This window comes from Puia dinghuensis (genome assembly GCF_014642875.1).
GTDB classification, from domain to species: domain Bacteria; phylum Bacteroidota; class Bacteroidia; order Chitinophagales; family Chitinophagaceae; genus Puia; species Puia dinghuensis.
In genome coordinates this window covers 229,741-287,411 of record NZ_BMJC01000004.1, presented here as the reverse complement: position 1 = coordinate 287,411, position 57,671 = coordinate 229,741, and the positions used below count along the sequence as shown (strand labels likewise).

Sequence of the window (57,671 nt, the reverse complement as noted above, 5' to 3'; positions counted from 1 at the left end):
GGCAGCTATTTCCAGCTCTATAAGTACGATCGGATCAGCGACGAGCCGGATAAGGATTTTGCTATCCGCATCACAAAGGAATATGGAGTAGCTTCGATTCCCGTATCAGCTTTTTATCAGTCCGGAAAGGATCACCGGGTCGTTCGCTTTTGTTTTGCCAAAAAGCAGGAGACCCTGGAAAAGGCGGCTGAGCGACTACAAAAAATAAAATGATTGTTTTATGAAGATAGACACCCTTGTCTTCGACCTGGGCGGCGTGCTCATCGACTGGAATCCGCAATATCTATATAACAAGATCATCCCCGACGAACAGGAGCGGCGCTGGTTTCTTTCTACCATCTGCACCCCCGACTGGAATGAGGAACAGGATGCCGGCAGGAGCCTGCAGGAAGCGACAGAGCTTCTGGTGGCCAAATACCCCGATCATGAAGCAGCGATACGCGCTTATTACGGCCGCTGGAAGGAAATGCTTGGCGGACCTATCCATGAAACCGTCGAGATCTTCCGCGAACTGAAAAACCAGGGCCAGATAAAGCTGTATGCGCTGACCAATTGGAGCGCGGAGACCTTCCCGGTGGCGTTGGAGCTCTATGACTTCCTGCATTGGTTTGACGGGCGGTTGGTGTCGGGTGAGGAAAAGGTGCGGAAGCCCTTCCCCGAGATCTATAAACTGCTGATCGAACGGTTTGACATCGATCCCCACCATGCTATCTATGTCGACGACAACATCCGCAATGTTCTACCCGCCAGGGAGCTTGGGTTCATCGGTATCCATTTCCGGACGCCGGCGCTGTTCAGGGAAGAATTGAAGAAATTGGGAGTGCTATCTTAATAACTGGTAAGCGATCAGGCTCACTACATAAGCCAATCCCGTCATATAGACGACCTGGATGGCCGGCCACTTCCAGCTGCGGGTCTCGCGGCGCACCACAGCCAGGGTGCTCATACATTGCATGGCCAATACATAGAAGATCATTAAGCTTACGCCGGCGGCAAGGGTATACACCGGCGTGCCGTCTTCCCGGCGGGCTGACAGCATTCGCTGGCGAAGGGTCTGCCGATCGGCATCCTTCCCGCCTTCCACGCTGTAAAGCGTGGCCATCGTTCCGACGAAGACTTCCCGGGCGGCAAAAGAAGTGATGAGGGCGATGCCGATCTTCCAGTCATAACCCAGGGGACGGATGACGGGCTCCACCACTTTTCCCAGGATACCAGCGTAGGAGTTCTCCAGCATGGCGGCCTGTTTCTCTTTTTTCAGGGCGGCGGCCTGGTCGGGGTGCTGTTGCATCTGTTGTTCGTAGCGGGCGCTTACATCCGAGCGGTGACCGGGTCCGAAAGAGCTCAGGGCCCAAAGGATCAGGCTGATGACCATGATCACCTTCCCGGCGTCCATCACAAAGATCCTGGCCTTGTTGATCATCGTGACGACGACGTTATTCCAGCGGGGCGCCCGGTAGATGGGCAACTCGAGGATAAAGAAGCTCTTTTCCTTCAGATTGATGAACCATTTGGCTACATAGCTGACGATCATCGCCATAACTAGCCCCAGCATATACAGCCCCATCATCACCAGCCCTTGCAGGCCGAAGATACCCAGCACATCCTTCCGCGGGATGACAAGGGCGATGAGTATGGTATAGACCGGCAGGCGGGCGCTGCAGCTCATCAGCGGGGTGATGAGGATGGTCAGCAGCCGCTCTTTGCGGTTCTCGATGTTGCGGGTGCTCATGATGGCCGGCACGGCGCAGGCAAAACCACTGATCATGGGCATGACGCTCTTGCCGTTGAGGCCCACCTTTCGCATGAGTTTGTCCGTAAGAAAGCTGATACGGGCCATATAGCCGGTATCTTCCAGGATGGTGATCAGCCCAAACAGGATCATGATCTGCGGAACGAACACCAGTATCCCGCTGAGACCGGCCAGCAGACCATTGATCAGCAGGTCGCTCCACCAGGCCTCGGGGAGCTGGTGGCCAAGCCAGCCGCCTAATTGGGAGAAGGTCCAGTCGATGGCGTCCATGGGAAACTGGGCGATCCAGAAAACGCTTTGAAAAAGCAGGAACAGCACACCCAGCAAAATGATATAGCCCCAGGTTCGATCGAGAAAAAGCTTGTCCAGCCGCTCGGTAAAGAGCGTCTTTTCCAGCGGATCGGGTTCGGACACCGTATGTTGCATGATCTGCTTGATCCGGCCATATCGTTGCAAGATCTCGTCTGCCTGGATACGGGTATGATTAAAGGTATGGTCTGCCTCGATGGCTTCTATGCGGTTCTGGACGTTCTGGGGAAGGTCGAAATGTTCGTGGTTGATAAGGTAGTGGATAGCGGTGTAATCGCTGATCTCGGGAAAGAGCCGTTTGACATCCTGGATGGCGCCGTTCGCCTGCATCTGGTTGGCGATGAATGCCCGGGGTGGGGCAAGGTTTATCTGCCGGGCCCGCATTTCGACCATTTTCTTCAGCTGCGGGATGCCCTTATTTTTACGCGGATTGACGGCGACCACCGGGATGCCGAGTTCGCGCTCGAGTCCGTCCACGTCGATCTCGATGCCCTTTTTCGCCGCCAGGTCCATCATCGTCAGGGCGACGACCACCGGTATTTTCAAATCGATGATCTGGCTGCAGAACAGCAGGTTGCGCTTCAGATTACTGGCATCCACGAGCAGGATCACCATATCCGCCTTTATGGAGGGGTCCTGGTTGAGCAAGACCTTATAGGTTACCCATTCGTCGCCCCGTTTGGGGTATAGGCTATAGGTTCCGGGGAGGTCGATGATGTTGACCGCATGACCCGGAGCCAGTTCGCTCATGCCGGTCTTTTTGTCGACCGTGACGCCAGGAAAATTGCCGACCTTCTGATTCAGCCCTGTAAGGGCATTGAACAAGGAGCTTTTCCCGCTGTTGGGGTTGCCTACTAGTGCGATATGGAGGGTGTCCTTTTTCAAGCCAACGGCCATTCATGGAGCGAATGGCGGGGCAAAGGTAAGTGGATATGCGGGCCGGTGTTTACGAAATTGGGAACGCTACAGCACAATTAACTTCCCATTCTCATACAACGGCAGAACGTTAGCCACATCCGGCGTCAGGCAATAGCGGATATCCTTTTCGAGTCCGAATCCCATCAGGCGATGGTAGTGGGAAGCATCCTTTGCCTTCATAAACGCATACAGGTCTTTTTCCGCCTCCAGGTAGACCGATTCGGCTATCTGGGCGGAGTCGCAATTGATGGAGAAGTGATTTTTGACCCGGTGGATAACGGCCCCGGCAAAAAGCATGTCTTCGAGGTTGATCCGGTCTTTCCACGCCGCGCAACCCAGTACAACGGGCTGATTTTGAGCGATGAGAAAATCACAGACGGCGCTGAGGTTGGGAAACGAGCCCGTTACGATCTGGCCAGCCCCGCGCTCGAGGGCCATATGTAGCAGCTTGGTGCCATTGGTGGTGGTAAGCACCAGGGTTCGGTTATTGATAAAATCCCGGGAATATTCGAAGGGGGAATTGCCGTGTTCAAGACCTTCGGCGATCATCCCGTCACGTTCGCCAGCGGTGATCCCGTCAATCTGACGGCCAAGCTCGATGCATTTCGCGACACTGTCCACGGGGATCACGCATTTGGCTCCGTTATAAAGGGCGGTAGCAATGGTGGAAGTAGCGCGGAGGACGTCGATGATCACCACGACAGCGTGGTTCAGATCGTATAAATGCAACAAGGCTGGGGATAAAGCTGTATATAAAGTCGGTTTGGAATTTGTCATACAGATGTGAACGTAAAAATAGGGGTTCGAACGCGTTTATTTGTCTAAAATAAATTTCCATTTCTCCGATTCCGCGTATTCCTTGATCATCTGATTGCGTATTTCCAACAGCTTCTTCATATAGTTAGTGAGGAAGAGTCGGTTCACCAGCCTTCCCAGGCTGCCATACGGCGTTTCGAAGTGGAAAAGATCGATCAGCAGGGTGCCGTTGTCGATGCGTTTAAAATGATGTTCATGCCGGAGGCTTTTGAAATCCCCATCCACCATTTCATCAGTGAAGGAAAGAGGCCGGTCCATGGCGGTGATCCTTGACTTGAAGACCCGGGTCTTCATCAGGTGTTTGGCCTTCCACGTGACGGTTTCATTCAATCCGATGAGCCCGGTGGTGGTGCCGGCGATAGCCTCTTCATTCGTGTCGGCCATCGACTTTCGATGGAGATCGATGCTTCGGGCAAGGTCAAAAACCCGGTCTGCCGGGGCTGCGACAAAGGTCGTCAGATGAATGGTGGGCATATCTTGATTATAAGACGTTGGATAAAGATATTGGACAATGTCCTTTAAACAAGAAAAAATCATTCCAAAACCGATGTGGCCGCCCGGGTGTGGACATTAACTAAAGGGAAACTTTACAACCCTGGCTTGCAACAGCTTGTCCCGTACTTTGATATAAATTTTTGTATCCAGGCGGGCAAGGTCCGTCCGGACATACCCCATCCCAATAGCCTTCCCGAGGGAGGGACTTTGGGTGCCGGAGGTGACCCTGCCGATGGTCGTCCCGGTAGCGTCCTTGATCTCATAGTCGTGGCGGGGGATACCCTTTTCCAGCATTTCGAAACCGACCAGCCGTTGTTCCGGTCCGGCCGTTTTTTGCTTTTCCAGGATAGGTCTGGCGGTGAAATCTTTTGTGAACTTCGTTATCCAGCCCAAACCGGCCTCCAGGGGACTGGTCGTATCGTCGATGTCGTTGCCGTAGAGGCAGTAGCCCATTTCCAGACGTAAGGTGTCCCTGGCGCCGAGGCCGATCGGCTTCAGGCCCTGGGGAGCACCCACTTCAAAGATCTTGTTCCAGATGGTCTCCGCGGCTCCGTCCTTGTCCTCGAAATAGATCTCGATGCCGCCGGCCCCGGTATAGCCGGTTGCGCTGATAAGAACATTGTCCACCCCCGCGAATTTTCCCTTGGCAAAGGTGTAATACGGGAGGTTGAGAATATCGATATCGGTGAGGGGCTGCATGATCCGGGTGGCATTGGGCCCCTGGATAGCCAGTAGCCCGGTTTTGTCGGAAATATTGTGCAGCTCGGCATGCATTGTATTATGGGCGGCGATCCAGTTCCAGTCCTTTTCGATGTTGGCGGCATTCACCACCAGCATATAAGCCTTGTTCTCTTCCAGGCAATAGACGATGAGGTCGTCCACGATGCCGCCTTTTTCGTTGGTGAGGGAGCTATACTGGGCCTTGCCCTTTGTGAGCTTTGCCGCGTCGTTGGTGGTCACCCGCTGGATCAGATCGAGGGCATGTTCTCCTTTTACGATGAATTCGCCCATATGGCTCACATCGAAAATGCCGGCATTGGTGCGGACGGCCGCATGTTCGTCATTGATGCCGCTATAACTGATAGGCATATTATAGCCTGCAAATTCCGCCATCTTGGCTCCGAGTGCGATGTGCTTCTGCGTAAAAGGGGTATGCTTCATGTGTGACTTTTTTTATATGGCGCGGCAAAGGTATGGTTTTCGCACCAATGCCCCAGCCCGAAGCCAAAAACAGAAGCCCCACGGCAGACGCCGCGAGGCTATGTTCCAACTTCAACCAACGAAGATTTTTATGCTAAACGATACTTAGCGGGGACAGCAGACCTATATTGTCCTCGTCCGTCCGGGTCGTCATCGTCGTGTGTTTCATTGCCGGGCTATCGGCCTTTTTTGCAGGGGCTTCGGGACCCTTGTAGCGATAGCCGCCATTGTTATCCTTTCCGGGCTGTTCCGGCTTTTCGGGTTGTTCCTTCTTTTCAGGCCGCTCGGGTTTTTCGGGCCGCTCCTTATATTCAGGCTGATCGTCGTCAACCGAATTACTCTTGTGATCGGTGCGGACTAGACCGTTGGCGGTCATCATGTATTCGACATTGGTGCTGTAGGAATAGGTGTCGTTGTCATTGATGTCTTCGTCCCAGTCGACATTCCAGTCACTGCCGTCATCCCAGTGGATGTGCCGGCGGCCGGGATGGATATTGAACCAGCGATAGTCGTCCACGCTGCTGCTCACCAGGATACGTTTGCCCAGGGGCACCGCAATCTCTACTCTCACCTGCTGATTGCGGAATTTATCGTCGCGGGTGATGGTGAAGCCCTGCGGCAGGTTGAGGACGCTATCGGCCTGCTGTATAGGGAACCGGATATCATCAGCCAGCCGGCGGGCCTTGCTCGCACTGCTGCCGCGGCTGATCTTGATCAGGTTGACATGATAGGCCGAATCATCGCTTTTCAGCAGTTTTATCCTCACCGTCGTCAGCAGCACGCTGTCCTCGCCGAGGATATAGAAGGGACTGTTGCGACCCCAATCGGTATCGAACCACCAGTCCGTATCTTCATACCGGTTTACAGGTTTTATCGTGCGGATCACCAGCTTCCCATGCCTTGGTTGATCGAGGGATATCGGCTGCTCCATATGTTGCCGGCTCCGGAAATTGTTCATGATCATACCGCCGAGGATGATGATCGAGATGAGCCCGAGGACCCAAAGGGTACCGAACGTATAGCCCAGATAATGGCTGCGACTGCGGGTACCGGAGATGCGGCGGATCAGCCAGGTGAGCAGGGCGATCACCGGGATCACCAGGAAGCCGAAGAACCCGGTCCAGGCCAGGAAGTTCTGCCAGAACCCTTCCAGCACATAGCCTTTCAGGTGCAGGATACCATCACCGCGGAAGGCCACGCCTATCAGCGCCATGATGAGGGCGAAGGCGATGATGCCGGCGATGAACAGGAAGAAGGCTTTGAAGAGGACGCCGATGGCGTGCCCGAAGCCGGTGCCGGTTTTGCGAATGGTCGGACCTGCTTCAGTGGCCCAGGCTTGTGTGCTTTGCCTGACCTGGCTGCCCACCTGTTGAAAGCGCTCCTGCATCTCGGCGCCCATTTCCTTGGCGCGGCCCTTGAAGCCCTCCAGGTCGCTTTTAATGGTGTTCTTTATAGACTCCAGGTCGACCTTCTCCCCCCGCATTTCCAGTTTTTCCGATGCGGACGTAGCCTCGGGGAGGACGATCCATAATACGATATAGGTGATAAAGAGGGTTCCGCCGAATCCACCGGTGAAGAATTCCGGGCTGTCCCAATTCCACCACCAGATATGACGCACGATCGAGGCGAGAATGCTGAGGATGAGGGGCAGGGCGAAGATGAGCCGTGGGATCCAGACGTCGATGTGGAAGTAGGCGGCCAGACCACTGGCTACACCGCCGATGACGCGGTCGTCGGGATTGCGGTAAAGCCGTTTGCGGGCATTCACCGGCAGTTCGCGGGTTGGCAGGATGATCCAGAGGATGATATAAAGCAGTACACCACTCCCCCAGCCCAGCGTCATCAGGACAAAGATGATCCGGACGATGGCCGGGTCGAGACGGAGGTAGTTGGCCAGCCCCGCACAGACACCCCCTAAGATTTTGTCGTTTCCGGCGCGGTAAAGCCGTCGAGGCTCACCCCCCGCAAACTGGAAATTGGGTTGGGGTCCCGACTGTTGCTGGCTTCCGGCGCCACCGGCTGCGGCGGCCGCGCCAGTGCCTTCGCCTTCGAACTCTTCAGGACGGCCCATGCTGGCGATGATGGCGTTGACATCGGCATCGGTGATGCAGGCGGCGCCTTTTTTCAAGGTTTCAGAGAAAAGCTCGGCAAACCGGTTCTCGATATCGCTGACGATCTCCTCCCTGCCTTCCTCATGTGCGAAGTACCTGCGCAGACTGTCGATATACTGCTGCAGGATCTCATAGGCGGTCTCTTCGATAGGGATCACCCGGCTATGAAAGTTTATGTTTATGATCTTTTTCATGTTAGTGTATTTGGAGGTTGAATGGAATGGTCAATCCAAGGGATTTGTGATCTAATACTTATGATTGGTAAGGGTGTGGACCGCATTGGCCAATTCTGTCCAGGTGGCTTCCAGCTCACCGTAGAAGGCCTCCCCTTTTGGCGTAAGGGAGAAGTATTTGCGTGGAGGACCGGAGTTGCTTTCTACCCACCGATAGGTTAACATGTCCGCATTTTTTAGCCGGGTCAACAGAGGGTAAAGGGTGCCTTCCAGGATATTCAGGTTCGCGGCTTTCATTTCTTCCACGATATCCGAGGGGTATGCTTCACCGCGTCTGATTACGGAGAGAATGCAAAACTCCAGGATTCCTTTGCGCATCTGGCTCTGGGTGTTCTCAATATTCATAACGCTGAATTTTTACAACTCAAAGATATGTCCTTTTTTAGTACTATGCAACACACAGTACCTTTTTAAACTCAGAAACCGTTCAAGAAAGGTACGGGAAATGTCTTGATAGACAGGATATTATAAGCGAAATACGTGCTCAAAAAAATTTTTTGAGGATGGGACAAATGGCTCAAAAGGCGTGATGGGTGGTAATCTCCGCCAGCGGGCGAAACAACAGGTTTGGGCAAGGCTTCCGGCTGGAGCAGCGGAAGCTGGCCGGGCATCAGTCCGGGGCGGGCTTACTTCTTCAATCCGATCTCGCGCAGGCGCTCATCGAGGTATTCGCCGGCGGTGGCGTCGGGATAGGCCTTTGGATGGCTGGCATCGATGCAGCTGGGGAGACAGGCCAGACTCATACTGCTTTTGGGATGGAGGAAGAAAGGAATAGAAAATCGCGGACTGCCCCAATGCTCCCGGGCCGGGTTCACTACGCGGTGGGTGGTAGATTTGAGCTTGTTATTGGTCAGCCGTTGCAGCATATCCCCCACGTTCACAACAATTTGGTCGGGCAGGGAGGTCACCGGCACCCATTCGTTGCGTTTGGAAAGGATCTCCAGACCGTCAGCCGATGCACCAACGAGCAGGGTGATGAGGTTGATGTCCTCATGCTGTTCTGCCCGGATGGCCGACTTTGGCTCCTCTTTTATCGGCGGATAGTGGATAGCCCGCAGGATAGAGTTGCCATTATGAATATAGGCGTCGAAGTATTTCTCATCGAGACCCAGGTAGAGCGCTATTGCCCGCAGCAGGTGGGTGCCCGAAGTCTCGAAGCCCCGGTAGGCGCTTACGAAGAGGCGGTTGAAATCGGGCAGTTCGGCAACCTGCACATTATCGGGGTACTCAGCCTTGATGGGGTCATTATCTTCCACCGTCTGGCCAAATTGGAAGAATTCTTTCAGGTCGGGCGCCGTGCTGCCCTTGGCATGTTCTTTCCCGAAGGAGGTATAACCGCGCTGACCGGCAAGCCCGGCGATCTCGTATTCCTTTTTTACATCCAGCGGCAGGGAGAAAAAGGCCTTGGTATTGCTGTAGAGACCCGCCACCGTCGCATCGGGGATGCCGTGGTTCTTCACTGCGACAAAGCCTACTTCTTCGTATGCTTTTCCGAGAGCATCCACGAAGGCAGCTTTTTGTTGGGGTGTACCTGAAGTGAATTCGGCGAGGTCTACTACGGGGATGGCCATGGTGTTCTTTTTTAGCGGACGTTAAAGATACCAAAAAAATAATTAGAGGTTTGCAGGAGCCGCGCTATTTTCCCCATCAGCGCGGCTCCTGCATATACTAAAACTCCGCGGTTTTCGGTGCCCTGGGAAAGGCGATCACATCCCGGATATTGGTCATGCCGGTAACGAAAAGCATCATACGCTCGAACCCGAGTCCAAACCCGGCATGAGGGACGCTTCCAAAACGCCGGGTGTCGAGATACCACCACATCTCCTCAACGGGGATATGCATCTCGCGCATCCTTTGCTCCAATTTCCCGAGGCGCTCTTCACGCTGCGAGCCACCGACCAGCTCCCCGATGCCCGGTACAAGGATGTCCATGGCGGCCACTGTTTTTCCATCCTCGTTCTGGCGCATATAGAAGGCTTTTATAGCGGCGGGATAACCGGTGACGATGACGGGCTTCGAAAAATGTTTTTCCACCAGGTATCGCTCGTGTTCGCTTTGCATGTCGATACCCCATTTCACGTCGTATTGGAATTTCTTTTTTTTGTAAGCCGGCGACTGCAGGAGAATATCGATGGCCTCGGTATAGGTGATGCGTTCGAATTTGTTGTTCACTACAAACTCCAGCTTTTCGATGAGCCCCATTTCGCTCCGCTCTGCCTGCGGTTTTTGCTTTTCTTCATCCGCGAGGCGTTGTGCGAGGAAATCGAGGTCTTCGCGGTTGTTCGCCATGACATACCGGATGAGGTATTGAATGAATTCCTCTGCAAGGTTCATGTTGTCTTCGAGATCGTAAAAGGCCATTTCCGGCTCGATCATCCAGAACTCCGCCAGGTGGCGGGCCGTATTGGAGTTCTCTGCCCGGAAGGTGGGTCCGAAAGTATAGATCTCGCTGAGGGCCATCGCGCCGAGCTCTCCTTCCAGTTGTCCGCTGACGGTGAGGTTGGTGGCGCGGCCAAAGAAGTCTTCGCTGAAGTCGATGGAGCCGTCTTCCTTGCGGGGCGGATTATCGAATGGCAGGGTGCTCACCTTGAACATTTCTCCGGCGCCTTCCGCGTCCGAAGCCGTGATGATGGGCGTATGGAGATAGAAGAATCCTTTTTCGTTGAAGAATTTGTGGATGGCGAAGGAAAGGGCATGTCGCACCCGAAAGACTGCGCTAAAAGTTTGCGTTCTGAAACGCAGGTGGGCGATCTCCCGCAGGTATTCCAGGCTGGGCCTGTTCTTCAGCTGAAGCGGATAAGTATCGGGATTACATTCTCCCAAAATGATGATCTCTGCCGCCTTTACTTCCACGGATTGGCCTTTGCCAAGCGAAGCGACTAGTTGTCCCGTGACTTTCAACGAAGCCCCCGGAGTTATTTTTTTTAACAATTCTTCATCAAAAACACCCAACTCTGCCACTACCTGGATGTTATTATTCGTAGAACCGTCATTGAGGGCGATGAATTGGTTGTTGCGAAAACTCCTCACCCATCCCATGACGGTTACATTCTGGTTTTCCGGCGTTGTGGAAAGCAGCTCTTTTACTTTCACTCTTGTGTTAAACATGGCGCAAATATAGTATGTGCGCGACTCCGAGCTGCAAAATTTTCAGTCCAAAAATGCCCTGAAATTCAGTTGTTTTTAAAATTTTTTTTTGATTTTCGCATTTTTATGCTAAAATTGCAGTGGAATTAAGCTGATTAGTTTCCTTTCCAATGCTCACAGCTTATCAGTTTTAACTCTTCCTGTTCACAATTAATCAATTCATTTCAAACATTTTCAGCAAGACAGTCTCTGTTTGAGAATGCTGTTCAACTCTCAAGTTTTTTTATGTACGATATCCTCCAATTGAACGACATGCTCGTTCCAGAACTCCTCGACATTGCGGAGCAGCTAAAGATCACTGGCGCCAAGAAGCTGGACAAGCAGGAGCTCGTTTACAAAATCCTCGATAAACAAGCGGTTGCGGCCAGTGAAGGAAAGGTCGACGCCGCCGATGACAAACCCAAACGCAAACGCATTATAAAGACTACCACCGCCAACAGCACTGAAGAAGCCATCGTTGAAAGCGGAGAAGATAAACCGAAAAAAGTAGAAGCAAAGAAAGACGGCGCGCGCAAGAAAGAAGAAAAGCCGATGATGAAGAAAACGGCGCGTAAGAAAGAGGAAGAACCTCAGGAAATGGCTGCACCCGCCGCGCCCGCAAAGGCGCCCGTGGTCAAGGCCCAGCCTGCCGCTCATCCTCATGGCCGTCGTGAAGAGCCTGCCCACCATCCCCGGCGTGAAGAGCGTAGGGAAGAAGCCATGCATCATCCCCGGCGTGAAGAACACCGCGAAGAGCCGGCCCAGGAAAACGCTGAATCGCAACCCGACCAGGACGACACTTTATTGCCGGACGAGCAGGATACCGAGACGATGCTCGGTGAGAATCGCGGCGGTGATTCACTGGCCGGAAGAGCCTACCCGCAGCGCCGTAACGAAGCCTTCAACATCGAATTCGATGGCGTCATCTCCGCCGAAGGCGTGCTCGAAATGATGCCTGATGGCTACGGCTTCCTGCGCAGCAGCGACTACAACTATCTTTCTTCTCCCGATGACATCTATGTAAGCCCTTCCCAGATAAAGCTTTTCGGCCTGAAGACCGGTGACACTGTCCTTGGCAGCGTCCGGCCGCCGAAAGAAGGAGAAAAATACTTTGCCTTGTTGAAGGTGGAAACGATCAACAACAAGGGGCCCGAAGAAGTGCGCGACCGCGTCCCCTTCGATTATCTGACACCGCTGTTTCCTTTTGAAAAGCTGAATCTCTTTACGACGCCAAGCGACTATTCCACCCGCATCATCGATCTTTTCACCCCCATCGGAAAGGGCCAGCGCGGACTCATCGTCGCCCAGCCCAAGACGGGTAAGACCATGCTGCTGAAAGCCGTGGCAAACGCCGTCGCCGCCAACCACCCCGAATGCTATCTCATGATCGTTCTCGTTGACGAACGTCCCGAGGAAGTCACCGATATGGAACGGAGCGTAAAGGCCGAGGTCATCGCCTCCACGTTTGACGAACCGGCTGAAAAACACGTGAAAGTCTCTACCATCGCCCTCCAAAAGGCAAAACGCCTGGTAGAATGCGGTCATGATGTGATCATCCTGCTGGACTCCATCACCCGTCTCGCCCGTGCGCATAATACCGTTGCCCCGGCATCCGGCAAAGTATTGTCAGGTGGCGTGGAAGCAAACGCCATGCAAAAGCCCAAACAATTCTTCGGCGCCGCCCGCAAGATCGAGAACGGCGGCTCGCTTACCATCCTGGCCACCGCCCTCATCGACACCGGCTCGAAAATGGACGAAGTCATCTTCGAAGAGTTTAAGGGTACGGGTAATATGGAATTGCAGCTCGAACGGCGCCTCTCCAACCGCCGCATCTATCCCGCCATCGACCTGGTCGCCTCTTCTACCCGGCGCGACGACCTGTTGCTGGAAAGGGACGTGCTGCAACGGATGAACCTGTTGCGCGTCTATCTCAACGATATGAACGCGGAAGAAGCCATGAATGAATTGCTGAAACGGATGCGCGGCACCAAGAGCAATGAGGAGTTCCTGGCGAGCATGAATGGGTAAAGGTTGCTGTCACATCAACAACCGATCGATCTTTTCCGCTAGTTTCCGGTCCTTTTCCGTGACGATATCCCCCGCACTATGCGTGGACAAACTGATCTCTACCGTATTGTAGACGTTTGTCCAGTTGGGATGATGGTCCATCTTTTCCGCTTCGAGCGCGACGCGCGTCATGAAAGCAAAGGCATGCGAAAAATCCTTGAACTGGAATTTCCGGTAGAGCGTGTTGTTTTTTTCTTCCCACATGGCTAAAAGATTAAGTGTCCTTTATTCTTTATCTTATCGTGCGCAAGCTCCATCACCAGCTGCACTCCCGGCACGGTGCGGATACAACCCATTAATTGCGCGAGCTTCTCGTCGGTCACCACATCACCCTTCAGCAACCACAGAAAATCTAAATGCTTGAACTCCGGCAGCAGGTATTCGCCGTCGAATTGGTTATTGTACAGGAAATGTTCCTGGGAGATGCCCTTCTCCCGGTATTCATAGACACCAAAAAAATACCTTCGGTTCTTCTTGCTGAGCTGGATCTCGATGTCATTGTTTTTGCGGAAGTCGAAACGCAGCCGGTTATTCAGCTGCCAGCAGAACTGATAGTCCTTTATCGGCGCTACGATGCCCAGCAGCCGGGTGTCCTCGAAGAACTCCCCTGTCATATCCTCAACGTTCAACTTTAGCTTCATATCGCTTGCTTTTTGCCGGACCACCGAACTTCGTCGGGCCGAAGCCTAAAACATCAGAACTGCACAGGCGACTCATGCGTCTCAGCGCCACGTTTGAACCGCACTGTTGTCGTATCTCCTTTTTTAAACTTTCCCAGCGCCTCCATATAATTCTCCAGCGTAGTAACGGGATAGCTGCCCAACTGCACGATGACATCACCCGGCTTCATACCCGCTTTCTCCGCCGGCCGGCCCTCGCTGACCCCATCGGCTCTCACCCCGCTACCGCTGAAAGAATAATCCGGCAAAATACCCAGGGTCACGCTGAAATGCGGAATATTGCCCGGCAAGGTCTCCCTCGTTTTGGTGAAGGCAAACCGCCCCCGCGTATTGGCGGCCGCTATGAAGTCGTATATGAATTTTACCACCTCCAATTCACCGGTATAATTGATCTTGTCAGAAACGTCGCTGGGCTTATGATAATCGCTATGGACACCCGTAAAGAAGAACAGTACGGGGATATCCTTTAGATAAAAAGAAGTGTGATCGCTGGGACCAGTGCCGCTGCTGTCCAGGTGAAGGGCGAACTCCTTTTTATCTTTCAACGTGTTGCAAATTTCTCCCCATGCCGGCGAAGTACCAAAACCACCCAGGGTCAGCGCATGAGAGCTGTCATTCAACCGCCCGATCATATCCAGGTTGATCATATAATTCACCTTTTTCACATCGACAGGCGAGTGCTCCACCAGGTATTTGGACCCGAATAACCCCTGCTCTTCTCCCGAAAAGGCTACAAAGAGATAGTTGTTGGCTTTTAGCTTCGAGCCAGCCAGCATCCGCGCCAGTTCGATCATCCCGGCTACTCCACTGGCATTGTCGTCGGCGCCATTATACGTGACGCTGTCCTTCCCCTGATAAATCGTGTTGCCGTCCTCTCCATGACCCAGGTGGTCGTAATGCGCTCCGATCACTACGGTGGCAGGGGCGCCATTGTTCAAAAAACCAACCACATTATGACCCGTCCGTTTTTTTTCAGAAAAAGCGACCTTAACCCTGATATCCACGGAGGCGGATTCGTCCTTCAGGTATTTTCGTTTGGCCTCCCGGGTGATATAGACCACCGGGATGGCGATAGGTTCCGGCTTTTCATGCGGGTTAAAAGCAAGGTTGTCTGCAATATGGGAAGAGTTGTACAGCAGGAGGGCCGTAGCGCCTTTTTTCGCGCAAGCCTCTGCCTTGGTGCGGATGGCCTCGGCGAGATCGAAATGCGGATTGCCGGCTGCTCCTTCCAACATTTCCCGGAGATCGAGAAACCAGGGTACGCCACTCTCCTGCAGGGCGATGGCCGGGGATCCGGTAACAGTGGCTACGGCGCTGAAACTCAATGGGAAATACTCCTTTTCCAACAAGAGCGGCCGATCGTTGACCACCAGATAGGCATCCCGGCTAACGTCCCGGCCCTGGTCGATGGGAAAGGTCTGTAACCAGCCATTATTTTCCCCTTTGGGCTGCACCCCAGCCTGGGACAATGCACTGGCGATATAATCACTTGCCGCCTTTTCCCCCGGAGTCCCTGTCCGCCTGCCTTCCAACCGGGGGTCGGCAAGATAATGGATATGAGCTTCCAGATTGGTCAGCGTGGTCTTATCGGTCTTTTTGAGCTTTTGTGCGGAAGAGGAGAGGGTCAGCCAGGAAAGGATAAGGATAGGTGTTAAAAATTTAATACGGGAGATCATATAAGCCGGTTTAACATAACGATCTGTGGTACAACGTAAATCTGGGTTGTGGGCCTTCCAAAGGTAAGATGGATTTATTTTCTACACTCACCTTTTTTCCTTTAGTTTTGCAGATTGGCCTTTCCGCAACGGCCCGGAAACTGCACCGGCCGCGGAAAAGGGATTTGTTAAAAAAGCATATGGCGTTACCGCACCTTATTAAGTATGTCTACACCAATGGCACCGATGAAGTAATTCGACGGGGAAAAAAGATCCACGCTATTGGTTATGTTGAACTGATCGAATACGACGAATTATTCGAGTCTGTCACATTCCGGGTAAAGGACGACAGCTATACAACGTATTACAAAGTGTACGTACAGAAGTTCAAGGATGCAAAAACCCTTTCCATCCGCTGTAGCTGTCCGTACAACCTTGGTGATATCTGCCGTCACGAGGCCGGCGCTCTTATTCAACTGCAAGAGCTGCTGGACAGGAATATGTTGAAGGCCGAAGAAGTACAGTACGATCAGCGTCACACGGTTGTGAAAATGAAATTCATCGACCTGAAGAGCATTCGCCTGCTTTGCAGCCCGCAGACCCTGCAGGAGGCTGAAAAATACCTGCGGACCCAGCGGGCTCAGATAGAATATGCAAAAGATGAAGTAGTAAAGGCTTCCGTCGAGATCGACGGCCAGGTTTACCAGGTCGTCCTCCGGAAGAATGAAGAACGTAATTTCGACACCAGCAGCGACTACCCCGATATTGTCCATCCCCTTTCCCTTCCAAAGGTGATCGTCTTCCTGCAGTTGCTGCATGTCCATGGCGCCTATTATTTCGATAGCATCCGCAACTGGGATAAGGAAAAGAATAAATTGCTCGAAGCCTATGGCTATTCCCTGTCCGACGATCTCAAAGGGAAATTCGAGTTTACCTATAAGGATGGAAAGCCTTTTCTGCGGGTGCTGGACACTACGATAAAACGCGTTGCACCAGTTGCCAGTAGCCGGCCCCGGCCCGTAGAAGCCGAAGCGCCCGTTGCGCTGCTATCCGAAGAAGAAAAGGCGACCATCAATGCCCAACGGATTGGCGTGGTGTTCAATTTCAACCAGGAGAACTTTCCCGGATTTATCCTGGATGCGGTGGCAGGGGAAAGCAATGAAGAACAGACCGCCTATACCGGAAAGGTCGAAAGGGTCGATCTCTCCAAGTTTATCAATAGCGACCCCTTCATCGAATTCGACCGTCAGCTCATCCCCTCCCTGCGTAAGATGCAGGGTCCGGAGATCAATAAATACCTCAACCGCAATTCACCATTCAGCGGCATCTGGGAAAATATCATCCATCATGAAGAGGACGATCTCCCGGAAGAGACCAAAAAACTGATGGTGGAATACCTCCATCCCAAACTCAAGAAATTATTCGTGGAGCTAACCGCCAGTCCCTTTGTCTTTTATCTCAACGGGCATAAGGCTTTCAAGACGATCAACCTCCAGCCGGTGGGGCTCTCGGCAGATGCGGTGACCCCCTTCTTCCATGTCGCCGCCCGGGAAGACGGCTACGAGCTCAGCTGTTTTGTAAAGATCAACGGGCAAGCGGTAGACCTTTCGCGCAACGAATGCCATAGCCCCCTGGTCTTTTTCTACAATAATAACATCTACCTGTGGAACAGACCGGAAGACATCCCCCTGGTGGAGAAATTCAGCGGTCGCGACAGCCGTATCTTCAACAAGGAAGAATGGCCCCAACAGCTGCGGGATTTTGTTCTGCCGCTGACAAAGGATTATCAGGTGGATTTCGACAACGGGCTCATCCGGGAAGTAAAGGATGGCGACCCCGAACGGAAATTACTACTGCAGGAAAAAGGGGATTACCTGGTGTTCCAGCCCCTCTATTCTTATAAAGGATATGAGACCCGGCCCGGCGGCAAGGACGAGATCGTCGTTCCCGATGGCGACCAGGTGCTTATCGTCCATCGTAACCGGGAGGCCGAGTGGCAGTTCTTCCGTAAGCTGGAATCCCTTCATTCCCAATTCATCCATCCCGAAGGCTCGCATAGCCTGGCCCTGAAAGGCGCGGATGTGCTCAAGAACAACTGGTTCTTCCTCTTCGTAGACGCCATGGAAGAGATGAAGATTCCGGTGTATGGATTTGAAGCCCTGAAGAATTTCCGATTCAACACGGCCAAACCCCAGACCAAGATCCATATCAGCAGTAATACCGATTGGTTCGATGCACGCGTGGACATTGTGTTCGGCGACCAGAAGGTGACCATCGCCGACGTGAAGAAAGCGCTTGGCAACCGTCAACAGTTCGTTCCCCTGCATGATGGCACTCTCGGGGTGCTGCCGGAAGAATGGATCAAGAAATACTCTCTTCTTTTCCGGGTCGGCGAAGGAAAGAGCAACCAGCTGCGGTTGTCGAAATACCACATGAGTGTCATCGACGAGCTGTATGAGAACCGCAACGAAGAAGAGCTGATCATCCGGCTGGAAGAGAAATACGAGCAGCTGCGGGAATTCAACCGCATCCGGGAGATACCGGTGCCCGCTCACCTGGAACCTATCCTGCGTCCCTACCAGATGCATGGATTCCATTGGCTCAACTATCTCCACGAAGTCAACTGGGGCGGTATCCTTGCCGATGACATGGGTCTCGGTAAGACTGTCCAGGCCCTGTCCTTCCTGCATCATTACCGGGATGAACACGGCAAGCTGCTCGCGCTGGTCGTCTGTCCCACAACCCTGATGTTCAACTGGGAGAATGAGATCAGGAAATTCTCTCCGGCGCTTACCTATCATATTCATCATGGCGGCGACCGGACACGCAGCAAGGACGTTCTTTCCCAGTACAATATCATCATCACCACCTATGGCACGCTGCGCAGCGATATCAAGCTGCTGCTGGAATTGAACTTCGATTATACCGTACTGGATGAATCGCAGGCTATCAAGAATCCCGGCAGCAAGGTCACCAAGGCCGCTTGTCTGCTGCAGGCCCGCCACCGGCTTTGCATGAGCGGTACCCCCTTGCAAAACAACACCTTTGATATTTTCGCCCAGATGAACTTCCTCAACCCGGGAATGCTGGGAAGCCTGGAGTTCTTCCGCCAGGAATTTGCCGTGCCCATCGACAAATTCGGCGAACAAGACCGCAAGGAACATCTCCGGAAACTGCTATATCCCTTCATTCTCCGGCGGACAAAGGAACAGGTGGCGAAAGACCTGCCCGAAAAGACGGAAACCATCCTTTTCTGTGAGATGGAAGACGAACAGCGGAAGGTGTATGAGGCCTATCGCAACGACTACAGGGATAAGATCCTCGGTACGATAGAAACGCAGGGTATCCAGCGGAGCCAGCTTACTATTCTCCAAGGTTTGATGAAGCTGCGCCAGATATGCGACTCACCTGCTATTCTCAACGAAACCGACAAATATCCCAATCACTCCATAAAGCTCGACGAACTCGCCAGGGAAATAACGGAGAACATCGGGGATCACAAGGCCCTGATCTTTTCCCAGTTCCTGGGGATGCTTGCCCTCATCCGGGAAAGACTGAAAGAGCTGGATGTCAAATTCGAATATTTTGACGGAAGTACTACTGCCCAGGAGAGGGAACGGGCCATCCAAAGCTTCCAGAACGATGATTCCTGCCGGGTCTTCCTCATATCCCTGAAAGCGGGGGGCGTGGGTCTCAACCTGACGGCGGCCGATTATGTCTATATCGTTGACCCCTGGTGGAACCCCGCCGTGGAACAACAGGCTATCGACCGGACTCACCGTATCGGGCAGACCAAGAACATCTTCGCCTACCGGATGATCTGTAAGGATACCATCGAGGATAAGATCCTGCAATTACAGGAGAAGAAGCGCATCCTGGCAAAGGATCTCATCGCCGATGACGACGGGTTCGTAAAGAGCCTTACGCGCGCCGACGTGGAGTATTTATTCTCCTAAAGCCGGCCGCCGCCAGGCGGTCCGGAGCAACGCCGGCCGAAGGCCAATCATTAGCCGGTCGGCGCAAACCCATTCGCCGATTTTGGGCGCGCCTCTGGCGCTCAGTTGACCCTACCGGCATCTCTTTTTGCCACTGGTACCGGGAGCCGTATGCCCTCCCCCGGAGGATAGTTATTTTAGGGGACTATTTGTTGATGGAAATCAATTGACCGGCTATGAAAAAATTTGCCCTTTTCTTATTGACAGGCGCCTTTTTCCTTGCAACTCCCTCATTCTCACAATCCAATATCCGTGGCACGGTAAAGGGAGTCCTGATGGACACGACGGATGGCAAACAGCCGCTGGTCAACGCCACCATTTCGGTGACTCCGCTGGCCGGCGACTCTACGGACGCGGAATATACGGTCTCCGGGAAGGGCGGCGCCTTCCAGATGAAAGGCCTCCGGGCAGGTCAGTATCGCCTGCTTATCACCTATGAAGGCTATCAGCACATCGCAAAGCGATTCTCCATCTCCGATACCTCGTCCGTCGTCGATTTTTCCACCCTGTATATGCGACACGCCGATAAGATGCTGGCCGAAGTGATCATCCAACGGCCCCCGATGGGGATCAAAAAAGACACGGTGGAATATAACGCGGGCTCGTTTGCCGTAAAACCAAATGCGGTGGCAGAAGACCTCCTGAAGAAACTGCCGGGCGTGACGGTCGACAACAGCGGAAATATCACGGCCCATGGCGAGACCGTACAGCGTGTCCTTGTCGACGGCAAACGGTTCTTTAGCGACGACCCCAAATTAGCGACCCGCAACCTGCCCCCCGATATCATCGACAAGATACAGGTGTTCGACGACCTCAGCGATCAGAGCAAGTTCACCGGGTTTGACGATGGCAATCGCGTCAAGACCATCAACATCGTCACCAAGAAGAACAGCCGCCATGGCTATTTTGGAAGAGTGGCCGGCGGCGGCGGAACCAATCAGGATTATGACGAAAACATAAATATGCACCGGTTTGACGGCAACCAGCAGGTTTCTGTTCTTGGCCAGGGCAATGATATCAACAAACAGAACTTTTCTCCCCAGGATATTTTTGGTGGGGGTGGCGGCGGTGGTCGCAGGGGCGGTGGCGGCGGTTTTGGCGCTGCTACGAGCCCGCAGTCCACGGGGGTGACTACCGTATGGGCAGGGGGCGCTAACTACCGGAACACCTTCGGAACCAATCCCAACCATTCGACGGACCTTTACGGCAGCTATTTTTACAATTTCCAGCACACCTCCGTGCAACAGACCGACAGCTCCATCTCGCCGGTGCACACGAACTATCCCAGCGACTCCGCCTTTGTTTCCAACGGCAATTCCAACAATATCTCCCGGATCCAGAGCCACCGGGTCTATCTCAACCTCGAAAGCCGGTTTGACAGTAACAACTCCCTTATTTTCCGGCCCAATGTCACTTTCCAGAAAAGCACTCCGAGCGGCTCGTCGTTCAACGAAGAGACAGACAACCACCTCACCCCGATAAACAGTTCGAATGGCCATACTTCCAGCACTAATTCGGGGTTCCAGATCAACGGCACGAACCTGCAATTGCGCCACCGGTTCGCCAAACCGTACCGGACGATCTCCCTGGATGTCAATGCAACGGCCAATATCAATAACGGCTATGGGTACAATTATTCGATCAACAATATTTACCGGCGGAATATCACCGACACTCTCAACCAGTTCTATCTCGATTCCCTGCATTCCTGGACGGTGACCCCTTCCCTGTCGTATACCGAGCCACTAAGCAAGAGCCAGATCCTCCAGTTCAACTATACCCATGTCTATACTCGAAGCACGACCATCAACGACACCTATGACTTCGTGGATTCCGTGAAAGCCTATAACCGCTTCGACAACCTGTTCAGCAACTCCTATAGGTTCACGCAGAATTCCGACCAGGTGGGCCTGTACTGGCGGATACAACATGCGAAGTACAACTTTTCGGCAGGATCGGGCGTCCAATGGACCAAATTCGACAGCTACAATACCACGAAAGGCATACCCGTAGATCACGGCTATACCAACTATACCCCAACGGTAAATTTCAACTACCAGTTTTCCAATACGTCGCATTTACGCATGAATTACGCGGGAAGGACGGGCACACCCAGCGCGTCCCAACTGCAGCCCCTGACGACCACTTCGGACAGCATCAGCTTCCAGATCGGCAACCCCGCGTTGAAACCGCAGTTTACGCATTCTTTGCGCATCCTTTACGCCAATTTCAACCCCGGCACCCAGCGGGTCATTTTTGCCACGGTGAATGCGAGCACCATCGTCAACGATATCCAGTCGGCGGTGTACCGCAATGCTCTTGGCGGCCAGAACACCAAATATGTGAACCTGGACGGGACATATAATGTCAGCGGCTTCTTCAACTATGGCTTTCCGCTGAAGCATCCCAAGTCGAACCTGAATTTCATGACCAATATCACGTATGCGCAGAGCCAGAGCCTGCTGGCGCAGGATTCCCTTTCGGCTGCAGCGGGTAGATATGCGCATGAATATACCCGGAATACCGGGCTGAACGAGACCATCAGGTGGACGACGAATATTAAGAAGAACTTTGACATGAACTTCAGCTCCACCACGGGCTATACCATCAATAAGAACCCGGGGGCGCAACAGTCCACCAGTGATACCGCCAAGGCGGGGAATGTCAGCAGCAGCACCAATCTCAATACCTTTACGGAAACCCTTTCGACAGAATTTACGGCCTATACCAACAGCGGCTGGCTCATCGCGGCAACTTTCGACTACACATATGCCTATACGGCTTCCAACACCTATACGGCACATATTCCCCTGCTGACACCCAGCATTGCCAAACAATTGTTCAAGAAGAAGAATGGGGAGATCAGGCTGACGGTATTCGATGTGCTGAATAAGAATACGTCGGTATCTAAGTCAGTGGGCACCTTTGGCGCAGTCACCTACAACCGTACCAATGTGCTGAGCCGCTATGCCATGCTTACTTTCACCTGGAATCTCAACAATTTTGCAGGACAGAATCAGCGGCGGATGCCGGGATTCTTCCCCGGACGGTTCCGGGGCGATGGCGGCGGCGGTGGCGGCTTCCGCGATGGTGGCGGCAATTTCCCGATAAACTAGTGGCGGAGCGATATTGGCGGCTTGTTTCCAGCACCTCATAAGCCGTGGCGGCCTGGTATCGGCGGATTAATGGCGCCGGCGATACAAAAGACCACCTCCTACCGGGGACTGACCCTGGAGGATGATCGAAAGAAGCGTTCCGAAAAAGCGGGAAGGTTTGGAAGACGAGCGATAGACGTCCTTATAGATGCGGGCTTTACGAACATCGTAGTGCAAATAATCTTTCTTCATCTTGATATTGGATTACGTGAATTACGGGATTTTAACGCCGGACAAAAGGGTTTATTGTACAAAATTGTGTTAAAAGGGCGAAGGGGTTTTACTATTGCACACCGCCCGGAAGCGCCGTATATTGCGGAAAATCCTTACTTATGAGAAGCGCAATACTTGCCTTAGTGCCGGTGATGCTCTCAGCCACTACCCTATCCGCCCAAGGAGTCTTCTCCAACAAGACCCAAACCGTCCTGGAAGAGGTTATCCGGGATTATCCCAATCACTTTAGCGATATTAAAGGGGAATTGATAGGGCAGGCGTCACAAACCTCCTGCTATAAGTCTACCCTGGAATTGCCGGGGGCTTCCTCGACCACGATCACGCTTGTCGCGGCATCAGGAACCCAGGGCTCCGGCTGGACATGCAATGTGCTCCGCACGGCAGATTTTGACCAGGCCAAGGCCCGGTTTTCCGAGATCTATAACCAGCTGAGCAACAGCATCATCTCCGCCGCGGGACAGAGAACCTTCATCCTCAGTGGTCAATACGAAACACCCACTCCGGATAAAAAGGAAAATGAGGTCGTTCTCACCCTGCTGCCCGGTGTCGGGGATATGAAAAGGCTCCGCGTAGAGCTGACGCTACGAGAAGATGCACAGGACTACATCGTCACCATCAGTGTAAACGACGGCGATCTGCGCGACCAGCAGGCTCAATTGGCGGTAAACGGCAGATAGTGCCGCAAAACCTCATCTATCTCTTCCAGCCGGAAGGGCTTGGAGATGTATTTGTTCATCCCGGCTTCGAGACATTTTTCCCGGTCACCCTTCATAGCATCTGCCGTGAGGGCGATGATGGGCAGCCGGCACCAGGGCTCGGGCATCCCCCTGATCTTCCGGGTGGTGGTGTAACCGTCCATCTCGGGCATATTGACATCCATAAAGATCATCGCCGGATCGCAGTGCGGCAGTCTTTCCAGCGCTTCCTTCCCGTTGCTCACCTGGATCACCTCAAAGCCCATCCGCCGTAAAACCTCGGAGATCAGCAACATATTGATCGGGTCGTCATCGGCGACCATGATGCTCGTTTGCTCTGCGATCTTCTCCACGCCGTTGCCCGGCAGCTGGAAGTGCTGGCCGTCTTGTTGGAGGTTCTTCTCGAACAGCGACAGCAGGGCGCCATATAGCTCGTGCACCTTCACCGGCTTGGAGAGGAATTTGTTGATGCCGGCCTTGGCCGCTTCGTGCTGGTAGATATTCTTCTCCAGCGAGGACAGCATTAAAATATAAGGATGGCTGTTACCGGGGTATAGTCTTTTCAGTTCCTTCACCAGGGCGATGCCATCCATGCCGGGCATCAAATGGTCGGTGATCACCAGGCTGAACGGGTCTTTCTTTTGTTTTGCGGTCTTCATCCGGGCAAGGGCCTCTTCGGCGCCGGTGGCAATCTCGGCGGCGATGTGGAAGTAGTTGAATATCTCCTTTATCAGCTGCAGATTGGTTTTGTTGTCGTCGATGATCAGCACCTTTTTTAACAGCGCTTCTTGCGGCCGCAGGACTTCAGGCTGTTCGTTAGCCACCTCCAGTACAAGGTGGAGGGTGAAGGTGCTACCCTTCACCGGTTCGCTTTCCACCGTGAGATAGCCACCCATCAGCTCTGCAAGACTCCTGGAGATGGTGAGCCCAAGTCCTGTCCCGCCATATTTCCGGGTCGTGGAAGTGTCTGCCTGAGTAAAGCTTTCGAATATCTTTTGGAGCTTCTCCTTGCGGATGCCGATGCCCGTGTCTTTTACGTCGATGGCCAGCCGGATAAAGGATTTGTTATCCGACTGGTAGACATCGCCGGATTTCCGGATAGTAACGAGGATCTCCCCGGCCGCGGTAAATTTGATGGCGTTGCCAAGCAGGTTCACCACGATCTGCCGGATCCGGACGGGGTCGCCGAGAAACTGCGAGGGTATCGCAGGGTCTACCCGGTACAGCATCTCCAGTTTTTTCTCAAAGGCCTTCAGGGTAAGCATGTCGATCGTCTCTTCGATCAGCTCATCCAACTTGAATGTAGTATGATCGATGAGCAGCTTTCCGGCCTCTATCTTCGAGAAGTCAAGGATGTCGTTGATGATCTCCAGCAGGCCGTAGGCCGATCGCTTTACGTTTTGCAGGTAGTCGCGCTGCGCCTTTTGCAGTTCGGTTGTCAGCACCAGGTCGGTGAAGCCGATGATGCCATTCATCGGGGTCCGCAGCTCGTGGCTCATATTGGCCATGAATTCGCTCTTGGCCCGGCTGGCGGATTCGGCCAGCTCCTTGGCCTGTACCAGCTCTACCTCTATCTGTTTCCGTTCGATCGCGGCAGCCAGCGAAGAGGCATAAGACTGCAGGATCGCGAATTCAGCTTCGAACCATTCCCGCTCTTCTTTTATTTCGTCAAAACCGACCCACCCCCAGAATGTACCGTCCTTCAGGAAGATGGGCAGGGCTACGCTGGATAACACCCCGGCGGTTTCGAGGATATACTGCAATTGTGGATCCTCTTCCTTGCTCTTATAACAGACGAAAGGCATTCGCTCCCGCAGCGGTTCGATGATCTTGGCCACCTTTTCGAGGGGGATATTATGCATCAACGGGTGGGCCTGCCGGTTGTCTTCGGGTCTTTCGGTCCATTCATGTGTTTCTGTGGTCTGGAATTGTCCCTTTTCGTCAACACCGTTCTGGAAAAGATAAACCCTGTCGACCATGGCCGTACTCCCCAATACCGAGATGGACTCCGTGATGGCCTGATTCAGATCGGTATTGAGCAGCAGGGAATGAGTCGCCTGTGCGACGGCCTGCAGCAAAAAGTCCTTCTTCTTCAGCTTTTCCTGTGCGATCTTCTGGCCGGTGATATTACGCGAGGTACAGATGAGCTTTACCAATTGGTCTTCATCGATGATAGGCTTGACGATACTTTCCAGCCAGATATAGACTCCATCCTTGCGGAGGATGCGATAGCGGACGGTGATGCTGCTCTCCGCCTGGCTGGTCCCGGCGAATTGCGGCAGCTGGTCTGCGGGGAGAAACTTATGCCGGTCGTCGGGGTGGACATAGTGTTCGATCGCCCTGCCGATGATGTCGTCTACTTCATACCCCAACACCGTCGTCACGGAGGGCGAGAGATACCAGATGGTGCCGTCGATGGCATGGACGCTGATGATATCTTCTGAATTCTCGGCCAGGAGCCGGAATTTCTGTTCGCTGTTGAGCAGCGCGTTCTCCGCCTCTTTCTGAGACGTTATGTCCTGGGCGATGCCAAACTCCATCTGTTCATCTACCACTTTCCCTTTCACAGAAATATACCGCATCCAGCCCTGTTTGGTGATGATGCGGCAGGAGAAAGAGGTCTCATACCCTGTAGTCTCTTTATGCTGGATGGCCCGGGCAAATTCTTCCGCCACCAGGTTGAAGTCTTCCGGAACGATATAGAGGTGAAGAAAGGTGTCCATGGGAATCTTGTCGGGATCTTCCTCGTCCATGGCGAGCAGGGCCTTGAACTCCTTGCTGAGAAAGAACTCGCTGGTGATAAAGTCGAGCTTCCACGAGCCCATCCGGGCGTAGGTCATCGCGTAGGACAGCGTGCGGATGGCTTCTTCTTTCACCTGCTCCGTTTGCAGCTTCTCCGAAACATTGGACCCGATGCCCTGGATCTCGTTGACCTCTCCGGCCTCGTCGGTGAGCGCGAGGAATTCCCATTCCGTCCAGAGAAAATCGCGTGTGCGCCCTATCGGTTTGCGGATCAGCAGCCGGAAGACCTTTCCCGGGTTGTTCCAGCAATCGTTTGCCACTTGTTGGCAGCGTGCCATGTCCTTGGGGAAGATGGTCATATAAAAAAGCACCTGCTGTATCTCCTGTTCGCTATAGCCGAAGGTTTTCAGAAAAGCGGGGTTGGCATAGGTGAACTGGCCTGCCCGGTTGATGCGGATGACATAGTTGGTCTGGGATTGCAGGATAGAAGCAAGAAACTTCTTTTCATTCAACAGGGCATTCCTCGCCTGCTGCAGCTCTTTATAGTTGGTCGCTCCTTTTTTAAAAGCGGGCTCCAGCACAAGGAGGGCAAGCCCGGCGATGGCTACGATGAGGGAGATGAGCTTGCCGGTGTCAATGGTGGCCACCTCGCCATTCTTTTCCGTCACCAGGTCGGAATAGTGCTGGTTGATCTCGCCCAGCAGCTCATTGTAGTGCTGTTGGTTGTACAGCATGTTGCGGAGATAGAGCCTCTTATTCATCGCAAGCAGCGTGGAGTCCGCCTGCTCCATCTCCTGCCCGATGGCGTTGATAGACTCGAAAAATGTCTGGGAAGTTGAGAGGAGTAATTTGATCTGGAATATCTGTTGCGGCACCGGCGAAGGGGCCGACCCGGCCTGCTTTTGCAGATCGAGCTGGTTTTGCCGGAAACGGACCATGAGTTCGGCAAGCGAGTCATGAAGGATATCCGCTTGCCCCGGGTCGGGATTGTTCAATAAAAGAATCACCTCCCGGGCAATGTGTTGACTCAGAGCTTGTTGGTGACCCGATCGGTTAATTGCAGCTATAAGCTCCTTATTCTCCAGGCTTCTTATTCGGTTAATATAATACCCAAAGAAGTTGAAGAGAAGCACTAACACTAACAGAACCACCGAGATACGTACTAGTTTGCGAAAAGGGCTTTTCATGGAATGAATGACCTAAAGATCTTCGCTATAGGAACGTAAAATCAGCGTTTTAAGTTTCCAACTCTTTCAAAAAAAACGCGGGTAAACCCTTACATACTGGTAATTAGTAATTTATAAGTTGCTCTTCTATATTTGAGGGTATTTGCCGCCATTCATACTGCTGGTTGCGCAGCTGGGGCTCGAAACCGGCTTCCCGGATGGCTGCCTGGATGCCCCTCGCAGTAAATCGATGAGGTGCGCCGGCCGCGCTCACCACATTTTCTTCGAGCATAATGCTGCCGAAGTCGTTGGCGCCGGCATGCAGACATAGCTGCGCGGTCTGCTTGCCCACCGTCAGCCAGGACGCCTGGATGTTCTTTACGTTCGGGAGCATTATACGACTAATAGCAATCATTCTGATATATTCCTCCGGTGTCGTAAGGTTATGTACCCCGCGGATGCGGGTGAGCAGCGTGTCCACGTCCTGGAAAGTCCAGGGGATAAAAGCCAGGAACCCTTTGGCCGAGGCCGGCTTCCTTGCCTGCACGTCCCTGATGCGGATGAGGTGTTCCATCCTTTCCTGCAAGGTCTCCACATGGCCGAACATCATGGTGGCAGACGTGGTGATATGCAGCTTGTGGGCTTCGTGCATGATATCAAGCCATTCCTGCGCACCGCATTTTCCTTTACTGATGAGGCGGCGCACCCGGTCGATCAGGATCTCCGCACCCGCTCCCGGTAACGAGTCCATACCTGCTTCTTGCAGCGCCGTCAGCACGTCGTGATGGCTCATTTTTTCTTTCTTACAAATATGTGCCACCTCGGGCGGCCCCAGCGTGTGCAGCTTCAAGTTAGGATACAACTCTTTTAATTGCCGAAACAGCGTGGTATAGAAGCTAAGCCCCAGGTCGGGGTGATGGCCACCCTGCAGCAGCAGCTGGTCGCCGCCCCAGCGGAAGGTCTCTTCTATCTTTCGCTTGTAGGTATCGATATCGGTGATATAGGCATCGGCGTGGCCGGGAACCCGGTAGAAATTGCAGAATTTGCAATTGGCGATGCAGACATTGGTCGTATTGACATTTCGGTCGATCTGCCAGGTGACCTTACCATGCGGAACCTGCTTCTTGCGCAATTCATTTGCCACGTACATCAGCTCCGTCAGCGGAGCCTGCTCAAAAAGATATACACCTTCCTCGATGTTGAGGAACTGAAAGTTCAACGCCCTCTCATATAAGTCCGGGAGATTCATATTACTGCTTTGTGCCGACAAAGGTACGCAACCCGGGAATAATATAGATGAGCGGCTTGATAGAACAACAAATACGATTTATATTTAATGAACCAATGTCTAACTATGCTTAGCTTAGAGAAACATCTTTCACTGTTTTATCGCATCCGCATCCGCCCTCGTTTCTACCGTTCGTGCCTGTTATTACTGGCTGCTATCGGGTTCATCACTGGCGGAACACTGGGCGCACAGGAGACCTTCGTCCAGCCTCCTTCCAGACTGATCACCTCCTTTCCCTTCACGACATTCACCGGTGGCGTTATTCTTATAAAAGCCCGGCTGGATAATTTCCCTGACAGCCTCAATTTTATCCTGGACACCGGCAGTGGCGGCATCTCCCTCGATTCGCTGACGTGTGTAAGACTGAGGCTGACGCCCCAGCCTTCGGATAAGACCATCCTGGGTATCGCCGGTGTGCGGAAGGTGAAGTTTCTGTATAACGAGACACTGCGTCTCCCCGGTCTCACGGTGGACAGTCTCAATTTTCATGTCAACGATTACGATATCCTCACCAGCGTATATGGAGAAAAGGTGGACGGCATCATCGGGTTCAGCTTCTTTTCCCGGTATATCGTCCAGATCGATTATGATAGCATGCGAGTCAAAGTCTGGTCGCACGGCAACTTCCGGTATCCAAGAGGCGGTTTTATGATGCGTCCCGTCATCGCCAGTCTGCCTATCCTGGGTGCGGAGGTGATGGAGGCGAGGAAGGTCTTCGCCCGCTTTTATTTCGACACCGGCGCCGGGCTCTGTGCCTTGTTCTCCTCGGATTTTATCAGTGACAGTACCCTGCTCGATTCCCGTAAAAAAGAGTACTATACTTCGGCGCAGGGTCTGGGCGGGAAGGCCATCATGCGGCTGACAACGGTGAAAGAGTTGCGCATCGGGCCCTATCGCTTCCGGCATGTCCCTAGCTATGTCTTTGACGATCAATACAATGTCACTTCCTATCCAAACTTAGGCGGACTCGTGGGCAATGATATCCTCCGTCGCTTTAATGTGACGCTCAATTATGATCGCCGCGTCATTTACCTTCTTCCCAACTCCCACTATCGCGACCTGTTTGATTATTCCTATACCGGGCTTGGCATTTACTGGATGGATGGCGAGATCAAGGTCGGGGATGTCATGAAGGACTCCCCTGCCGAAAAGGCGGGTTTGAAGGAGGATGATATCCTGCTATCGGTGGGCAACAATTTTAGCAATAACATTCAGACGTATAAGAACCTGCTCCAGAATACGGGGGATAAATTAAAGCTCATCGTCAACCGGAATGGCGAGCTGCTCCAGCTCAGCCTGCAGGTAAAAAGTATCAGGTAGGATGGGCCGGAGGCCCCAGATAGGCCGGAGGCCTATCGCCCGAAGGGCAGACATCAGATTTTCCGTACTTTTACCGTCCTATGATCAAATATGACAGGTTTGAACTCGCTAACGGCTTACGTGTTTTAGTGCACGAGGATGCCTCCACTCCAATGGTTGTTGTCAATGTCCTCTATGATGTAGGCGCCCGGGATGAAGACCCTAAGAGAACAGGTTTCGCCCATTTGTTCGAACACCTCATGTTCGGCGGGTCTGTCCACATAGAAGACTTCGAAACTCCGCTGCAGCTGGCGGGTGGCGAGAACAACGCCTATACGACAAACGACTTCACCAACTACTATATCCAACTGCCCGCGGAGAATATCGAAACGGCCTTCTGGCTGGAGAGCGACCGCATGCTGTCCCTGGCCTTTAGCGAAAAGAGCCTGGAAGTACAGCGGAAAGTGGTGATGGAAGAGTTTAAGGAACACTATATCAATAAGCCGTATGGCGATGTCTGGTTCAAGATGCGGGAGCTGGCCTATAAACAGCATCCCTATCGCTGGATGACCATCGGCAGCAAGCTAAGCCACATCGAAGAGGCAAAGCTCGAAGATGTAAAGGAGTTCTTCTTCAAATACTACCGGCCGGCCAACGCTATCCTCGTGGTGGCGGGGAAGGTGACAACTGATCAGGTTCGCGCTCTGGCGGAAAAATGGTTCGGAGATATCCCTTCCGGCGTGAAATATGTCCGGCGGCTGCCGAATGAGCCCAAACAACATGAGGCGCGCAAGCTCACCGTAAAAGCGCCTGTTCCCCTGGACGCTCTGTACAAATGTTACCCCATGGCGGCACGTGTTGACCCGGGTTACTATGTTGCCGACCTGCTTACAGAAGTGCTTGGCAGCGGTGCTTCTTCCCGGCTGCACCAGAGCCTCATCAAGGAAAAGAAGCTATTCAGCCAGATAGAATGCTATCACACCGGCTCCAACGACCCGGGACTGGTGGTCATCGAAGGGAAACTGATAAAAGGCGTCAGCATGGAAGCCGCCGACCAGGCCGTGGAAGAAGAGTTGGAGAAATTAAAGGCCGCGCCCATTGCGGAGAAAGAGCTGACCAAGGTTAAGAACAAAACCGAGTCGGCCATTGTCTTCGAAGACATGAGTGTCATGAACCGGGCCAATAGCCTGGCTATATACGAGCTGTTGGGCGATGTGAACATGATGAATACCGAATTACAGAAATACCAGGCCGTCACGGCTGATGAGATGCTGGAAGCAAGCCGCAGCATCTTCGATCCGCTAAACAGCAATACCCTCTATTATTACAGCGAAAAATGAGTTTTGGCATGGGTGTACAAACTATTAAGTCGATTTTAGACAGAACAATCGCGCCGCCGATAAAAGATGCTATCGAATTCGATCTGACCTTACCGCCTTATCGCAGGCATGTCCTTTCCAACGGCATAGAAGTATATGCCATCGATCTGGGCAATGTGGAAGCTATGATGGTCACATGGATCTTCTATGCCGGCAACAGCTTTGAAAAAAAGAAGGGAGTTGCCGCCGCCGTCAATAGCCTTTTGAAGAACGGGACCTCAAAGCGCAAAGCCTTCGATATAAACGAACACTTCGAATATTATGGCGCCTATCTCAATCGCGCCGCACATCACGAGACAGCGGAGATGACCCTGCATTGCCTCAATAAGCATGTCGGGGAGCTGCTGCCGGTGGTAGCCGAACTGGTCACCGACTCGGTCTTTCCCGTAGAAGAGCTCGATATCTACAAGAAAAATGCTCAGCAGCGGTTACAGGTAAGCTTGAAGAAAAGTGATTTCGTGGCCACACGGCTCATCGATGCTTACTTATATGGACCGGAGCATCCCTATGGGCGGTACATGCAGTTGGAGGATTACCAGCAACTGGAAAGGGAAGACCTGTTGGCCTTCTATCACCAATACTACCAGGAAGGAACCTGCCGTATCCTGGTGGCCGGGAAGCTACCTGAAGATATCATCCCCCGGCTGGAGGCTTCTTTTGGCAGCCTGACCATTCACGCGCCGCAGAAAGGAGTATCCCTGCCCGCGCCCGCCATCATCCCCGCCGCGGAAAAACGATACCAGATAGCCAACGATCCCAACGGGGTACAAGGCTCTATCCGCATCGCCCGCAATTTCCCCAACCGGCACCATCCGGATTTTCAGCGGGTGCAGGTGCTGAACAACGTGTTCGGTGGCTTCTTTGGCTCCAGGCTGATGGCCAATATCCGTGAGGATAAAGGATATACCTATGGGATTTACAGTTATCTCGTGAACAATATGCAGGAAAGCGCCCTGATGATCAGTACGGAGGCGGGGAAAGAAGTCTGTGCGCCGGCCATAACCGAAGTGTATAAGGAGATGGACCTTCTGCGGGAGGAGCTGATCGATGAGGAAGAGCTGCAGATGGCGCGAAATTTTGCCATCGGGACTATTCTAGGCGATCTGGACGGTCCCTTCCAGGTGGCCAGCCGCTGGAAGAATATCCTGCTCAACGGACTGGATGGAGATTACTTCAAGGAAGGGGTCAGGATCATCAAGACTATCGGTCCGGAAGAGCTGCGGGAATTGGCCAGGAAATACCTCCGGCCCGAGGAGTTCTTCGAGTTGGTGGTGGTCTGAGCGGGCCCGAGGCCCGCTGGCCGAAGGCCCATCATTAGCCGTTATCCGGCCGAAACCAAAATTTCGAAGAAGGGTTCGGCTGGATAACCAGAATGCCGTAATTTCAGAAAAAGTTTCACATGAATTTCCTGCTCCGCATACTTATCACAGCGGTAGTTGCTTTTGCATTGTCTTCTGTGCTGCCGGGTATTCATATCAATACTTTTTGGACGGCGGTGGTGCTTTCCCTTGTGCTGGCAGTCTTGAACTTTTTTCTGAAGCCTGTGCTTATTATTCTTACCCTGCCGATCACCGTTCTTACCTTCGGATTATTTCTTTTTGTCATTAATGCCCTTATTGTCTGGTTTGCAAGCGAAAGTCATTTGGTCCGTGGGTTTCACGTGGATGGATTCGGGTGGGCCCTGTTGTTCAGCCTGCTTTTATCCTTGCTAACCTCCTTATTGTACAGGGATAAGGATAGAGAAGAGGAAAGAAGGCGATACTAAAATTTTAGATAGGAAGACCATGCACTTTGAAAGAAAAAACTGCAGCAACGAAGAGTTGATCCGCCTTTACAAAAGTCTTTTACTGCCCCGGATGATCGAAGAGAAGATGCTGGTCTTATTGCGGCAAGGCAGAATCAGCAAATGGTTTAGCGGCATCGGTCAGGAAGCCATTTCAGTGGGCGCCACCCTCGCCATGAAACCGGAAGAATGGATCCTCCCCCTCCACCGCAACCTTGGAGTGTTCACCAGCCGGAACATGCCCTTGTCGAAACTGTTTCTGCAATGGCAGGGAAGCCAGGACGGCTATAGTAACGGACGGGAAAGGAGCTTTCATTTCGGCAATCGCGAGCATGCCATTTGTGGCATGATCTCCCATCTTGGTCCGCAGCTTGGCGTTGCCGATGGCATCGGCCTCGCGTATAAATTACAAAAGAAGAACAAGGCGACGCTGGTTTTCAGCGGCGATGGCGGTACCAGCGAAGGAGACTTCCACGAAGCCCTCAACGTAGCTTCCGTCTGGGATCTGCCCGTTATCTTTCTCATCGAGAATAATGGCTATGGCCTGAGCACGCCGGTGTCGGAGCAATATCGTTGTGAAAGCCTTGTCTATAAGGCCGAGGGATATGGCATGCAAGGTGTTCGCATCGATGGTAATAATATATTGACTGTTTATGACACGCTTCGCGGCATCCGGGAATACTGTATCAAATACCAGCGGCCTTATCTCGTCGAATGTATGACCTTCCGGATGCGGGGCCATGAAGAAGCCAGCGGCATTAAATATGTGCCGCAGGAGTTGCTCGAGGACTGGGGAAAGAAAGACCCTGTAGCCAATTTCGAAGGGTTTCTACGCGAGCAGGGGGTGTTGGACGACAGCCGCATCGAACAGCTCCGCGAAAACATCCGGGAAACCATCGAGCTGGAGTTGAACGAGGTGGCGGGGCCTGTCCACGTTGTACCGGATACGGAAGAAGAATTGGTGGATACCTATGCGCCTGCGCCATATGTAATAGAAGAGATGCCTCCCGTGGATGCCGGGACGCCGGAGAAGCGGCTTGTCGACGCCATCAGCGAAAGTCTCGATCAATCGATGCAACGCCACAGCAATCTTGTCCTCATGGGGCAGGATATCGCCGAATATGGCGGCGTCTTCAAGGTCACCGAAGGGCTGATGGAAAAATATGGAAAAAGCCGGGTAAGAAATACCCCACTGTGTGAAAGCGCCATCGTAGGCTGCACGCTGGGGCTCAGCCTGGAAGGATACAAAAGCGTCATGGAAATGCAGTTCGCGGATTTTGTCACCGCGGGTTTCAACCAGATAGTGAACAATCTTGCAAAGATCCACTACCGCTGGGGCCAGGCGGCGGACGTTGTTATCCGGATGCCCACCGGTGCCGGTGTCGGTGCGGGTCCCTTCCATTCCCAAAGCAACGAAGCCTGGTTTGCTCATGTGCCCGGACTCAAGATCGTCTATCCCTCCACACCCATGGATGCAAAAGGATTGCTGGCTGCCGCCATCAACGATCCGAACCCAGTCCTTTATTTTGAACATAAGGCGTTGTATCGTAGCATTACCGGACCGGTGCCTGAAGACTATTATACAGTGGAGATCGGGAAGGCCAGGACAGTACAGGATGGTGACGACCTCTCCATTATTACTTATGGCGCCGGTGTTCATTGGGCGTTGGATTACCAGCAGTCCCATCCTGAACTTTCCCTGCATGTCCTCGATCTTCGCACGCTCCTGCCGCTGGATTACGCGGCTATCCGCGAAACTGTCGCGCGGACAGGTAAGGTGCTTATCCTGCATGAGGATACCCTGACGGGGGGCGTTGGCGCGGAAATTGCGGCATTCATCGGAGAACACTGTTTCTCCATGCTCGATGCGCCGGTGCTTCGATGTGCTTCGCTGGATACCCCGGTGCCGTTTAATACCGATCTGGAAAAGAACTTCCTCGCCAGCGCCCGGCTGGACGAATATGTGCAAAAGTTGTTGATTTACTAGATGGGTCAAGTTTTGCACCATTCATGCACAAAACTTGAAAGTGAAAAGAAGAATGCATATCTTTACACCAAATAGGATAAGGTTTAATGGTTATGGAACTGATTAGGGCGACCTCCCACCAGGGAGGTTTTTCTTTGACCCTTCGGTTTTACTCGCTTGTACCTTTCTCTCCTACAAAATACTGCTCCTTATTTTTGAATAACACATTAAAGGTGGTGAAAGACCCATAGACGCGGGTTATATATTGTTGCAGATTCACCTTCTCTTCGTCACTCAATCCCTTGTGCCCATTTATCTGTTGTTCGAGCACCCGCAGGCGGTCGCGGGCCATCACAATTTTATGAAAGAAGACATCGATCGGTACTTCTTTTGGCTTTATCGATTTATCACCGGGCTGAAGCACGAGCTGCCCGCCTTTCCATTTATCACCAAGCGGCACCACTTCGGTAAGGCCGCCCCAAAGCCGGAGGATGCCGAGTAAGGACTTCTCCATCTCCGACTGTGTTTCCACTTCGACAGTGACATTCTCCGGGATGATCTCATCGAGCTGAGGGTCGTCTTTCTTAATCTCCCGGATGCCATGATGAATAAAAGAAATAAGATAATCAGCGTAGCGAACTCCGACGATCACGCCGGGTCCCAATGCCGTGTGTTGGAGGCGGGTGCCGACACCCAATGTCAGTTGATCCATATTATATAGTCTATGATTTTAGGGGTGATCCTTCCGGTCTGCCTGGTATTCATGAAAGGCCAGCTTGATATAGTCCAGCAGATCGTAATCCGTCGCCCGGTGACAGAAGTCGTAGGAGGGGCGGTAGCGAGCCATAAAGCTGTCCAGCTCGTCGCCTTCGAGATGGGTTATCTTGAGTACGGTGCTCCGGTTGAAACGATAGTCGACATACTTTTCCCTTTCTTCATCCTCCAACCTACGCTGAAAGGCAAGCGTTCGCCTGGTCTTGGCGCGATCGAACATCTCGATCAGCTGATTCAGATCGACACCGACGCCTCCCCCGTCCTGGCCTGTCGTACTATTTAGCTTAAAACCCGGCTTCTTGTAATTGAAGATCTTGGCATAGTCCTGCCGGTTTTGCAAGGAGTCATAATGATAGTTGCGGGGCATCACCTTTACTTCTTTAAGGGTAACGGGGTCAACATGGAGGGCGATGTCGAAACCGTTCAGAGAGTTGATGTTGCTAATGGGGAATTTGGCGGTCTCCCGGCCAAGATAGGAGAAGTAGAGCGAATCTTTTATGCTTACGGTGATAGCATAGTTGCCATTGGAGTCCGTCGCGGTACCCCTTCCCATGGTGCTCATGACACTGACCCCGTCCAGTGGCTTGGTGCGATACATATTGAATACCGTCCCATGGATGGTCACTTCCTGCCCCCTGGCCTTGCTGCAAAAAAGGAGAAAGACAAAAAAGGATAAGGGAAGCAGTAAGTTCTTATGGGTAGAAAATGCCAATGGCTAATTATTTTAATCGTAATACTACTACCAAAATAGGACAAACCAGCGGCCGGAGCCGCATTTTTAACGCCGATTTTGCAACTTCAGCACCTCCTCGATCACCCGCGGAAAGTGCTCATATTCCAGCATATGCACCTTTTTTGCGAGCGTGTCGGGGGTGTCGTCCTTTTCGACGCTGACCCTGGCCTGGAAGATCGGCTGGCCGTGATCATATTGTTCATCCACGTAGTGAATGGTAATACCTGTTTCTATTTCCGCCGCCGCGATCACCGCCTCATGCACAAAGCGGCCATACATCCCTTTGCCGCCGAATTTTGGGAGCAGGGCGGGATGGATATTGATGATCCTGCCGGGCCAGGCCTTGATCAGCACCTCGGGCATCTTCCATAAGAATCCTGACAGCACGATGAAGTCGATCTGTTTTTCACGCAGCTGCTTTACATAGGCATCTCCCCGGAAAAAAGGTTCTTTTTCTATTAATAAGGTGGGAATGCCTTCCCGCGAGGCAATGTCCAGCACTCCCGCGCCAGGTTTATTACAGACGATAAGTGCGACTTTGATGGTGGCGTGATGACGAAAATGATCAATGATCCGGGCTGTGTTCGTCCCTGTTCCGGACGCGAAAATGGCAATCTTCTGCATGCGCAAAACTACATTGCCTACAGCGATTTTAGCTGCCTATTTTGTTCGCTGCATGCGTTGACAATACTATGACAGAAGGTCAGAACGATTTGACGTAATTCGCTGAAACCCACGCCAGACGCGGGAAAAAAAATTTTCTGCATGTTGATATATTGTTAAAATCCTGACTTATTTTTGCAACCTGTTAAGGAGATTTTTCCACATTTATACACTTTTGTATATATGACCAACCACAGACCAACAGTCAAAAGGCTAATATTCAGTATCCTCCTCCTCTCTCTGTTTTCCCTCGGAAATAGGTTGTTTGCTCAGGACGGTAAGGCTTTATTCCAGACGAATTGCGCCTCGTGTCACAGCCCTTTTAAGCAGATCATCGGGCCGGCTCTGAAGGGGGCAGTTGACAGGATCCCTGACAAGAACCTGCTCCACGACTGGGTCCGTAATAATACAAAGGTGTTGGCTTCGGGAAATCCCTATTTCACTGGGTTGTACAATCAGTTCAAGGTCCCGATGAACACGTTCCCCTCCATGACAAATGGCGAAATCGATGCCATCTTCAAGTATGTGGAAGCTGCTCAGCCGCCACCTCCTCCGGGTCCGGGAAATACCGTTGACAACAAAGAACAGGAAAGCGACAACACCCTGCTTTACGGTATCCTGACCCTGATCCTCGCGATCATCATGTTTGTGCTCCTTCAGGTTAACAGCAGCCTGAAAAAGCTCTCCGACGACAAAGAAGGTATTCCCGCCGCGGAACCCGTTCCCTTCTATCGCAATAAGGCCTATATCGCCATGCTCATCCTCGTGGTCTTTGTCGCCGGGGGTTACCTGGTTGTAGAAGGCGCCATCGGTCTTGGCCGGCAACAAGGTTATCAGCCTGAACAGCCGATCTTCTACTCCCATAAAGTTCACGCCGGCATCAACCAGATCAGCTGTCTGTACTGTCACAGCAACGCCATGGACAGCAGACACGCCACCGTGCCGCCGCTGAACGTCTGTATGAACTGTCATGCCGCGATCAACGACTACACCAAGGGCCCGCAACTCTATCGCGAAGACGGCAGCAAGGTAGACGGTACGGCAGAGATCCAGAAGCTGTATAGCTACACCGGCTTCGACCCCAAGACAAACTCCTATAATCTTGCCAATGCAAAGCCGGTGCAATGGACCAAGATCCACAATCTCCCCGACCACGTATTCTTTAGCCACGCTCAGCACACAAAAGCTGGCCAGGTACAGTGTCAGACCTGCCACGGACCCATCCAGGAAATGGATGAAGTAAGACAATTCGCTCCGCTGAGCATGGGTTGGTGTATCAACTGCCACCGCACCACCAAGGTGAACTTCCCCGACTCCTCAGGTAACGGGAATAAATTCTACAGCATTTACGAGCGTTTTCATAAAGATTTGAAAAACGGCACTATGGACTCGGTCACCGTTGAGAACATCGGCGGCACCGAATGTCAAAAATGTCACTACTAATTTTCTACTACCCTCCCTCCGCCCGCGGAGCACCATAAAGTTTAACTTCTCAAATATGAGCGACAAAAAGTACTGGCAAAGTTTCGGAGAGCGCAATAACAGCGAAGCGTTTCAGAAATCAACGGAGAACGAGTTCAATGAGAACCTACCGTTCGAAGGCCTGGATTCAAAAGGATTGCTCGACGCCAAACATCCCCGTAGGGATTTTCTAAAATATCTGGGCTTTAGCACGGCTGCTGCCACCCTGGCTGCCTCCTGTGAGATGCCTGTCCGTCATGTCGTCCCCTATCTCAACAAGCCGGATAACATGATCCCCGGTGTCGCCGACTTTTACGCAACCACCTATTCCTTTGGTGGTGATGTCGTTCCTGTAGTCGCGAAGGTTCGGGACGGGCGCCCGATCAAGATCGAAGGCAACACCCTCTCTTCCCTCACCAAGGGCGGTACTTCGGCCCGGGTACAGGCTTCGGTGCTCGATCTTTATGATACGGCCCGCCTTCGTTTCCCGGTTCAGATAACGGATGGCAAACCCAACGAGGTAAGCACGTTCGAGGCCTTCGATAAGCTGGTAAGCGATGCGCTTGCTTCTGCCGGTGGGCCGATCGTGCTGCTGACCGGTACGATTACGTCGCCTACTACAAAACAAATTATCAGCGACTTCCTGGCAAAGTATCCGGGCAGCCGCCACGTACAATATGACGCCGACACTTACAGCGGGATGCTGCTGGCCAACGAAGCCACATACGGCAAGCGCAGCCTGCCTTCCTACAGGTTTGACAAGGCAAAGGTCGTCGTCTCGCTTGGCGCCGACTTCCTCGCAACCTGGCTGAGCCCCGTCGAATTCGCGCGGTATTGGTCGGTAAACCGTAAGGTCAGCGCCAAGAACCCCGAGATGAGCAAGCACTATCAATTCGAAAGCCTGCTCTCCATGACTGGCGGCAATGCCGACCACCGCTACACCCATCGCCCCACCGAAACGGGGGCTATCGCCCTGGCACTTTATGCAGAGCTGGGTGGTTCTGTTACGGCGCCCGCCCTTCCGGAAAAATTGAAAGCCGGGGTTAAAAAAGCGGCAAAAGACCTGCTGGATAATAAAGGGAATGCCCTTGTCATCAGCGGCAGCAATAATGTCAACATCCAGATCATCGTCAACGCCATCAACGAAGCCATCGGTGCAAATGGCTCTACAGTCGATTGGTCGGCCCCCTTACAGACCCGCCAGGGCATCGACAGCGAGATGAACGCGCTGGTCGCTGACCTCAACGACGGCAAAGTAGGGGCCCTGCTGGTCTACGGCGTGAACCCGGCATATGATTATTATGATGCGGAGAAGTTCAAGGCCGGCCTGAAGAAGGTAAAGGCCTCCATCTCCTTCAACGACCGGCTGGACGAAACGACCGAACTCACCAAATATGTGCTGCCCGCCCCGCACTTCCTCGAAAGCTGGGGTGACGCCGAACCCAAGCCCGGTTATTTCTCCTTCCTGCAACCCACTATCGCTCCGCTGTTCAAGACGCGGCATTTCCAGGATTCCCTGCTGAAATGGAGCGGGAGTACCACGGCTTACGAAGCATATTTCAAACAATACTGGACGGGCAAACTGGGCGGCATCGAAGCCTATGAGAAAGCCCTGCAGGACGGTGTCATCGAACCAACTGCCGGCGCCGCTTCGGCCGTCTCCTATAATAATGGCAAGGTCGGCGACGCTGCCAGCGCCATCGGCTCCATCAAAAAAGGCGGCCAATTTGAAATTGTCCTCTATCAGAAAGTGACTATGGGCATCGGCGCCCAGGCCAACAACCCCTGGCTGCAGGAAGTACCCGATCCCATCACAAAGGCGGATTGGGACAACTACGCCGTCGTCTCCCCCAAATTTGCAAAGGACACCTGGGGCCTCGATCTTGGCGATCGCCGCCAGGCCGACGCCTACGAAGTATATCCCACCAAACAGGTGATCAAGGTAAAGGCCGGCAACAAAGAGCTGAGCCTGCCCACAGTGATCATCCCCGGCACCAACAACGAAGTCATCGGCATCGCCGTGGGTTATGGCCGAAGCAGCGCCAACCCCGACAATACCCCCGATTTTATCGGTAAGGCCGCAGCCGGTGCGGGCCAGAACGCCTTCCCCCTGCTCACCTTCAACGGCACGACAGTGGATTGGTACGCCGCCGACGGCAGCTTTGAAAAGACAAACGATACCTTCAAGCTCGCCTTCACCCAGACGCACAGCTCCTACGAAGGCCGTACGGAAGTGGTCAAGGAGCTAACTCTCGATACCTTCAAAAAGGAGCCCGGTTACGTAATGAACGAACGGGAAGAAGAGCTGAAGCCTTTTGGCGGGATAGAGCATTTTACCGACCAGGGGACTCTTTACCCGCAGTACGACAAGCCGGGCATCAAGTGGGGCATGTCCATCGACCTCAACTCCTGCACTGGCTGCTCCGCCTGCGTCGTAGCCTGCTATGCCGAGAACAACGTTCCCATCGTCGGGAAGCACGAAGTAATGCGCTATCACGATATGCACTGGCTGCGTATCGACCGCTATTACACTACGCCGTCCAATAACCTGGACAGCCCCGAAGACGTACAGGTGGTATTCCAGCCGATGCTTTGCCAGCATTGTGACAACGCGCCCTGCGAGAACGTCTGTCCCGTCAACGCCACCAACCACAGCACCGAAGGTCTTAACCAGATGGCCTATAACCGTTGCATCGGCACCCGCTATTGCGCCAACAACTGTCCCTATAAAGTTCGCCGTTTCAACTGGGCCGACTACACCGGCGCCGACAGCTTCCCGAACAACCAGGACCAGTCCATAGTCGGCAAACTGGACCCGGCTGTCTTCCAGATGAACGACGACCTCACCCGCATGGTGCTGAACCCCGACGTTGTCGTCCGCAGCCGCGGCGTCATGGAAAAGTGCAGCTTCTGCGTACAGCGCTTGCAGGATGGAAAGCTCAAGGCGAAGAAAGAGAACCGCGTCCTCGAGGACATGGTGGATATACAGACGGCCTGCCAGCAGGCATGTCCCACGGAAGCCATCGTCTTTGGCAATGCCAACAGCATTTCGAGCCGCATCAGCACAACCCGGAAAGACAATTTCGACCGGCTGTACTACGTCATCGAAGAGTTGCACACCCTGCCCAATGTCAGCTACCTGGCGAAGGTGCGGCATTCGGAAGTCGCTTATGGGGCAGCCGAAACTGAAGGGAAAAAGGAAACTACCTTGTCAGAATAGCAATCGTAGACCCGTTCGTGGACAATAAATATCAATAGCAAAAAGCTCAACATACTATGCAAGCTCCCTTAAGGTATGAATCACAAGTAAGAACAGCGCTGGTAGAAGGTCAGAAGGATTATCACCAGGTTACGGAAGATATCGTCCGGCCCGTCGAAGCTGCTCCCTCCCGCCTCTGGTGGATCGGCTTCATCATCTCTGTGTGCTGTCTTTTATTCGGCGTCTGGTCCGTAACTGAGCAGGTGATCTATGGCGTCGGCCAGTGGAACCTTCACCGCACCATCGGTTGGGGCTGGGATATCACCAACTTCGTCTGGTGGGTTGGTATCGGTCACGCCGGAACCCTCATCTCCGCGATCTTGCTGCTGTTCCGCCAGGGCTGGCGTACGGGTGTGAACAGGGCGGCGGAAGCCATGACCATCTTCGCCGTTATGTGCGCGGGTCAGTTTCCTATCTGGCACATGGGCCGCGTCTGGCTGTGCTTCTTTATCATGCCTTATCCCAATACCCGCGGTCCGGTTTGGCCAAACTTCAACTCCCCCCTGCTGTGGGACGTATTCGCCATCTCGACTTACTTCACCGTATCCGTACTCTTTTGGTATTCGGGCCTGATCCCCGACATCGCCACCGTTCGTGACCGGGCAAAAGTAAAATGGCGCAAATTGATGTATGGCGTCCTTTCCTTTGGCTGGACGGGTTCTACGAAACACTGGCAGCGTCACGAGTCGCTCTCCCTGGTATTGGCCGGTCTGAGTACCCCGCTGGTGCTTTCCGTACACACGATAGTATCCATGGACTTCGCCACCTCCGTTATCCCGGGCTGGCATACCACCATCTTCCCCCCTTACTTCGTTGCGGGCGCCATCTTCTCTGGTTTTGCGATGGTGCAGACCCTGCTGCTCGTCAGCCGTAAGGTGTTGAAGCTTGAAGGGTATATTACCCTCGAGCATATCGAAGTGATGAATAAGGTTATTGTACTCACCGGTTCGATCGTGGGTATAGCTTACCTGACAGAGCTGTTCATTTCCTGGTATGGTCAGAATAAATTCGAAGGTTGGGCCTTTGCTCAAAACCGGGTCAATATCTTCAGCCCCTATGGCTGGAGCTACTACCTGATGATGGGCTGTAACGTGCTGTCGCCCCAGATCTTCTGGTTCCGCAAGATGCGCCGCAACCTCACCGTCACCTTCTTTATGTCTGTGATCGTCAACATCGGGATGTGGTTCGAACGGTTTGTGATCATCGTAACCTCTATCTATCGCGACTACCTTCCCAGCAGCTGGGCCATGTATTATGCGCCGAGCATTTGGGAAGTCGGGTTCTATATCGGCACATTCGGCCTGTTTTTCACCTGTTACTTCCTGTTCAGCAAGTTCTTCCCGGTCATCGCCATCGCGGAGATCAAGCACATCCTGAAGAAATCCGGTGAATCGTACAAGGAGAAGATGGGACCATTGGAACAGATGCCTGTCGAAGAATTTGCACACGAATACGCACATGCGCATTAAAAGCTAAATAAGTATGGCAGTTAAAAAATTTGTTGTTGGGGTTTTTACAGACGAAGCGGTACTCTTTCCTGCTATCGGGAAGGTCCGTTCTGCAGGATATAAGATCCATGAAGTCTACACGCCCATGCCCATCCACGGGATGGATCACGCACTGGGGCTGAGGGACACCAGCTTGCATACGGCCGGCTTTATCTATGGCATCACGGGCACCACCACCGCCCTCACCGGCATCGGCTGGGTCTTCAACATCGACTGGCCCGTCAACATCGGCGGCAAGTCTCACTTCGACCTGGCGGCATGGATTCCTATTACATTCGAGCTCACCGTATTGTTCTCTGCCGTAGGGATGTTCCTCACCTTCCTCTTCCTCAATCAGATGGCGCCTTTTGTCCGTAAACACCACTTCAACCTCCGCAGCACCGACGACCAGTTTACCATGGTCATCGAATTGACGGAAAAGAGCAACGCAGAAGAGATCAAGGCTTTCCTGACCAACGTAGGCGCCGTGGGCATCAATCTCCAGGAGGCCGAGACCGGCTGGTGGATTGGACGTTACGACACCGACAAAACACCACTTAAACACAAAGGAGAACTTTTAGCCTAAGCGATAGCCTAAGAATATTATCATGAAAAAAGTAATCATCTTATCATCAATAGTAGTTGGGATAACCACCTTTATCAGCTGTGGTGGCGTGCAACGCGACCCCGGAAGGGTTTACATGCCTGACATGGGCTACAGCCGCGCCTACGAGACCTATGCTACGACTGAAGAGCAAAAGGCGGAGTTGTTGAAGCAGGGCATCCACTTCAGCAACACCCCCGTCCCGGGCACGATCAAGCGGGGCGAACTCTTCCCCTTCCTCCTGACCAAGGACGCAGCCGGCGATACCACCAACTACCACGCCTCCAGGGAAGTAAAGAACCCGCTGACGTCCATGGATACGGTGGAAGCCGAGCGGCTCTACCTGGTCAACTGCGCCATCTGCCACGGCCCCAAACTGGACGGCAACGGTCCGCTTTACAAAGGCGGCGATGGCCCCTTCCCCTCTAAGCCCGCAACCCTGGTCGGCGACGCGCGATATGAGGCTATGCCCGAAGGCCAGATGTACTATTCAGTCACTTACGGTAAGAACAAAATGGGAAGTTATGCTTCTCAGTTGAGTACTATGCGCCGCTGGATGGTGATCGTTTATATAAAATCAAAACAGGCGGCGGCTCATCCCGCCGGCGCCAGCGCAGGGAGCTCGTCTTCCGCAAGCGCCGACTCCACCGCAAAAAAATAACCCGAACCCGAGAAGAAAAAGGATTAACGAATACATTAAATTTTGTTGAATGTCATCCATTAAAGAACATTTTGTAACCCCCGTCCGATATAAGCAGTGGTCAATAGGATTGATGGCCGTAGGCGTGCTGTCCCTGATCATCGGTTTCATAATGTACGGCGGTCATGACCAGGGCGTCCGTTTCTGGGCCGCTCTGCTGCAGAACAGCGTCTACTTCCTGCTGCTTGTCAACGCGGTCATGTTCTTCATTGCCGCCGTTTCCCTGGCGATGGGCGGCTTTCAAATGACGTTCCGCCGGGTATCCGAGGCCATCGCCGCTTCCGTGATCCCCATCGGATTCATCACCTTCGTAATCCTGCTTTGCATCGTGTTCGGTGGTAAGACGGCTATCTATGAATGGCTGGATAGGGACGCCGTCGCAAAAGACCCCGCTCTTAATGGAAAAAAAGGTTTCCTCAGCGTGCCCTTCTTTATGATCTGGACGGTACTGACCATCTTCCTCTGGTCATTCCTGGGCTGGAAGATACGCCAGTTGTCCCGCAGCATCGACGACACCCCGCTCACCGTCGCCGAAGGAAAGAAATATATCTTTAAGAACACAGTATGGACGGCACTGTATATCGTCTGGTTCGGCCTTACCGTCGCCTCCGTGACTCCCTGGCTCTGGTTGATGAGCCTCAATGCCCACTGGTTCTCCACCATGTATAGCTGGTATACGTTTGCCAGTACATTCGTGTCGGGCTGCGCATTGCTCACCATCTTCGTCATTTACTTCAAGAACCAGGGCTACCTGGAATATGTTAACGAAGAGCACCTCCACGACCTCGGAAAGTTCATGTTCGCCTTCTCCATCTTCTGGACTTACATCTGGTTCGACCAGTTTATGCTCATCTGGTATGCGAACATCTCCGAAGAGACGGTATATTTCAAACCCCGCCTCGATGGGGCCTATGTCGGCGTTTTCTATTTAAACCTGATAATCAATTTCATATGCCCCCTGCTCATCTTCATGAAACGGAGCTCTAAGCGCAACTGGGGCACGGTAACTTTTATGTCCGTACTTTTGATATTCGGTCACTGGCTGGATTTTTTCCAGATGGTCTTCCCGAGTCCTCGTATCTCGCCCGACCGGGTGCCCCTGAACCTCTTCGACTTCGGCATCGCGCTGGGCTTCGTGGGATTGATCATGTGGCAGACCGCAAGGGTCCTTAGCAAGTATCCCCTGTTGGCAAAAAACCATCCTTTCCTGAAAGAAAGTATTATCCATCATACTTAAAACTTGTTTTCTATCATGTCAACTTTTTTTCTGTTACTGATCCTGTTGTTTGGCTTCCTGATCACCTTTCAGATTGCAAAAGCAAGTGAGTATGTAGGTGTAATAAGGGGGGAAAAGAAGAATTTCGAGCAGCATAACCGCATCAACGGTTTCCTCATGATCGTTTTCCTTGTACTGGGCCTCATCGGAGTTTACTGGTGCAACGAATTGTTCAAAGGAAGGATCCTCGGAGAATCCGCTTCCAAGCACGGGGAAGAGATCGACAAGATGCTCTACATCACCATCGCCATCACAGGTGTCGTGTTTGTCATCACTCAGGTTCTGCTTTTCTGGTTTGCCTACAAATACCAGTATTCAGAGAAGAGGAAAGCGCATTACTTCCCGCATGACAACCGCCTGGAAGTCATCTGGACGGTGGTGCCTGCCATCGCCCTCACCGTCCTGGTCGGTTTTGGCCTTTTCTATTGGTTCCGCATCACCGGCGATGCACCCCAGGATGCTTTGCAGATAGAGGTCACCGGCAAACAGTTCGGCTGGATCTTCCGCTATCCGGGACACGACCAGGTGTTTGGCAAGAAATACTATCAGAACATCAGCGATAAGGACAACAACCAATTGGGTCTCATCTGGGATGACGCCGCCGCTCACGACGACGTCGTTGTCAACAATGAAATGTATTGCGTGGTCAACCGCCCGGTGAAGCTGATCATCGGCTCCCGCGATGTTATCCATGACGTAGGTCTTGCGTACTTCCGTCAGAAGATGGACGCCGTACCCGGCACGCCGACGACGTTGTGGTTCACGCCCAAGTTTACCACCGAGGAAATGAAGAAGAAGCTCAATAACCCCGACTTCGTATACGAGATCTCCTGCGACCAGATGTGCGGGAAAGGTCACTATACCATGCGCGGGGTCATCACCGTGGTAACAAATGAAGAGTATCATCTCTGGCTGGCCAAGCAGAAGCCCAACTATGCAATGGTGATGCAGGATAAGGCTCCTGCCGCTCCCGCTGCCCCTGCCGCCGGACCAGTAGCAGACTCGACAAAGACCACGGCAAAAAACTAAAATTCGATTCGCACAAAAAATACTCTCAATGAGCAACGAAGCAACATTACACGGACATCCTGAGGTGCAGACGGTACACGAGGTTCATCACGACGAGCATGGCGTACATCACCACAAGGAGACGTTTATCACGAAATATGTGTTCAGCCAGGACCATAAGATGATCTCCAAGCAATTCCTCATCACGGGGATGATCTGGGCCATCATCGGCGGGTTGATGTCCGTGCTGTTCCGGCTCCAACTGGGTTACCCGGACGCTCACTTCCAATTCCTCGAAGACATCCTGGGCAGCAAATGGGCCAAGGGGGGACAGATCCAGCCCGAGTTCTACTACGCCCTGGTGACCATGCACGGTACCATCCTGGTGTTCTTCGTGTTGACCGGCGGCTTGAGCGGAACTTTCGCCAACTTCCTTATTCCCCTGCAGATCGGGGCGCGGGATATGGCGTCACCCTTCCTGAATATGTTGTCTTACTGGTTCTTCCTCGGTGCCAGCGTTGTAATGCTCTCTTCGTTGTTTATCGCTACCGGCCCTGCCAGCGGTGGTTGGACTTCCTACCCACCCTTAAGCGCCCTTGGCGACGCCTCCGAGGGGTCGAAAACAGGTATGGATCTATGGATCATTTCGATGGCCATGTTTGTCATCTCCTCCCTGCTCGGCGGCTTAAACTATATCTCCACCGTCCTCAATATGCGTACGAAGGGGATGAGTATGACGCGGATGCCGCTCACCATCTGGGCGCTGTTATTCACCGCCGTACTGGGGGTCCTGTCCTTCCCCGTATTGCTCTCCGGCTTTATCCTGCTGTTGTTCGACCGCCATGCCGGAACAAGCTTCTATCTCTCCGATATCTTCCTCACCGAGACCAATAAGGCCCTGCCCAACGAAGGCGGTAGCGCGATTCTCTACCAGCACCTTTTCTGGTTCCTCGGTCACCCTGAAGTATACATTATCATCCTCCCTGCCATGGGTCTGGTCTCCGAAGTGATGTCCGTCAACGCCCGCAAACCCATCTTTGGCTATATGGCCATGGTCGGTTCGCTGTTTGCTATCGCCATCCTCGCCTTCCTGGTATGGGCACACCATATGTTCGTCACGGGCCTCAACCCGTTCCTGGGTTCGATATTCGTATTGCTCACCCTGCTCATCGCCGTCCCATCGGCCATCAAGGTGTTCAACTGGCTGACGACACTCTGGCGCGGCAATATCCGGTTCACCCCGGCCATGCTCTTCGCCATAGGCTTTGTGAGCACGTTCATCTCCGGTGGTCTCACGGGTATCTTCCTCGGTAACTCGACGCTGGATATCCAGCTGCACGATACTATGTTCGTCATTGCGCACTTCCACATCGTAATGGGGGTTTCGGGTATCCTGGGGATGTTCGCGGGTATCTATCACTGGTTCCCGAAGATGTATGGCCGGTATATGAATAATACGTTGTCATATATCCATTTCTGGGTAACGCTGGTGGGAGCCTACCTCATCTTCTGGCCGATGCACTATGAAGGGTTGGCCGGGATGCCGCGTCGCTATTTCGACTATTCGCAATGGTTGTCCTTCAACCAATTCGGTGGTCTGAACCGGTTTATCTCGACGGTGGCCATGATCACGTTTGCAGTACAGCTGCTGTTCGTCTTCAACTTCTTCTACTCCATCTTCAAGGGTCGGCGAGTGATGACCAGGAATCCCTGGGGCGCTACGACCCTCGAATGGACCGCGCCCATCCGGCCTGGTCATGGCAACTGGCCTGGCGATATTCCCGAAGTTCATCGCTGGCCTTATGATTATGCGAAGGACGGCAGGGATTTCATCCCCCAGACCGAACCACTGGGACCAAATGAGAGCGCGCATTGATAAAAAAGATCAGCGTGACCGTGAAGCAACCAAGTTCTTTAAAATTTGCCGGCAAATTGCAGGACTACAGACTGCTGATCAAGTTCAACCTAAGCTTCATGGTTGTGTTCTCCGCCCTGATCAGCTATTTGCTGGCGCCGAAAATAAAGGAATATGACTGGGCTCAGATCGGCCTGTTCTTCCTGGGCGGCATGCTGGTGACCGGCAGCGCCAATACGATCAATCAGATCGTGGAGAAAGATACCGATGCCCTGATGAAGCGGACGGCTAACCGCCCCGTTGCGGCAGGCCGGATGAGTGTACAGGAAGCCTCGACCTTTGCCGTGCTGTCAGGTATCGGGGGTGTCCTTATCCTCTGGTTGAATTTCAACTTTCTCGCGGCAGCCCTGGCAGCTTTTAGCCTCTTCGTCTACGCGTTTATCTATACGCCATTGAAGAAGGTAAGCTCCATCTCCGTGCTGGTAGGCGCCATACCCGGAAGCCTGCCCTGTCTCATCGGCTGGGCAGCGGGCAATGACGACCTCTCCATCGGTGGCTGGGTGTTGTTTGCGTTGCAGTTCTTCTGGCAATTCCCCCATTTCTGGGCCATTGCCTGGATTGCGCACAAGGACTATTCGACCGCAGGATTCAAACTGTTGCCCTCCGACCAGGGACCAACGAAATATTCCGCCATCCAGGCCATCATCTATTCGCTCTTGCTGGTGCCCGTAGGTGTGCTGCCATATTTTGTGGGCGGACCCAACGGCGGCGGGATGAGTGGAATCGTAAGTCTGGTGATTGTAATGCTGGCCAACCTGGCGATGGTGGGACAGTGTGTACGGCTGTACAGGGAAATGACGGTGAAGGCAGCGAGACGGGTAATGTTCAGCAGCTATATCTATCTGCCTGTAGTGTTGTTGTCGCTGCTGGCGAATAAAACCGCCTGACCTGATCCGCCCGAGGCGGATCGTCCGAAGGACAGACTTTAGCGCTTTGCTGGAAATGCGCTATTTTTCCTAAAACGCATTTCCAGCATGTAACTATGGATATTGTGAACGAGCAACGAAAGAAAATACATCCCCATAAATTCACGTTATGGGTGGGTTTGGGAAGCATCATAATGATGTTTGCCGGGCTGACCAGCGCCTATGTCGTAAAGCGCGACCAGCCGGGTTGGACCAGCTTCTTTATCCCGAGGGCCTTCTGGTATTCGACGGCGGTGATCCTCACCAGCAGTCTTACCATTCAGATGGCGCTAAAGGCTTTTAAGGACAGGGAAATGCTGCGCTACCGCAACCTGATGAGTACGACGGCCGTGCTGGGAATCGTCTTTGTGCTGTTGCAATGGGTGGGTTTCCGGTCAATATGGGACTCGGGCATCACTTTCCACGGCAGCGGCGGTGGACAGTTTCTATATATCATCGCGGGGCTGCACGCCGCACACGTGATGGGTGGCATCATCCCTCTCGTAGTCATGGTGGGAAAGGCTTACGGCAGCAGGGTCCGCAGCTATAACAGCACGCCAGTGGAAATAATGAGCACCTACTGGCATTTTGTAGACCTGCTCTGGTTGTACCTGTTCGTTTTCTTTATGATGATAAAATAAGTATTCAGTATTTAATAAATTTGCAAACCAACTAAAATAACAACATGGCACAAGCAATACCGGCAGGACAGAAATGGTGGAGTGGCGGAAAAAGCCCCTTCAACGTGGAGTATGGGAAACTGATGATGTGGTATTTTCTGATGAGCGATGCCTTTACTTTTGGTGCTTTTCTCATCTCCTACGGTACTATCCGGTTTTCCAGCAATAGTTGGCCCGACCCCAATGAAGTGTTTCGTGCCTTCCCGGGGATGGGGGGAATGCACCTCCCGCTGGTGTTTGTGTCCCTGATGACCTTTATCCTGATCATGTCTTCCGTTACCATGGTGTTGGCGGTCGCCGCCGGCCACGAGGGCAACCGGAAGAAAGTAGCCTTCTATATGGTCCTGACTATCATCGGCGGGTTGATGTTCCTCGGCTGTCAGGCCTGGGAATGGACCCATCTCCATGGCGAAGGCGCCTGGTGGGGCCGGAATCCTTTCCTCAATGTCAACGGATCGAGAGCCTCTACCAACTTTACCAATTTCTTTTTTACTATCACGGGTTTCCATGGCTTCCACGTATTTTCCGGGGTGTGCATCAACGTCATCATGCTGATCAAGACCCTGCGTGGCGACTTCGACCGCAGAGGCCATTACCTGATGATCGAGAAGGCCGGCCTATACTGGCACTTTGTCGACCTGGTTTGGGTATTCGTGTTCACCTGTTTCTATCTGCTCTAAAACACTAAACAAAATTATTATATGTCCAACCACGTCGATACCACCACTGTAAACCGCGATAGCGCACATGCCACCTTCGATACCAAGCCGATCTGGCGTACCTTCTGGATCCTGCTGGGGATCACGCTTGTTGAGCTGGCGCTGGCTACCATCCACCTGAAGACGGGATTTCCGCCCAAATATGTCCTGAATGGTGTCTACCTGATCCTCACTTGCGCCAAGGCTTTCTATATCATTGCAGAGTTTATGCACCTGCGTCATGAGGTCAAGAATTTGATCATGACCATCGCGGTGCCGGCGATGCTTTTCATCTGGTTTGCCATTGCCTTCCTCGCCGATGGCAATTCGTACCGGGAACTGCGTAACCGCTATGATCGCTACCATGTCGAGCAGAATAATACGAAGGTGGCGCCCGCAGGCGGCGAAGAAGCCCCGACCCAGCCCGCAAAGAAGCCCGGTTCGCCAGAATAAGCGCACGCAAATAATTTTTGTAGGAACCATCGCCATCGGTGATGGTTCTTTAATTTTGTGATATGAACAAGAAAGGCTGGCTGGCCGTCTTTATCGCGGTGGTAGTCCCCCTCGGTTTTTATATGGTGGCCAAACAATATGGCGTAGCGATGCCCGGTCATTATTTCCCCGACTCTGTCGTCACCCGGATGAAAGATGGTAAGGAGATCAGCGACACCATCTGGCACAAGGTCGCCAACCTCCAATTGCAGAACCAATTGGGCGACACCGTCTCCCTCGACTCTCTGAAGGGAAAGGTCATCATCATCGACTTCTTTTTCACTCATTGCGCCAGCATCTGCCCCATCCTCACGCGCAACATGCGGCATCTGCAAGACGCGTTAAAGCTAAAGGACTATTCCAAACGCGTCGATACTACCTTTGTAAAATTCATTTCTCTCACGGTAGATCCGGCGCATGACTCTCCGCCTGTGCTGAAGAAATATGCCGATCACTATGGAGTCAACCCGGAGGTATGGTGGATGCTCACCGGACCCAAAAAGACGATCTATGATTTCGCGCTGAACGAGCTGAAACTTGGGTTGCAGGATAGCGTCAGCGTCGACTCTAATTTTGTACACACCGATTACGTCGCCCTGCTCGATAAGGACAGAGTCATCCGTGGATACTATCATGGTACAGATACAGCAGCGATGGCCAAATTGGGGGATGACATCGTCTTTCTCATGCTGGAGAAGGACAAGAAAAGAAAGTCCACCGTCTTTGACGAGTTGAAACCCATGCTGGTGCCCATCGGGCTGATCTTCCTGGTCACCATCGTGGGTGTCGTTTATTTCAGCAGGAAACCGAAAAAATTACCACAAGCATAAGTTATGAACGAGAATATGCCGCTTCAGCATAAGAGTTATACAAAGGCCATTATCATCGTGTCGATAGCTATCCCTGCCGCCGTCGCATTCCTGATAATGGGTCCGCAGGCCAAAATTGACCTGGGTTTCAACACCCGGTCGCTGCCCTTATTCCATGCGATCCTCAATTCGACCACGGCTATCCTGCTGCTGGCCAGCCTTTATTTTATCAAGAACAAACAGGTGACGGCGCACCGGCGCGCCAACTGGACAGCCGTCATTCTTAGCAGCATCTTTCTCGTCTCCTATGTCATCTACCACGCCACCAACCCATCCACGCGGTTTGGCGACCTCAACCATGATGGACTGCTTAGCGATGCGGAAAAGGCGCAGGCCGGACCCTTACGCTATGTCTATTATGTTGTTCTTTCCTCCCACATCATCCTGTCGGCCGTCATCATTCCCTTTGTGCTGTTTACGATGCAGCGGGCCTACCAGCAGAAGTTTGACAAGCACCGCCGCCTGGCCCGCATCACCTGGCCGCTGTGGTTCTATGTGGCGGTGACGGGGGTGGTTGTTTACATCATGATCAGTCCTTATTATTGATCACAACTCCTTGGAAGGGTCCCAGAAGAGGCGCTTGAAATCCACGACGGTATTGTCTTTGACGGCTACTCCTTCTTTTTCCAGCAGCTGTTGCATTTTCTCCGGTGGATTAAAATGATGCCTGCCGCTGAGGAGTCCGTTGCGGTTGACAACGCGATGGGCGGGCACTGGCTTGCTGGCATACGGGACGGCCATCATCGCCCATCCTACCATCCGGGCCGACAATCTCGTGCCCAGAGCGGCGGCTATGGCGCCATAGGAAGTGACGCGGCCCCTGGGTATCTGGCGGGCTACTTCGTGGACGAGGCCGAAGAAGGAGTCATCCCTGCCGCCGGAAGGTTTGACGGTGTTGAGGCGTTCGCGAACGGGGGTTCCGCGGCTGGCGGACTTTGCGGCCGGCGGCGCGGGCTTCGAACGCTTTGCGGTGGTTTTGGGCGCGGCCTTCTTCCCCGCCCCACCCTTTTTGCCGGCAGATTTACCTTTTTTCTGCGGTGTTGCCATTTGCTTTTCGTTTTGCGATGAGTTCCGACCGGCGGGGCTCGCTCACCTTTTCATATTCGAATGGACAGTGTCTGCACCCGTTGCCACAGCAATAGCCTCTTTCCAAATGGTATTTCTCTGTCAGGACCATTAGACCCTGTTCGTTATAGTAAAAATCGACCCCTTCAATCAGCTCCTTCATGATCGTTCATTTGTTTGGCGCCGGCGCGGATGCGTGGCGGTCTCACCGGTGTTGCGGGCATCGGCTCTTCCTCTTTTATTCGGACGAGCAACTGATCATCCAGGTCGGCTAAAGGGCCTTCCGGTAGCGTGAAGGAGAGATAATGCACCCGCTTGCTTTGCGCGATATCGAGGCTTTCATAATGTGTCGTGATCTTCAGCTCTTCTTTTGGTTCGCCGGCATGAACATCGCTGATGTCTTCCAGCAGCGTCAATCCATACATAGTGATCACCCATTTGGTAAACGTGTAAAGTATGGGGGAATCCGTCTTCAGGTGGATCGTTCCTCCCGGTGCAAGGATATGTTGATACAGCCGGATAAACTTAGGATGGGTAAGCCGCCGCGTGGCCCGGGATTTTCGCAGCTGCGGATCGGGGAAGGTCATCCAGATCTCCTTTACTTCCCCCGGCTGAAAATAGGTGGCGATCTTATCGATATGCGTGCGCAGGAAGGCGGCGTTGGTGATCTTCTCTTCCAGGCAGCGCTTCGCACCGATGTAGATGCGATTGCCTTTTAGGTCTACCCCGAGAAAATTGCGATCGGGGTACATCTTCGCCAGCCCTACGGCATACTCGCCCTTGCCGCAAGCCAGCTCGAGCGTCAGCGGATGGTCGTTTTTGAAGAATACGGCCCACCGGCCCGCCATCCCTTCCGGATATTGCAGCACATTGGGGAAAGCCTTGATCGCCTCAAAGCGGATGAGTTTTTTTTGGCCCATGAAGGGGCAAAAATACGGAAATGCCGGGCTTTAATGCTTTGGCCTGCCCGATGAGGTCTTTGCCCGCCGGCGCCGTCCTTCGGATACTAACCGGCACAGAGGACAACAGCACATAACTCCCTGCAGTTTCGATGACGACCTGGTCCGGCGGCGGCGCGGAACTTCTGCTGACACGCTGTCGAGGAATTCAAAGAAAAAGATCAGGTCTATGAAATGATCATCCATAAAAGCCGGCAGGCCGTCGGGTGATTCATGCTTGAGAAACGCCAGGAGAACTTTCGTCATATTTTCTTTTAGTCTGATGGCCGGCACATTGTTCAAAAAATCTTCAAATGCGCTTTGCAGGGCCTCGTTACTTTGCGTGTTAGCTATCATTTTGATTAGGTTTATCACTTTTGATACTCGGGCTGGTTCCTGCAATATATACAAATTATCTCTTAAAATGGTCTTTTTAGACCGCAAATATATTTGTGTGATACATTTTATCAATATGTTTGGTATGTTTTTGAGCAATATTGCTAACTACCTCTTTTCTTTGGGTTTATGGCTAAGGATTCGAGATATGAATTGATCGCACCTATGATGGCTGCGGGGCGGATAAAGCACTTTCGGGATATCTTTAAATTTATTCCCAAGACAATAGTGGCGCATGACCTGGGAATAAACAATGTACGTTTTACAAGGCTGATCGACAAAGTGGAAAATTTTCAATTGAAGGACCTCTTTCGGCTAGCCGCTTTTATGGAGATAGAACCCCCTCTTTTGTTGAGTTTGGTTCTCGAGCAAGATGCCGCCGATAGAAAAAGTAAGATGAAAAAGCCCAGGGCTTCAAAGTAAATGGCCGGGCATAGGTACCGGAGCAAGCTCCGGCCGGCTCCAAAACAACAATGCCCCGCCTTTTGGGCGGGGCATTCATTAATCTGCTGTAGAGGGAGGATTCGAACCTCCACGGGGCGGTTAGCTGTAGCGCAATGTAGTGGTGGTCAACCCCAGTCGAACCCGATTTTTGTCGGACCCGGCATTACACTATGTTTGTCCCTGACTCCCCACCCCCGAGACAAGAGGGCATGTCTGCCAAGTTTCATCACTCCACAATTTTAAAGAACTTTCTGAATCGTTGTTGAAACAAAATTAAAGAAATGCCCGAATTCTTTACATTTTTTGAACAAAAATTTTTGTGATTTAAAAAAAATTCAAATATTTGCAATCTGATGTAGATAAAATTCAAAAACTCTATTTAAGATGGCCGCTAAATTGAATCTCGACAAATTAGATCTGCAGATCATCCATGAAATGATGGAGAACGCAGAGATCTCCTACGCTGAACTAGGAAAAAAACTATTTGTTTCGGGAGGCACGATCCATGTCAGGATAAAGAAGCTGCAAGAACTGTCTGTCGTTAAAGGTACAAAATTACACGTAGACCTTAAACAACTAGGTTATGACGTCATCGCCTTCATCGGGATCTACCTCGAGAAAAGCTCCCTCTATGACAGCGTAGCAAGAGAGCTGCAGAAAATTCCCGAGATCGTCCGGCTCAATTACACCACCGGCAACTACAGCATGTTCGCAGAGATCGTCTGCAAGGACATCAATCAGCTTCGGTTTGTTCTCCATGACGAACTCCAGAAGATTAAAGGCATCGAACGCACCGAGACCTTTATCTCCCTCGACGAAAGCCTCAACCGCAACGTCCAGGTCTTCAAAGAATAGCCTTCTCCATTCCACTTCACACTCGTACATCCAACGCATCCCGCAATCCATTGCCCAGCAGGTTGAAAGCCAGCACCAGCAACATAATAGCTACACCGGGCGCCAGCGCCAGCACGGGATTATGGGTAATGATAAAATTGTAATTCTCCTTTATCATCAGACCCCAGCTGGGCTGTGGCGGCTGTACACCAACGCCCAGGAAGCTGAGCCCGGCTTCGATGACGATTGCCGAAGCGAAATTGGAAGCAGCCACCACCCACACCGGACCCATCACATTCGGCAGGATATGACGAAACAGGATGCGGGTATGCGAATACCCCAGCGCCCGCGCGGCTTCAACATATTCCCGTTCGCGCACGGCCAGCACCTGGCCGCGGACTATCCTGGCTACGTTGACCCAAAGCGTGAGACCAATCGCCACGAATACCTGCCAGAAGCCCTTGCCCAACACCAGCATGATCGCAAAGACCAACAGTAAGGTCGGAATACTCCAGATAACATTCACCAGCCAAAGGATGATCTCGTCCACCCGGCCGCGAAAATAGCCGGCCAGCGCACCCAGCAGAACCCCCACGCTTAACGAAAGCAGCACGGTCACCATCCCGACGGCCAGGCTTACTCTGACGCCGATGAGCAACCTGCTGAGGATATCCCGGCCATATTTGTCCGTCCCCAGCCAAAACCGCCGCGTCTCGATGCGAAAACCAGTGGGTGAAAAATAGGCCCTTCTTTCAGCGACGCCTTCATCCACATATTTCTCCACGATGAGGCTGTCCATTTGCTGCATATAGGAATTTATCGGGATATAGTCATACCTGTCCTCACGGCCATAGAGCAGGCGGTAGAAAAAGGAGGTCCGGGTGACGGACCCTTGCTTTTTCAGTAGCAGGAACAACTGACTGAAGCCGGGCTTTCGCCCCCCGATCTCCACGATGATGCGGTTGGCGTCCGGCGATGCGTCAGGAGCGATAAAATAACCGGTGACGGCCACAAAGATGGCCGCTCCGATGACGATGAGCCCGAACATCGCCCCCTTGTTGCGCAGCAAACGCCTTGCTATATTTCTTTTTCCACTCATTTCACCACTTTTCTGTCCTTCCAGCGATAGCTGCCGAACTTCCCCAGCCAGCCAGCGACAAGCGTATAGCCGATGTGAAAGGGCTGTAATACCGGAAACCAGGCCATCAGCTTCCGCTGCCCGAAAAAGGCAGCCACTTCGCTGACAAAGGGATATTCCACCATCGTCTTTGCCACCAGCAGCACCAGCAGCAGGAACCCCCACCAGCTATTCCAACAGGCGGCGATGGCCAGGATGAGGAATAGCGCATTTACGAGGTAGACCAGCAGCAGGACCCAAAAAATGCGTTTGTCGTCATAGCTGTCGGCC

Annotated in this window: 49 protein-coding genes (2 of these 49 only partly in view); 26 read left to right on the top strand and 23 right to left on the bottom strand. The window is 52.8% G+C overall.

From position 1 onward, the window contains the following. Positions 1-213 carry the end of a methionine aminotransferase gene (locus IEY39_RS19040; protein WP_188934536.1) on the top strand. It extends 942 nt beyond the left edge of the window, so the window shows 213 of its 1,155 coding nt (coding positions 943-1,155); its start codon lies beyond the left edge, outside the window; it ends in the stop codon at positions 211-213. 7 nt (positions 214-220) lie between these two features. After that, complete coding sequence (locus tag IEY39_RS19035) at positions 221-832, top strand: HAD family hydrolase (RefSeq protein WP_188934534.1); 612 nt, start codon at positions 221-223, stop codon at positions 830-832. On the opposite strand, the gene feoB is transcribed toward IEY39_RS19035, so the two are convergent. The 8 genes from feoB to asnS all read right to left on the bottom strand — a co-directional run bounded on the left by feoB (position 824) and on the right by asnS (position 10,940). Continuing rightward, a complete protein-coding gene (feoB, locus tag IEY39_RS19030; protein WP_188934530.1) occupies positions 824-2,956 on the bottom strand; it encodes a ferrous iron transport protein B in 2,133 nt (710 codons plus the stop codon). The two genes, IEY39_RS19035 and feoB, sit on opposite strands and share 9 nt — an antisense overlap. A 66-nt stretch (positions 2,957-3,022) precedes the next feature. Next, positions 3,023-3,754 carry a 2-phosphosulfolactate phosphatase gene (locus IEY39_RS19025; RefSeq protein WP_188934528.1) on the bottom strand — a complete coding sequence of 244 codons (732 nt, stop codon included), beginning with the start codon at positions 3,752-3,754 and terminating at the stop codon, positions 3,023-3,025. 36 nt (positions 3,755-3,790) lie between these two features. Beyond that, positions 3,791-4,267, bottom strand: a complete 477-nt coding sequence (locus IEY39_RS19020) for an SRPBCC family protein (protein ID WP_188934526.1) — start codon at positions 4,265-4,267, stop codon at positions 3,791-3,793. Positions 4,268-4,363: 96 nt separating this feature from the next. Then, positions 4,364-5,449, bottom strand: coding sequence for a glycine cleavage system aminomethyltransferase GcvT (gene gcvT / locus IEY39_RS19015; protein WP_188934524.1), 1,086 nt, complete (start codon positions 5,447-5,449; stop codon positions 4,364-4,366). Positions 5,450-5,582: 133 nt separating this feature from the next. Further along, complete coding sequence (locus IEY39_RS19010) at positions 5,583-7,793, bottom strand: PspC domain-containing protein (protein WP_188934522.1); 2,211 nt, start codon at positions 7,791-7,793, stop codon at positions 5,583-5,585. Positions 7,794-7,844: 51 nt separating this feature from the next. Continuing rightward, positions 7,845-8,177: a PadR family transcriptional regulator gene (locus tag IEY39_RS19005; protein ID WP_188934519.1), complete on the bottom strand. Its 333-nt coding sequence runs from the start codon at positions 8,175-8,177 to the stop codon at positions 7,845-7,847. A gap of 281 nt (positions 8,178-8,458) precedes the next feature. Continuing rightward, positions 8,459-9,403 (bottom strand): isopenicillin N synthase family dioxygenase, encoded by a 945-nt coding sequence (locus IEY39_RS19000; protein WP_188934517.1) that lies wholly within the window; start codon positions 9,401-9,403, stop codon positions 8,459-8,461. A gap of 97 nt (positions 9,404-9,500) precedes the next feature. Next, positions 9,501-10,940 carry an asparagine--tRNA ligase gene (gene asnS, locus IEY39_RS18995; protein WP_188934515.1) on the bottom strand — a complete coding sequence of 480 codons (1,440 nt, stop codon included), beginning with the start codon at positions 10,938-10,940 and terminating at the stop codon, positions 9,501-9,503. A 264-nt stretch (positions 10,941-11,204) separates the two neighbouring features. Between asnS and rho the strand changes: the two genes are divergently transcribed. Beyond that, the gene (rho, locus tag IEY39_RS18990; RefSeq protein WP_188934513.1) at positions 11,205-12,986 is read left to right on the top strand and encodes a transcription termination factor Rho; all 1,782 of its coding nucleotides are present in this window, start codon (positions 11,205-11,207) and stop codon (positions 12,984-12,986) included. A 9-nt stretch (positions 12,987-12,995) separates the two neighbouring features. Here rho and IEY39_RS18985 read toward each other — a convergent pair whose 3' ends face one another. The 3 genes from IEY39_RS18985 to IEY39_RS18975 are packed head-to-tail and all read right to left on the bottom strand — an operon-like array spanning position 12,996 to position 15,381. After that, positions 12,996-13,229 (bottom strand): 4a-hydroxytetrahydrobiopterin dehydratase, encoded by a 234-nt coding sequence (locus IEY39_RS18985; protein ID WP_188934511.1) that lies wholly within the window; start codon positions 13,227-13,229, stop codon positions 12,996-12,998. Between the two features lie 2 nt (positions 13,230-13,231). Continuing rightward, positions 13,232-13,666: an IPExxxVDY family protein gene (locus IEY39_RS18980; RefSeq protein WP_188934509.1), complete on the bottom strand. Its 435-nt coding sequence runs from the start codon at positions 13,664-13,666 to the stop codon at positions 13,232-13,234. A gap of 53 nt (positions 13,667-13,719) precedes the next feature. Then, positions 13,720-15,381 (bottom strand): M20/M25/M40 family metallo-hydrolase, encoded by a 1,662-nt coding sequence (locus IEY39_RS18975; RefSeq protein WP_188934507.1) that lies wholly within the window; start codon positions 15,379-15,381, stop codon positions 13,720-13,722. A gap of 179 nt (positions 15,382-15,560) precedes the next feature. Between IEY39_RS18975 and IEY39_RS18970 the strand changes: the two genes are divergently transcribed. Together IEY39_RS18970 and IEY39_RS18965 are read left to right on the top strand one after the other, a co-directional pair. After that, positions 15,561-19,316, top strand: coding sequence for a DEAD/DEAH box helicase (locus tag IEY39_RS18970; protein WP_188934505.1), 3,756 nt, complete (start codon positions 15,561-15,563; stop codon positions 19,314-19,316). 215 nt (positions 19,317-19,531) lie between these two features. Further along, positions 19,532-22,471: an outer membrane beta-barrel protein gene (locus IEY39_RS18965; RefSeq protein ID WP_188934503.1), complete on the top strand. Its 2,940-nt coding sequence runs from the start codon at positions 19,532-19,534 to the stop codon at positions 22,469-22,471. Positions 22,472-22,537: 66 nt separating this feature from the next. On the opposite strand, the gene IEY39_RS18960 is transcribed toward IEY39_RS18965, so the two are convergent. Then, complete coding sequence (locus tag IEY39_RS18960) at positions 22,538-22,702, bottom strand: hypothetical protein (protein ID WP_188934501.1); 165 nt, start codon at positions 22,700-22,702, stop codon at positions 22,538-22,540. A 140-nt stretch (positions 22,703-22,842) separates the two neighbouring features. On the opposite strand from IEY39_RS18960, the gene IEY39_RS18955 reads away from it, so the two are divergent. Continuing rightward, a complete protein-coding gene (locus tag IEY39_RS18955; protein ID WP_188934499.1) occupies positions 22,843-23,421 on the top strand; it encodes a hypothetical protein in 579 nt (192 codons plus the stop codon). On the opposite strand, the gene IEY39_RS18950 is transcribed toward IEY39_RS18955, so the two are convergent. Then, a complete protein-coding gene (locus IEY39_RS18950) occupies positions 23,397-27,188 on the bottom strand; it encodes a response regulator (RefSeq protein ID WP_188934497.1) in 3,792 nt (1,263 codons plus the stop codon). The two genes, IEY39_RS18955 and IEY39_RS18950, sit on opposite strands and share 25 nt — an antisense overlap. Positions 27,189-27,471: 283 nt before the next feature. Next, a complete protein-coding gene (gene mqnC / locus IEY39_RS18945; RefSeq protein WP_188934495.1) occupies positions 27,472-28,596 on the bottom strand; it encodes a cyclic dehypoxanthinyl futalosine synthase in 1,125 nt (374 codons plus the stop codon). 105 nt (positions 28,597-28,701) lie between these two features. Between mqnC and IEY39_RS18940 the strand changes: the two genes are divergently transcribed. The 5 genes from IEY39_RS18940 to IEY39_RS18920 all read left to right on the top strand — a co-directional run bounded on the left by IEY39_RS18940 (position 28,702) and on the right by IEY39_RS18920 (position 35,083). Then, positions 28,702-29,955, top strand: coding sequence for an aspartyl protease family protein (locus IEY39_RS18940; RefSeq protein WP_188934493.1), 1,254 nt, complete (start codon positions 28,702-28,704; stop codon positions 29,953-29,955). An 80-nt stretch (positions 29,956-30,035) separates the two neighbouring features. Next, complete coding sequence (locus tag IEY39_RS18935; RefSeq protein WP_188934491.1) at positions 30,036-31,274, top strand: M16 family metallopeptidase; 1,239 nt, start codon at positions 30,036-30,038, stop codon at positions 31,272-31,274. An 8-nt stretch (positions 31,275-31,282) separates the two neighbouring features. Further along, positions 31,283-32,593, top strand: coding sequence for a M16 family metallopeptidase (locus IEY39_RS18930; protein WP_229688983.1), 1,311 nt, complete (start codon positions 31,283-31,285; stop codon positions 32,591-32,593). A 119-nt stretch (positions 32,594-32,712) separates the two neighbouring features. Continuing rightward, the gene (locus IEY39_RS18925; protein ID WP_188934489.1) at positions 32,713-33,078 is read left to right on the top strand and encodes a phage holin family protein; all 366 of its coding nucleotides are present in this window, start codon (positions 32,713-32,715) and stop codon (positions 33,076-33,078) included. Positions 33,079-33,097: 19 nt separating this feature from the next. Then, entirely contained in the window at positions 33,098-35,083 is a 1,986-nt protein-coding gene (locus tag IEY39_RS18920) for an alpha-ketoacid dehydrogenase subunit alpha/beta (protein ID WP_188934487.1), read from the top strand. A 148-nt stretch (positions 35,084-35,231) separates the two neighbouring features. Here the strand turns inward: IEY39_RS18920 and IEY39_RS18915 are convergent, their stop codons facing one another. From IEY39_RS18915 to purN, 3 genes are all read right to left on the bottom strand, one after another. Continuing rightward, a complete protein-coding gene (locus IEY39_RS18915) occupies positions 35,232-35,774 on the bottom strand; it encodes a DUF8685 domain-containing protein (RefSeq protein WP_188934485.1) in 543 nt (180 codons plus the stop codon). An 18-nt stretch (positions 35,775-35,792) separates the two neighbouring features. Continuing rightward, entirely contained in the window at positions 35,793-36,548 is a 756-nt protein-coding gene (locus IEY39_RS18910; protein ID WP_188934483.1) for a carboxypeptidase-like regulatory domain-containing protein, read from the bottom strand. A 66-nt stretch (positions 36,549-36,614) separates the two neighbouring features. Continuing rightward, positions 36,615-37,193 carry a phosphoribosylglycinamide formyltransferase gene (purN, locus tag IEY39_RS18905; RefSeq protein ID WP_188934481.1) on the bottom strand — a complete coding sequence of 193 codons (579 nt, stop codon included), beginning with the start codon at positions 37,191-37,193 and terminating at the stop codon, positions 36,615-36,617. Positions 37,194-37,415: 222 nt separating this feature from the next. On the opposite strand from purN, the gene IEY39_RS18900 reads away from it, so the two are divergent. The 14 genes from IEY39_RS18900 to IEY39_RS18835 all read left to right on the top strand — a co-directional run bounded on the left by IEY39_RS18900 (position 37,416) and on the right by IEY39_RS18835 (position 53,132). After that, positions 37,416-38,675: a c-type cytochrome gene (locus IEY39_RS18900; RefSeq protein WP_188934479.1), complete on the top strand. Its 1,260-nt coding sequence runs from the start codon at positions 37,416-37,418 to the stop codon at positions 38,673-38,675. A 55-nt stretch (positions 38,676-38,730) separates the two neighbouring features. Then, positions 38,731-41,913 (top strand): TAT-variant-translocated molybdopterin oxidoreductase, encoded by a 3,183-nt coding sequence (locus tag IEY39_RS18895; protein WP_188934478.1) that lies wholly within the window; start codon positions 38,731-38,733, stop codon positions 41,911-41,913. Positions 41,914-41,969: 56 nt separating this feature from the next. Further along, positions 41,970-43,421: an NrfD/PsrC family molybdoenzyme membrane anchor subunit gene (nrfD, locus tag IEY39_RS18890; RefSeq protein ID WP_188934476.1), complete on the top strand. Its 1,452-nt coding sequence runs from the start codon at positions 41,970-41,972 to the stop codon at positions 43,419-43,421. 13 nt (positions 43,422-43,434) lie between these two features. Continuing rightward, positions 43,435-44,025, top strand: a complete 591-nt coding sequence (locus IEY39_RS18885; protein ID WP_188934474.1) for a DUF3341 domain-containing protein — start codon at positions 43,435-43,437, stop codon at positions 44,023-44,025. Between the two features lie 22 nt (positions 44,026-44,047). Beyond that, positions 44,048-44,704 (top strand): c-type cytochrome, encoded by a 657-nt coding sequence (locus tag IEY39_RS18880; protein WP_188934472.1) that lies wholly within the window; start codon positions 44,048-44,050, stop codon positions 44,702-44,704. Positions 44,705-44,753: 49 nt separating this feature from the next. After that, complete coding sequence (locus tag IEY39_RS18875; protein WP_188934470.1) at positions 44,754-45,980, top strand: quinol:cytochrome C oxidoreductase; 1,227 nt, start codon at positions 44,754-44,756, stop codon at positions 45,978-45,980. 15 nt (positions 45,981-45,995) lie between these two features. Next, complete coding sequence (locus tag IEY39_RS18870) at positions 45,996-47,048, top strand: cytochrome c oxidase subunit II (protein WP_188934468.1); 1,053 nt, start codon at positions 45,996-45,998, stop codon at positions 47,046-47,048. Between the two features lie 28 nt (positions 47,049-47,076). Further along, on the top strand, positions 47,077-48,903 hold the full coding sequence (locus IEY39_RS18865) for a cytochrome c oxidase subunit I (protein ID WP_188934467.1): 1,827 nt from the start codon (positions 47,077-47,079) through the stop codon (positions 48,901-48,903). Positions 48,904-48,923: 20 nt separating this feature from the next. Further along, positions 48,924-49,829: a heme o synthase gene (cyoE, locus tag IEY39_RS18860; RefSeq protein WP_229688982.1), complete on the top strand. Its 906-nt coding sequence runs from the start codon at positions 48,924-48,926 to the stop codon at positions 49,827-49,829. A gap of 95 nt (positions 49,830-49,924) precedes the next feature. Further along, positions 49,925-50,488, top strand: coding sequence for a cytochrome c oxidase subunit 3 (locus tag IEY39_RS18855; protein ID WP_188934465.1), 564 nt, complete (start codon positions 49,925-49,927; stop codon positions 50,486-50,488). A gap of 44 nt (positions 50,489-50,532) precedes the next feature. Then, entirely contained in the window at positions 50,533-51,207 is a 675-nt protein-coding gene (locus IEY39_RS18850; RefSeq protein ID WP_188934463.1) for a cytochrome c oxidase subunit 3, read from the top strand. A gap of 21 nt (positions 51,208-51,228) precedes the next feature. Next, positions 51,229-51,678, top strand: coding sequence for a cytochrome C oxidase subunit IV family protein (locus tag IEY39_RS18845; protein ID WP_188934461.1), 450 nt, complete (start codon positions 51,229-51,231; stop codon positions 51,676-51,678). Positions 51,679-51,740: 62 nt separating this feature from the next. Further along, positions 51,741-52,547, top strand: a complete 807-nt coding sequence (locus IEY39_RS18840; RefSeq protein ID WP_188934459.1) for an SCO family protein — start codon at positions 51,741-51,743, stop codon at positions 52,545-52,547. Between the two features lie 3 nt (positions 52,548-52,550). Beyond that, entirely contained in the window at positions 52,551-53,132 is a 582-nt protein-coding gene (locus IEY39_RS18835; protein WP_229688981.1) for a DUF420 domain-containing protein, read from the top strand. Here the strand turns inward: IEY39_RS18835 and IEY39_RS18830 are convergent, their stop codons facing one another. The 4 genes from IEY39_RS18830 to IEY39_RS18815 are packed head-to-tail and all read right to left on the bottom strand — an operon-like array spanning position 53,133 to position 54,946. Then, a complete protein-coding gene (locus IEY39_RS18830; protein WP_188934457.1) occupies positions 53,133-53,633 on the bottom strand; it encodes an MGMT family protein in 501 nt (166 codons plus the stop codon). Continuing rightward, the gene (locus IEY39_RS18825; protein WP_188934455.1) at positions 53,608-53,814 is read right to left on the bottom strand and encodes a C1orf53 family protein; all 207 of its coding nucleotides are present in this window, start codon (positions 53,812-53,814) and stop codon (positions 53,608-53,610) included. The genes IEY39_RS18830 and IEY39_RS18825 overlap by 26 nt, the downstream gene beginning before the upstream one ends. Beyond that, the gene (gene trmB, locus IEY39_RS18820) at positions 53,798-54,571 is read right to left on the bottom strand and encodes a tRNA (guanosine(46)-N7)-methyltransferase TrmB (protein WP_188934453.1); all 774 of its coding nucleotides are present in this window, start codon (positions 54,569-54,571) and stop codon (positions 53,798-53,800) included. The genes IEY39_RS18825 and trmB overlap by 17 nt, the downstream gene beginning before the upstream one ends. 30 nt (positions 54,572-54,601) lie before the next feature. Continuing rightward, entirely contained in the window at positions 54,602-54,946 is a 345-nt protein-coding gene (locus IEY39_RS18815) for a hypothetical protein (RefSeq protein ID WP_188934451.1), read from the bottom strand. An 867-nt stretch (positions 54,947-55,813) separates the two neighbouring features. Between IEY39_RS18815 and IEY39_RS18810 the strand changes: the two genes are divergently transcribed. Further along, positions 55,814-56,284: an Lrp/AsnC ligand binding domain-containing protein gene (locus tag IEY39_RS18810; protein WP_188934449.1), complete on the top strand. Its 471-nt coding sequence runs from the start codon at positions 55,814-55,816 to the stop codon at positions 56,282-56,284. A gap of 16 nt (positions 56,285-56,300) precedes the next feature. Here IEY39_RS18810 and IEY39_RS18805 read toward each other — a convergent pair whose 3' ends face one another. Both IEY39_RS18805 and IEY39_RS18800 read right to left on the bottom strand, forming a co-directional pair. Continuing rightward, positions 56,301-57,362 (bottom strand): ABC transporter permease, encoded by a 1,062-nt coding sequence (locus IEY39_RS18805; RefSeq protein ID WP_188934447.1) that lies wholly within the window; start codon positions 57,360-57,362, stop codon positions 56,301-56,303. After that, on the bottom strand, positions 57,359-57,671 hold the final stretch of the coding sequence (locus tag IEY39_RS18800; protein WP_229688980.1) for a glycosyltransferase. It continues 914 nt past the right edge of the window; the window shows 313 of its 1,227 coding nt (coding positions 915-1,227); its start codon lies beyond the right edge, outside the window; the stop codon is at positions 57,359-57,361. The genes IEY39_RS18805 and IEY39_RS18800 overlap by 4 nt, the downstream gene beginning before the upstream one ends.

Excerpts from the sequence above, each read along its gene's own strand:
- IEY39_RS19025 (WP_188934528.1), bottom strand. The coding sequence starts at position 3,754 with ATGACAAATTCCAAACCGACTTTATATACAGCTTTATCCCCAGCCTTG.
- IEY39_RS19035 (WP_188934534.1), top strand. The coding sequence starts at position 221 with ATGAAGATAGACACCCTTGTCTTCGACCTGGGCGGCGTGCTCATCGAC.
- IEY39_RS18970 (WP_188934505.1), top strand. The coding sequence starts at position 15,561 with ATGGCGTTACCGCACCTTATTAAGTATGTCTACACCAATGGCACCGAT.
- IEY39_RS18810 (WP_188934449.1), top strand. The coding sequence starts at position 55,814 with ATGGCCGCTAAATTGAATCTCGACAAATTAGATCTGCAGATCATCCAT.
- IEY39_RS18845 (WP_188934461.1), top strand. The coding sequence starts at position 51,229 with ATGTCCAACCACGTCGATACCACCACTGTAAACCGCGATAGCGCACAT.
- IEY39_RS18875 (WP_188934470.1), top strand. The coding sequence starts at position 44,754 with ATGTCATCCATTAAAGAACATTTTGTAACCCCCGTCCGATATAAGCAG.
- IEY39_RS18900 (WP_188934479.1), top strand. The coding sequence starts at position 37,416 with ATGACCAACCACAGACCAACAGTCAAAAGGCTAATATTCAGTATCCTC.
- IEY39_RS18965 (WP_188934503.1), top strand. The coding sequence starts at position 19,532 with ATGAAAAAATTTGCCCTTTTCTTATTGACAGGCGCCTTTTTCCTTGCA.
- IEY39_RS18930 (WP_229688983.1), top strand. The coding sequence starts at position 31,283 with ATGGGTGTACAAACTATTAAGTCGATTTTAGACAGAACAATCGCGCCG.
- mqnC (WP_188934495.1), bottom strand. The coding sequence starts at position 28,596 with ATGAATCTCCCGGACTTATATGAGAGGGCGTTGAACTTTCAGTTCCTC.
- IEY39_RS18895 (WP_188934478.1), top strand. The coding sequence starts at position 38,731 with ATGAGCGACAAAAAGTACTGGCAAAGTTTCGGAGAGCGCAATAACAGC.
- IEY39_RS18975 (WP_188934507.1), bottom strand. The coding sequence starts at position 15,381 with ATGATCTCCCGTATTAAATTTTTAACACCTATCCTTATCCTTTCCTGG.
- IEY39_RS18865 (WP_188934467.1), top strand. The coding sequence starts at position 47,077 with ATGAGCAACGAAGCAACATTACACGGACATCCTGAGGTGCAGACGGTA.
- nrfD (WP_188934476.1), top strand. The coding sequence starts at position 41,970 with ATGCAAGCTCCCTTAAGGTATGAATCACAAGTAAGAACAGCGCTGGTA.
- IEY39_RS18885 (WP_188934474.1), top strand. The coding sequence starts at position 43,435 with ATGGCAGTTAAAAAATTTGTTGTTGGGGTTTTTACAGACGAAGCGGTA.
- IEY39_RS18830 (WP_188934457.1), bottom strand. The coding sequence starts at position 53,633 with ATGGCAACACCGCAGAAAAAAGGTAAATCTGCCGGCAAAAAGGGTGGG.
- IEY39_RS18955 (WP_188934499.1), top strand. The coding sequence starts at position 22,843 with ATGAGAAGCGCAATACTTGCCTTAGTGCCGGTGATGCTCTCAGCCACT.
- IEY39_RS18925 (WP_188934489.1), top strand. The coding sequence starts at position 32,713 with ATGAATTTCCTGCTCCGCATACTTATCACAGCGGTAGTTGCTTTTGCA.
- purN (WP_188934481.1), bottom strand. The coding sequence starts at position 37,193 with ATGCAGAAGATTGCCATTTTCGCGTCCGGAACAGGGACGAACACAGCC.
- gcvT (WP_188934524.1), bottom strand. The coding sequence starts at position 5,449 with ATGAAGCATACCCCTTTTACGCAGAAGCACATCGCACTCGGAGCCAAG.
- asnS (WP_188934515.1), bottom strand. The coding sequence starts at position 10,940 with ATGTTTAACACAAGAGTGAAAGTAAAAGAGCTGCTTTCCACAACGCCG.
- IEY39_RS18840 (WP_188934459.1), top strand. The coding sequence starts at position 51,741 with ATGAACAAGAAAGGCTGGCTGGCCGTCTTTATCGCGGTGGTAGTCCCC.
- IEY39_RS18985 (WP_188934511.1), bottom strand. The coding sequence starts at position 13,229 with ATGTGGGAAGAAAAAAACAACACGCTCTACCGGAAATTCCAGTTCAAG.
- IEY39_RS18805 (WP_188934447.1), bottom strand. The coding sequence starts at position 57,362 with ATGAGTGGAAAAAGAAATATAGCAAGGCGTTTGCTGCGCAACAAGGGG.
- IEY39_RS18880 (WP_188934472.1), top strand. The coding sequence starts at position 44,048 with ATGAAAAAAGTAATCATCTTATCATCAATAGTAGTTGGGATAACCACC.
- IEY39_RS18915 (WP_188934485.1), bottom strand. The coding sequence starts at position 35,774 with ATGGATCAACTGACATTGGGTGTCGGCACCCGCCTCCAACACACGGCA.
- IEY39_RS18835 (WP_229688981.1), top strand. The coding sequence starts at position 52,551 with ATGAACGAGAATATGCCGCTTCAGCATAAGAGTTATACAAAGGCCATT.
- IEY39_RS18825 (WP_188934455.1), bottom strand. The coding sequence starts at position 53,814 with ATGAAGGAGCTGATTGAAGGGGTCGATTTTTACTATAACGAACAGGGT.
- IEY39_RS18815 (WP_188934451.1), bottom strand. The coding sequence starts at position 54,946 with ATGATAGCTAACACGCAAAGTAACGAGGCCCTGCAAAGCGCATTTGAA.
- rho (WP_188934513.1), top strand. The coding sequence starts at position 11,205 with ATGTACGATATCCTCCAATTGAACGACATGCTCGTTCCAGAACTCCTC.
- IEY39_RS18940 (WP_188934493.1), top strand. The coding sequence starts at position 28,702 with ATGCTTAGCTTAGAGAAACATCTTTCACTGTTTTATCGCATCCGCATC.
- IEY39_RS18935 (WP_188934491.1), top strand. The coding sequence starts at position 30,036 with ATGATCAAATATGACAGGTTTGAACTCGCTAACGGCTTACGTGTTTTA.
- IEY39_RS18960 (WP_188934501.1), bottom strand. The coding sequence starts at position 22,702 with ATGAAGAAAGATTATTTGCACTACGATGTTCGTAAAGCCCGCATCTAT.
- IEY39_RS18850 (WP_188934463.1), top strand. The coding sequence starts at position 50,533 with ATGGCACAAGCAATACCGGCAGGACAGAAATGGTGGAGTGGCGGAAAA.
- IEY39_RS18870 (WP_188934468.1), top strand. The coding sequence starts at position 45,996 with ATGTCAACTTTTTTTCTGTTACTGATCCTGTTGTTTGGCTTCCTGATC.
- IEY39_RS18980 (WP_188934509.1), bottom strand. The coding sequence starts at position 13,666 with ATGAAGCTAAAGTTGAACGTTGAGGATATGACAGGGGAGTTCTTCGAG.
- IEY39_RS19000 (WP_188934517.1), bottom strand. The coding sequence starts at position 9,403 with ATGGCCATCCCCGTAGTAGACCTCGCCGAATTCACTTCAGGTACACCC.
- IEY39_RS18920 (WP_188934487.1), top strand. The coding sequence starts at position 33,098 with ATGCACTTTGAAAGAAAAAACTGCAGCAACGAAGAGTTGATCCGCCTT.
- feoB (WP_188934530.1), bottom strand. The coding sequence starts at position 2,956 with ATGGCCGTTGGCTTGAAAAAGGACACCCTCCATATCGCACTAGTAGGC.
- IEY39_RS19020 (WP_188934526.1), bottom strand. The coding sequence starts at position 4,267 with ATGCCCACCATTCATCTGACGACCTTTGTCGCAGCCCCGGCAGACCGG.
- trmB (WP_188934453.1), bottom strand. The coding sequence starts at position 54,571 with ATGGGCCAAAAAAAACTCATCCGCTTTGAGGCGATCAAGGCTTTCCCC.
- IEY39_RS19010 (WP_188934522.1), bottom strand. The coding sequence starts at position 7,793 with ATGAAAAAGATCATAAACATAAACTTTCATAGCCGGGTGATCCCTATC.
- IEY39_RS19005 (WP_188934519.1), bottom strand. The coding sequence starts at position 8,177 with ATGAATATTGAGAACACCCAGAGCCAGATGCGCAAAGGAATCCTGGAG.
- IEY39_RS18855 (WP_188934465.1), top strand. The coding sequence starts at position 49,925 with ATGGATATTGTGAACGAGCAACGAAAGAAAATACATCCCCATAAATTC.